The 57,671-nt window shown below is 45.3% G+C and carries 57 protein-coding genes and 1 pseudogene (2 of these 58 cut by a window edge); 17 read left to right on the top strand and 41 right to left on the bottom strand.

Going from position 1 to position 57,671, the window contains the following annotated elements; all coding sequences use genetic code 11:
• Positions 1-776, top strand: the 3' portion of a protein-coding gene (locus BLR88_RS01840) for a methyl-accepting chemotaxis protein (protein ID WP_057899676.1). 544 nt of this gene lie to the left of the window's left edge; the window shows 776 of its 1,320 coding nt (coding positions 545-1,320); the start codon falls outside the window, past its left edge; it ends in the stop codon at positions 774-776.
• A gap of 162 nt (positions 777-938) precedes the next feature.
• On the opposite strand, the gene thrS is transcribed toward BLR88_RS01840, so the two are convergent.
• The 13 genes from thrS to BLR88_RS01775 all read right to left on the bottom strand — a co-directional run bounded on the left by thrS (position 939) and on the right by BLR88_RS01775 (position 16,828).
• Positions 939-2,858 (bottom strand): threonine--tRNA ligase, encoded by a 1,920-nt coding sequence (gene thrS / locus BLR88_RS01835; protein ID WP_057899677.1) that lies wholly within the window; start codon positions 2,856-2,858, stop codon positions 939-941.
• Between the two features lie 898 nt (positions 2,859-3,756).
• Positions 3,757-4,404, bottom strand: a complete 648-nt coding sequence (locus BLR88_RS01830; RefSeq protein ID WP_057899678.1) for a hypothetical protein — start codon at positions 4,402-4,404, stop codon at positions 3,757-3,759.
• A gap of 287 nt (positions 4,405-4,691) precedes the next feature.
• Positions 4,692-5,819: a cyclic dehypoxanthinyl futalosine synthase gene (gene mqnC, locus BLR88_RS01825; RefSeq protein ID WP_091259789.1), complete on the bottom strand. Its 1,128-nt coding sequence runs from the start codon at positions 5,817-5,819 to the stop codon at positions 4,692-4,694.
• A gap of 177 nt (positions 5,820-5,996) precedes the next feature.
• Positions 5,997-6,926, bottom strand: coding sequence for a primosomal protein DnaI (gene dnaI, locus BLR88_RS01820; RefSeq protein ID WP_091259786.1), 930 nt, complete (start codon positions 6,924-6,926; stop codon positions 5,997-5,999).
• Between the two features lie 13 nt (positions 6,927-6,939).
• Positions 6,940-8,436: a replication initiation and membrane attachment family protein gene (locus BLR88_RS01815; protein WP_139184886.1), complete on the bottom strand. Its 1,497-nt coding sequence runs from the start codon at positions 8,434-8,436 to the stop codon at positions 6,940-6,942.
• Positions 8,437-8,532: 96 nt separating this feature from the next.
• Complete coding sequence (gene nrdR / locus BLR88_RS01810) at positions 8,533-9,000, bottom strand: transcriptional regulator NrdR (protein ID WP_057899682.1); 468 nt, start codon at positions 8,998-9,000, stop codon at positions 8,533-8,535.
• A gap of 144 nt (positions 9,001-9,144) precedes the next feature.
• Positions 9,145-10,179 (bottom strand): glyceraldehyde-3-phosphate dehydrogenase, encoded by a 1,035-nt coding sequence (locus BLR88_RS01805; RefSeq protein WP_057899683.1) that lies wholly within the window; start codon positions 10,177-10,179, stop codon positions 9,145-9,147.
• Positions 10,180-10,361: 182 nt separating this feature from the next.
• The gene (locus BLR88_RS01800) at positions 10,362-10,937 is read right to left on the bottom strand and encodes a lytic transglycosylase domain-containing protein (RefSeq protein ID WP_057899684.1); all 576 of its coding nucleotides are present in this window, start codon (positions 10,935-10,937) and stop codon (positions 10,362-10,364) included.
• A gap of 27 nt (positions 10,938-10,964) precedes the next feature.
• Positions 10,965-11,576: a dephospho-CoA kinase gene (coaE, locus tag BLR88_RS01795; protein WP_091259782.1), complete on the bottom strand. Its 612-nt coding sequence runs from the start codon at positions 11,574-11,576 to the stop codon at positions 10,965-10,967.
• 17 nt (positions 11,577-11,593) lie between these two features.
• Positions 11,594-12,256 (bottom strand): sporulation membrane protein YtaF, encoded by a 663-nt coding sequence (ytaF, locus tag BLR88_RS01790; RefSeq protein ID WP_091259780.1) that lies wholly within the window; start codon positions 12,254-12,256, stop codon positions 11,594-11,596.
• A 93-nt stretch (positions 12,257-12,349) separates the two neighbouring features.
• Positions 12,350-13,180, bottom strand: coding sequence for a DNA-formamidopyrimidine glycosylase (gene mutM / locus BLR88_RS01785; protein ID WP_091259778.1), 831 nt, complete (start codon positions 13,178-13,180; stop codon positions 12,350-12,352).
• 42 nt (positions 13,181-13,222) lie between these two features.
• Complete coding sequence (polA, locus tag BLR88_RS01780; RefSeq protein ID WP_091259843.1) at positions 13,223-15,871, bottom strand: DNA polymerase I; 2,649 nt, start codon at positions 15,869-15,871, stop codon at positions 13,223-13,225.
• 126 nt (positions 15,872-15,997) lie between these two features.
• A complete protein-coding gene (locus BLR88_RS01775) occupies positions 15,998-16,828 on the bottom strand; it encodes a prohibitin family protein (protein ID WP_204244841.1) in 831 nt (276 codons plus the stop codon).
• A 151-nt stretch (positions 16,829-16,979) separates the two neighbouring features.
• Here BLR88_RS01775 and BLR88_RS01770 point away from each other — a divergent pair, with 151 nt between their 5' ends.
• Positions 16,980-17,864: a DMT family transporter gene (locus BLR88_RS01770; RefSeq protein ID WP_057899688.1), complete on the top strand. Its 885-nt coding sequence runs from the start codon at positions 16,980-16,982 to the stop codon at positions 17,862-17,864.
• On the opposite strand, the gene pnpS is transcribed toward BLR88_RS01770, so the two are convergent.
• The 5 genes from pnpS to BLR88_RS19280 form a co-directional block, all read right to left on the bottom strand.
• Positions 17,861-19,645, bottom strand: coding sequence for a two-component system histidine kinase PnpS (gene pnpS, locus BLR88_RS01765; protein ID WP_057899689.1), 1,785 nt, complete (start codon positions 19,643-19,645; stop codon positions 17,861-17,863). The genes BLR88_RS01770 and pnpS overlap by 4 nt on opposite strands.
• Before the next feature lies 1 nt (position 19,646).
• On the bottom strand, positions 19,647-20,345 hold the full coding sequence (locus BLR88_RS01760) for a response regulator transcription factor (RefSeq protein WP_057899690.1): 699 nt from the start codon (positions 20,343-20,345) through the stop codon (positions 19,647-19,649).
• A gap of 11 nt (positions 20,346-20,356) precedes the next feature.
• Positions 20,357-20,824: a hypothetical protein gene (locus tag BLR88_RS01755; protein WP_091259776.1), complete on the bottom strand. Its 468-nt coding sequence runs from the start codon at positions 20,822-20,824 to the stop codon at positions 20,357-20,359.
• Between the two features lie 21 nt (positions 20,825-20,845).
• Positions 20,846-21,067 (bottom strand): hypothetical protein, encoded by a 222-nt coding sequence (locus BLR88_RS01750; protein WP_091259774.1) that lies wholly within the window; start codon positions 21,065-21,067, stop codon positions 20,846-20,848.
• A gap of 253 nt (positions 21,068-21,320) precedes the next feature.
• Positions 21,321-21,467 (bottom strand): hypothetical protein, encoded by a 147-nt coding sequence (locus tag BLR88_RS19280; protein ID WP_175493533.1) that lies wholly within the window; start codon positions 21,465-21,467, stop codon positions 21,321-21,323.
• A gap of 96 nt (positions 21,468-21,563) precedes the next feature.
• Here BLR88_RS19280 and BLR88_RS01745 point away from each other — a divergent pair, with 96 nt between their 5' ends.
• On the top strand, positions 21,564-22,346 hold the full coding sequence (locus tag BLR88_RS01745; protein WP_254778196.1) for a hypothetical protein: 783 nt from the start codon (positions 21,564-21,566) through the stop codon (positions 22,344-22,346).
• A gap of 116 nt (positions 22,347-22,462) precedes the next feature.
• Here BLR88_RS01745 and mdh read toward each other — a convergent pair whose 3' ends face one another.
• The 3 genes from mdh to citZ form a co-directional block, all read right to left on the bottom strand.
• Positions 22,463-23,407, bottom strand: a complete 945-nt coding sequence (mdh, locus tag BLR88_RS01740; protein WP_057899694.1) for a malate dehydrogenase — start codon at positions 23,405-23,407, stop codon at positions 22,463-22,465.
• 126 nt (positions 23,408-23,533) lie between these two features.
• The gene (gene icd, locus BLR88_RS01735) at positions 23,534-24,808 is read right to left on the bottom strand and encodes an NADP-dependent isocitrate dehydrogenase (RefSeq protein ID WP_091259842.1); all 1,275 of its coding nucleotides are present in this window, start codon (positions 24,806-24,808) and stop codon (positions 23,534-23,536) included.
• A 140-nt stretch (positions 24,809-24,948) separates the two neighbouring features.
• The gene (gene citZ, locus BLR88_RS01730; RefSeq protein ID WP_057899695.1) at positions 24,949-26,058 is read right to left on the bottom strand and encodes a citrate synthase; all 1,110 of its coding nucleotides are present in this window, start codon (positions 26,056-26,058) and stop codon (positions 24,949-24,951) included.
• 288 nt (positions 26,059-26,346) lie between these two features.
• On the opposite strand from citZ, the gene ytvI reads away from it, so the two are divergent.
• The gene (gene ytvI, locus BLR88_RS01720; RefSeq protein WP_091259770.1) at positions 26,347-27,480 is read left to right on the top strand and encodes a sporulation integral membrane protein YtvI; all 1,134 of its coding nucleotides are present in this window, start codon (positions 26,347-26,349) and stop codon (positions 27,478-27,480) included.
• A gap of 197 nt (positions 27,481-27,677) precedes the next feature.
• On the opposite strand, the gene BLR88_RS01715 is transcribed toward ytvI, so the two are convergent.
• From BLR88_RS01715 to BLR88_RS01675, 9 genes are all read right to left on the bottom strand, one after another.
• Positions 27,678-28,088, bottom strand: coding sequence for an FxsA family protein (locus BLR88_RS01715; RefSeq protein ID WP_057899698.1), 411 nt, complete (start codon positions 28,086-28,088; stop codon positions 27,678-27,680).
• 19 nt (positions 28,089-28,107) lie between these two features.
• The gene (locus BLR88_RS01710) at positions 28,108-28,542 is read right to left on the bottom strand and encodes an acyl-CoA thioesterase (RefSeq protein ID WP_057899699.1); all 435 of its coding nucleotides are present in this window, start codon (positions 28,540-28,542) and stop codon (positions 28,108-28,110) included.
• A 25-nt stretch (positions 28,543-28,567) separates the two neighbouring features.
• Positions 28,568-30,319 carry a pyruvate kinase gene (gene pyk / locus BLR88_RS01705; RefSeq protein WP_091259768.1) on the bottom strand — a complete coding sequence of 584 codons (1,752 nt, stop codon included), beginning with the start codon at positions 30,317-30,319 and terminating at the stop codon, positions 28,568-28,570.
• Between the two features lie 98 nt (positions 30,320-30,417).
• Positions 30,418-31,386 carry an acetyl-CoA carboxylase carboxyltransferase subunit alpha gene (locus tag BLR88_RS01700; RefSeq protein WP_057899701.1) on the bottom strand — a complete coding sequence of 323 codons (969 nt, stop codon included), beginning with the start codon at positions 31,384-31,386 and terminating at the stop codon, positions 30,418-30,420.
• A complete protein-coding gene (gene accD / locus BLR88_RS01695) occupies positions 31,386-32,270 on the bottom strand; it encodes an acetyl-CoA carboxylase, carboxyltransferase subunit beta (protein WP_057899702.1) in 885 nt (294 codons plus the stop codon). Before accD ends, BLR88_RS01700 begins: the two co-directional genes overlap by 1 nt.
• A 27-nt stretch (positions 32,271-32,297) precedes the next feature.
• Entirely contained in the window at positions 32,298-32,480 is a 183-nt protein-coding gene (locus tag BLR88_RS01690; protein WP_057899703.1) for a hypothetical protein, read from the bottom strand.
• 83 nt (positions 32,481-32,563) lie between these two features.
• Complete coding sequence (locus BLR88_RS01685; RefSeq protein ID WP_057899704.1) at positions 32,564-33,235, bottom strand: FadR/GntR family transcriptional regulator; 672 nt, start codon at positions 33,233-33,235, stop codon at positions 32,564-32,566.
• A 76-nt stretch (positions 33,236-33,311) separates the two neighbouring features.
• Positions 33,312-34,544, bottom strand: a complete 1,233-nt coding sequence (locus BLR88_RS01680; RefSeq protein WP_091259766.1) for an NAD(P)-dependent malic enzyme — start codon at positions 34,542-34,544, stop codon at positions 33,312-33,314.
• Positions 34,545-34,686: 142 nt separating this feature from the next.
• Entirely contained in the window at positions 34,687-38,142 is a 3,456-nt protein-coding gene (locus BLR88_RS01675; RefSeq protein ID WP_091259765.1) for a DNA polymerase III subunit alpha, read from the bottom strand.
• A gap of 210 nt (positions 38,143-38,352) precedes the next feature.
• Here BLR88_RS01675 and BLR88_RS01670 point away from each other — a divergent pair, with 210 nt between their 5' ends.
• The 4 genes from BLR88_RS01670 to BLR88_RS19275 all read left to right on the top strand — a co-directional run bounded on the left by BLR88_RS01670 (position 38,353) and on the right by BLR88_RS19275 (position 39,860).
• Positions 38,353-38,697 (top strand): YtrH family sporulation protein, encoded by a 345-nt coding sequence (locus tag BLR88_RS01670; RefSeq protein ID WP_236781898.1) that lies wholly within the window; start codon positions 38,353-38,355, stop codon positions 38,695-38,697.
• Positions 38,694-39,176 (top strand): hypothetical protein, encoded by a 483-nt coding sequence (locus BLR88_RS01665; RefSeq protein WP_057899707.1) that lies wholly within the window; start codon positions 38,694-38,696, stop codon positions 39,174-39,176. Before BLR88_RS01670 ends, BLR88_RS01665 begins: the two co-directional genes overlap by 4 nt.
• 58 nt (positions 39,177-39,234) lie before the next feature.
• A complete protein-coding gene (locus BLR88_RS01660; protein ID WP_091259763.1) occupies positions 39,235-39,444 on the top strand; it encodes a hypothetical protein in 210 nt (69 codons plus the stop codon).
• Positions 39,445-39,554: 110 nt separating this feature from the next.
• The gene (locus BLR88_RS19275) at positions 39,555-39,860 is read left to right on the top strand and encodes a YtpI family protein (RefSeq protein WP_057899709.1); all 306 of its coding nucleotides are present in this window, start codon (positions 39,555-39,557) and stop codon (positions 39,858-39,860) included.
• A 28-nt stretch (positions 39,861-39,888) separates the two neighbouring features.
• Here BLR88_RS19275 and BLR88_RS01650 read toward each other — a convergent pair whose 3' ends face one another.
• From BLR88_RS01650 to trmB, 3 genes are all read right to left on the bottom strand, one after another.
• Complete coding sequence (locus BLR88_RS01650; RefSeq protein WP_057899710.1) at positions 39,889-41,199, bottom strand: CBS domain-containing protein; 1,311 nt, start codon at positions 41,197-41,199, stop codon at positions 39,889-39,891.
• 107 nt (positions 41,200-41,306) lie between these two features.
• On the bottom strand, positions 41,307-41,567 hold the full coding sequence (locus BLR88_RS01645) for a hypothetical protein (protein ID WP_091259761.1): 261 nt from the start codon (positions 41,565-41,567) through the stop codon (positions 41,307-41,309).
• Positions 41,568-41,684: 117 nt separating this feature from the next.
• Positions 41,685-42,359, bottom strand: coding sequence for a tRNA (guanosine(46)-N7)-methyltransferase TrmB (trmB, locus tag BLR88_RS01640; RefSeq protein WP_057899712.1), 675 nt, complete (start codon positions 42,357-42,359; stop codon positions 41,685-41,687).
• A gap of 263 nt (positions 42,360-42,622) precedes the next feature.
• Here trmB and BLR88_RS01635 point away from each other — a divergent pair, with 263 nt between their 5' ends.
• Positions 42,623-43,057 carry a GreA/GreB family elongation factor gene (locus tag BLR88_RS01635; protein WP_057899713.1) on the top strand — a complete coding sequence of 145 codons (435 nt, stop codon included), beginning with the start codon at positions 42,623-42,625 and terminating at the stop codon, positions 43,055-43,057.
• 300 nt (positions 43,058-43,357) lie between these two features.
• Here the strand turns inward: BLR88_RS01635 and BLR88_RS01630 are convergent, their stop codons facing one another.
• Positions 43,358-44,047 carry a metal-dependent hydrolase gene (locus BLR88_RS01630; RefSeq protein WP_057899714.1) on the bottom strand — a complete coding sequence of 230 codons (690 nt, stop codon included), beginning with the start codon at positions 44,045-44,047 and terminating at the stop codon, positions 43,358-43,360.
• Positions 44,048-44,208: 161 nt separating this feature from the next.
• Between BLR88_RS01630 and BLR88_RS01625 the strand changes: the two genes are divergently transcribed.
• From BLR88_RS01625 to BLR88_RS01605, 5 genes are read left to right on the top strand one after another with little or no spacing between them, the layout of a single operon-like run.
• Positions 44,209-45,642 carry a YheC/YheD family endospore coat-associated protein gene (locus BLR88_RS01625; protein ID WP_091259759.1) on the top strand — a complete coding sequence of 478 codons (1,434 nt, stop codon included), beginning with the start codon at positions 44,209-44,211 and terminating at the stop codon, positions 45,640-45,642.
• A complete protein-coding gene (locus BLR88_RS01620) occupies positions 45,639-46,730 on the top strand; it encodes a YheC/YheD family endospore coat-associated protein (RefSeq protein WP_057899716.1) in 1,092 nt (363 codons plus the stop codon). Before BLR88_RS01625 ends, BLR88_RS01620 begins: the two co-directional genes overlap by 4 nt.
• Before the next feature lie 4 nt (positions 46,731-46,734).
• Positions 46,735-48,060: a YheC/YheD family endospore coat-associated protein gene (locus BLR88_RS01615; RefSeq protein ID WP_057899717.1), complete on the top strand. Its 1,326-nt coding sequence runs from the start codon at positions 46,735-46,737 to the stop codon at positions 48,058-48,060.
• Entirely contained in the window at positions 48,047-48,511 is a 465-nt protein-coding gene (locus BLR88_RS01610) for a GNAT family N-acetyltransferase (RefSeq protein ID WP_057899718.1), read from the top strand. The genes BLR88_RS01615 and BLR88_RS01610 overlap by 14 nt, the downstream gene beginning before the upstream one ends.
• The gene (locus BLR88_RS01605) at positions 48,508-49,599 is read left to right on the top strand and encodes a YheC/YheD family endospore coat-associated protein (protein ID WP_175493532.1); all 1,092 of its coding nucleotides are present in this window, start codon (positions 48,508-48,510) and stop codon (positions 49,597-49,599) included. Before BLR88_RS01610 ends, BLR88_RS01605 begins: the two co-directional genes overlap by 4 nt.
• 326 nt (positions 49,600-49,925) lie before the next feature.
• Here the strand turns inward: BLR88_RS01605 and BLR88_RS01600 are convergent, their stop codons facing one another.
• Positions 49,926-50,585: a hypothetical protein gene (locus BLR88_RS01600; RefSeq protein WP_091259755.1), complete on the bottom strand. Its 660-nt coding sequence runs from the start codon at positions 50,583-50,585 to the stop codon at positions 49,926-49,928.
• 187 nt (positions 50,586-50,772) lie between these two features.
• On the opposite strand from BLR88_RS01600, the gene nhaC reads away from it, so the two are divergent.
• Positions 50,773-52,170, top strand: a complete 1,398-nt coding sequence (nhaC, locus tag BLR88_RS01595; protein ID WP_057899721.1) for a Na+/H+ antiporter NhaC — start codon at positions 50,773-50,775, stop codon at positions 52,168-52,170.
• 120 nt (positions 52,171-52,290) lie between these two features.
• Here nhaC and BLR88_RS01590 read toward each other — a convergent pair whose 3' ends face one another.
• Positions 52,291-53,448 (bottom strand): aminotransferase A, encoded by a 1,158-nt coding sequence (locus tag BLR88_RS01590; RefSeq protein ID WP_057899722.1) that lies wholly within the window; start codon positions 53,446-53,448, stop codon positions 52,291-52,293.
• Positions 53,449-53,857: 409 nt separating this feature from the next.
• On the opposite strand from BLR88_RS01590, the gene BLR88_RS01585 reads away from it, so the two are divergent.
• Complete coding sequence (locus tag BLR88_RS01585) at positions 53,858-54,298, top strand: 2-thiouracil desulfurase family protein (RefSeq protein ID WP_057899723.1); 441 nt, start codon at positions 53,858-53,860, stop codon at positions 54,296-54,298.
• On the opposite strand, the gene BLR88_RS19270 is transcribed toward BLR88_RS01585, so the two are convergent.
• Positions 54,273-54,440 carry a hypothetical protein gene (locus BLR88_RS19270; RefSeq protein WP_175493531.1) on the bottom strand — a complete coding sequence of 56 codons (168 nt, stop codon included), beginning with the start codon at positions 54,438-54,440 and terminating at the stop codon, positions 54,273-54,275. The genes BLR88_RS01585 and BLR88_RS19270 overlap by 26 nt on opposite strands.
• An 86-nt stretch (positions 54,441-54,526) precedes the next feature.
• On the bottom strand, positions 54,527-54,787 hold the full coding sequence (locus BLR88_RS01580; protein WP_057899724.1) for a metal-sensitive transcriptional regulator: 261 nt from the start codon (positions 54,785-54,787) through the stop codon (positions 54,527-54,529).
• A gap of 218 nt (positions 54,788-55,005) precedes the next feature.
• Here BLR88_RS01580 and BLR88_RS01575 point away from each other — a divergent pair, with 218 nt between their 5' ends.
• The gene (locus tag BLR88_RS01575; protein ID WP_057899725.1) at positions 55,006-56,346 is read left to right on the top strand and encodes a cytochrome P450; all 1,341 of its coding nucleotides are present in this window, start codon (positions 55,006-55,008) and stop codon (positions 56,344-56,346) included.
• Between the two features lie 48 nt (positions 56,347-56,394).
• On the opposite strand, the gene BLR88_RS01570 is transcribed toward BLR88_RS01575, so the two are convergent.
• The 3 genes and pseudogenes from BLR88_RS01570 to BLR88_RS01560 all read right to left on the bottom strand — a co-directional run.
• Entirely contained in the window at positions 56,395-57,102 is a 708-nt protein-coding gene (locus BLR88_RS01570) for a pirin family protein (protein WP_057899726.1), read from the bottom strand.
• 240 nt (positions 57,103-57,342) lie between these two features.
• Positions 57,343-57,510, bottom strand: a complete 168-nt coding sequence (locus tag BLR88_RS19265) for a hypothetical protein (RefSeq protein WP_156424093.1) — start codon at positions 57,508-57,510, stop codon at positions 57,343-57,345.
• A 64-nt stretch (positions 57,511-57,574) separates the two neighbouring features.
• A pseudogene (locus tag BLR88_RS01560) lies at positions 57,575-57,671 on the bottom strand (trans-sulfuration enzyme family protein); it runs 1,066 nt beyond the window's last position.

Here is a 57,671-nt window from a genome sequence, read left to right as displayed (position 1 = left end):
TGGAAGAAAACAAGAAAGCGATGAATGAAATCGCTATCGGCATACAACGCATTGCCGAATCGGCTGCAAACGTTTCAGAATCGACTATGCAGGTTCTAATGAAAGCGAAACAGGGAAATGAAATCATAGACGAAACCGTTGCACAAATAAGCTCAATTAACTCATCCGCCCAGGAATCCGCCTCGATTATTGAGACATTAAACCAGCATTCAAAGGAAATCGGAAAAATAGTTGAGGTGATTGGCAATATTGCAAATCAAACAAACCTACTGGCCCTCAATGCGGCAATCGAAGCCGCTCGTGCAGGCGAACACGGAAAAGGATTCGCAGTTGTGGCGGATGAAGTGCGAAAATTAGCCGAACAATCCAAAGAGTCTTCCGAACAAATTTATCATTTAATTGAAACGATACAAAAAACGACGATGCAGGTTGTTGAAAAAATACAAAAGGGAACCCAGGAAGCTCAGCAAGGCACCGCGGTTGTTAATAAAGCCGGTGTCGCATTTCAAGAGATTCTGCAATCTATTCAAAATGTCACCGGGCAAATACAAGACATTTCCGCAGCAACGGAAGAAATATCAGCAAGCACCGAACAATTAACTGCCTCCTTTGAGCAACTTGCTTACATTTCCGAAAACACTGCGCAAAATACTCGCAGTGTTGCTGATTCATCCAAGGAACAGCTTACGTTCTCGGAAAAAATCGTTGCATCGACAAATTCGCTTCATAAAATATCAGATGAATTAAAGAAAGAAATAAACAATTTTACATTATAAAAAATCACATTTGAGATAGTGACATGATTACGTCATACAAATGAAAAGAATGGCGTTCCGTGATTTCAGCGTAAAAAATATGCAAAAAGACCCTGTTTTTACTAAAAACAGGGTCTTTTTGCATCATGAATGACTGGCGTTAATTCTTTTTTCCTGCTAACCTTAATATTTCTTTGTCTCGATTTCGTCAAGAATAAGTTTGATCACTTCATCCACTTTCTTCGCTCCGAGATCGCCTTCACCGCGACGGCGCACGGACAACGTACCGTCCTCTTTCTCCTTATCGCCGATAACAAGCATGAACGGAATTTTGTTCATCTGCGCTTCACGGATTTTGTAACCAATTTTCTCGTTACGGCTATCCACTTCAACGCGGATCCCCTTTTCCGCCATTTTTTCTCTCACTTTTTCCGCGTATTCCATATGCGGCTCAGCGATTGTAATCAACTTCGCCTGTACCGGAGCCAGCCATGTCGGAAACGCGCCTGCGAAATGCTCGGTTAGAATACCGATAAAACGGTCGATCGAACCGTAAATCGCGCGGTGGATAACAACCGGACGATGCTTTGCGTTATCTTCTCCCACATAAGCGAGATCAAATTTCTCCGGCATCTGGAAATCGAGCTGAATCGTCGCGCATTGATGGCTCCGCTTAATCGCATCCTGAATGTGAAAGTCAATTTTCGGACCGTAGAACGCCCCGTCCCCTTCATTAATGCGGTATGGAATTTTTAACTCTTCCAGCACGTTTTGCAGCGAACGCTCCGCAAGCTCCCACAGTTCGTCACTACCCATGGAATCTTCCGGACGGGTAGACAGTTCGACGCTGTACGGGAAGCCGAATACGCCGTAAATCTTATCGACCAATTCAATCACATGCTTAATCTCGGATTCGATCTGATCCGGACGTACGAAAATGTGCGAGTCGTCCTGTGTAAATGTGCGGACACGAATCATTCCGTTCAACGCGCCGGAATATTCGTGGCGGTGCACCTGGCCGAACTCCGCCATTCTCAGCGGCAGGTCGCGATACGAATGAATTTTGTTTTTGAACACAAGCATATGCCCCGGACAATTCATCGGCTTCAACGCAAATTTTGTATTATCCACTTCCGTGAAATACATATTTTCGTGATAATGATCCCAGTGACCGGATTGCTCCCACAGGCGCTGGTTCATAACGAGAGGCGTGCGCACTTCCTGATAGCCGCGCTCAATTTGCAGCTGACGAGCATATTTTTCCAATTCATTGCGAATAATCATTCCGTTCGGCAAGTAGAAGGGCATGCCCGGAGCTTCTTCTGAAAACATGAACAATTCAAGTTCTTTTCCTAGCTTGCGGTGATCGCGCTTTCTGGCTTCCTCAAGGAAGTGCAAATATTCATCAAGATCGGATTTCTTCGCCCAGCATGTGCCATAAATGCGCTGCAGCATCTGACGATCGGAGTCGCCGCGCCAGTATGCACCAGCTACGCTCATTAACTTAAATGCTTTAATTCTTCCGGTAGAAGGTACGTGCGGCCCACGGCACAAATCAAAGAATTCGCCCTGATAATACATCGTGATCTCTGCGTCTTCCGGCAGTTCAGAAATAATCTCAAGTTTCAGGTGATCATTGAGTTTTTTATAGATGCCGATCGCTTCTTCACGGGATACAACGCGACGCTCGATCGGCAGGTTTTCCTTGACAATTTTCTGCATTTCTTTTTCGATTTGCTCAAGCATCTCCGGTGTAATGGTTACATCGGTGTCGATATCGTAGTAAAAACCGTCCTGAATGACCGGACCAATGCCAAGGCGCACTTTGTCGTCGCCAATAATACGTTTAATTGCCTGTGCCATAAGATGCGCACAGCTATGACGCATCACTTCAAGCGCCTCTTCGCTGTCTTCCGTCAAAATCTCCACAGAAGCATCATGTGGAATGACTGCTTTTAAATCAACAATCTTACCATCCACCTTACCAGCAATCGCTTTTTTGCGAAGACTCGGGCTGATGGAAGCAGCGACATCTTCTACAGTTGCGCCGGCTTCGTATTCGCGTTTGGAACCGTCCGGCAGCGTTACTTGCAGTACAGACATAATCACAATTCCTCCTTATAAAAATAAAAAACACGTTCGATCCCCCAAGGGACGAGCGTGTTGTTCTCGTGGTACCACCCTATTTCGGCACGGAGGCTAACATGCACCAACCATGCCCTTCATTTAAAATAACGGAATCGGTCATTCCGGCCTTCCATACTGACACATATGCGCGTTCCGGTCGGCAGCTAAAGGGGGTAGTCCGACAACCTCGTGTTAGAAAGCTCACAGCCTACGACTTTCCTCTCTGAAAACCGGTTGGTTGGGACCGTGTCCTTGTCATTGCTTTTGAGTATAATGTTGTTGTTTTGATTATAGTAATCCTGAAAGTGAAAGTCAAGCCAGCTTATACTTCCTCTTTCCTGATGTTCCATCAAAAAACCTCAAAAAAGATTAAAAAATTTGGAAAATAATATTGATAACGCTTTCAAAAACGTTTATAATAAAAACAACCCCCTTAAATGGGTTGACACCTCCTGGAATTGAATTAATCTCTCCACTCCTACCTTGAACCCATTGATTGTTCAATGGGTCTTTTTTTTGTGCGGTCATTTTATTTCATCTTGCTATTGTTGTCTTTCTCGCCATAGTTCGTATCGACAACATGATCCTTGCTATCATACACATAACGGTTTAACAGTGAAAATAGCGTACCATTCCCCCGTTTCGATACGGTCACCCCTTAATCTATAAATCCAAGATAAACAAAAGTTTGATAAAGAATGACTATCCACAACCAAATAATAGAAAACGCTACAACGACTGCTCTGCCTTTCATCCTACCCGTCTTGAGCTGTTTCCATGTCCGAACAAATCCAGGAAACACCATGATTGAAAGTAAAGAATTGAAAATAAGAAGAAAAAGGTAAAGACCGGCACTCAAAATTATCGTCCTTTCTTAAAATTCACGGGAAATTCCTTCTTTCTCCAGAATAACCCCGTCCTTTATATATTCAAAAGAGACACCTGCATGTTGGAGCTTTAATTGATTTTTCAAAAACGCAATTGTTTTATCATACCGTTCATTATCCTTCGCTTCTTTTTTTCGAGGAATGGCAATAATAATCAATGGCTTCGCTGCTACGGTATTATAAGCAGGCATTTTATTTACGTCGATTTCATAATCATATCCTACCCGTTCGTCGTATATTACCCATAAGTGATCTACTTTTCCCCATTCTTTTTCTACAAAAGGAAACAAGTCTTTTTCCAAATCCCTTCCCCATTTACTAGCCACATAGTTATCCTCTAATTGCTTTGTATCCTGATTATAAAAAACAAGAAAAGATAGATTGTTTTCATTAACTGAATACACTTTGGCAGCATAGTCAAAATAGGAGAAATTCCCCATGTTATCATACATCGAATCATATACTTTCATTGGCCTTGTAAATCTTTCTTTTACATAACTTTCGGCTTGTGCCTTAATCTTGGCCATTTCCTTTTCGCTTCCCTTTGTTCCAATTTTAAACGAGATGACTAAACTGACAACCAATAATAAGCAGATGCCAAAACCCCAAGCCAAAACCTTTACCGTTTTATTCATTTTACTCTCCCTCTATGAATTAAAGTTTTTCTTACGAATACTCACGTATTCTTACGACACCCTGATTTTTATAAACGAAGAGACATGAGGTGAAGGCCAAAGATGCTCCTTATAAAAAACAAGAGAGACATTTTTCTTTTCCTATGGTATAACCTTACCAGAGCAGGAAAGAAAATGTCTCATACTGCTATGTATGTGCGCTTCTTTCGTTTACGCATCTATACTGTACAATCAGTCCTGAAAAGCCCTATTTATTGTATTCATTTTTGCTCATTTATAAATACTTACTAGTTCTGCATCACAAAATCGGTTTCTGCCATTTCGCCTTCCTTGAAGACGCGCAAGATTTCATATTTTGTGTTGCGCTGCGCCGGAGTTTTGCCGGCTTCCCGAATCAACTGCAAAATATGGTTCGTGTTTACCTTATACGTACAGGCCGCAGCAGATACTACGTTCTCCTCCATCATCGTCGATCCAAAATCGTTGCAACCATAGGAAAGCGACAACTTGCCCACTTCAGGCCCCATGGTGACCCAAGAAGACTGGAAATTCGGGATATTGTCGATCAGCAAGCGCGTAATTGCCACATTCTTTAAGTATTCTTCGGCCGGAAGCCGCTCTGCTTTCAGATTGGTGTTGTCCGGCTGGAACGTCCAAGAAATAAAAGCGAGGAAGCCAGGCCCACCTTCCGCTTTCATTACATCCTGCGCTTCACGTATACGCAACGAATGCAGCACGCGCTCTTCCATCGACTCACCGAATCCGATAACCATGGTGGCTGTTGTTGACAGACCGACCCGATTAGCGGTTTTCATCACATCGATCCATTCTTTCCAAGAGCCTTTTAGGCGACTGATTTTTTTCCGCGTCCGGTCATCAAGAATTTCCGCACCCGCACCCGGCAAAGAGTCGAGTCCTGCTTCTTTAAGCAAAAGCAACACTTCCTCTACCGGTTTCTTCGATACTTCGGATATTTTTACGATTTCCGCCACAGACAGCGAATGCATGTGAATGCTTGGAAAACGCTTCTTAATGTTGCGCAACAAATTTGTATAATATTCCAAAGGCAAATTCGGGTTGGTTCCTCCCTGCATCAAAATTTCCGTTCCCTGTACATCAACCGTTTCCTGGATTTTCTTAAAAATTTCTTCATCCGGAAGTACATACCCTTCGTCCGATCCTGGCGGACGATAAAAGGCACAAAAACGGCAGTATGTGTCGCACACGTTTGTATAGTTAATGTTGCGCCCGATTACAAATGTTGCAATCGGCTCCGGATGCCACTTCTCCATCACTTTATTAGCATAGTAACCCATTTTTTCGATTTCATCGCTTTCATACAAACGGAGGCCATCTTCCAATTCCAGCCGTTCCCCGGCCAGCCCTCGTTCCAATATTTGGTCAATCGCCACGATTTATCCCTCCAAACGTTACATTCACCCTTTAATGATAACACAATGCCCCCTGCTTGCCTACTGCTCCATCAGGCCACTTCGTTCGTCTTCACTTTTTGTCATTCACTACAAGTAAAAAACTCATGTAAACTGCCCGCTCGTCCTTTTTCCATTGTCTCATCTAGTCTTTCTTTACAGTTATTTACGGATACGGCGATTGATTCCATCCACCTTGTACGCATCCGTATAATAGCGGATCCGTTCCATAATTCGCATCGCTTTTAACTGTTCGACCCCTGCCTTTTGCGAATGTGCAAGGTGCTCCTCCAGTTCATCATACGTATAATTCGACGTATAAAGCACAGGTAAATTTTCGCTTACCCGGTATTGCAAAATCGCGCCTAGGACTTCGTCACGTGCCCAAGGCGAAAGCGTTTCAGCTCCGATATCATCAAGAATAAGTACGGGCACTTCTTTCAGCACCGCGATTTTTTCTTGAACCGTATTATCATTCAGCGCATCTTTAATTTCCCGGAAAAAGTCGGGCGTATACACCATAAGCGAAGCAATGCCGCGCTCAGCCAGCTTTTTGGCAGCCGCACCCATCATGTAGCTCTTGCCGACGCCAAACGGACCGTAGAAATACAGCCCTTTTGTCCCTGGCTTTCCGGGCTCGACCGTTACACAAAAATTCATAACGGCATTGATCGCATCAATTCTCTCTTTATCTCCCTCTATTGAAGCAAAAGAAGCAGCCAAAATTTCCTTCGGGATATGGTGTGTACGAATTAGCTTTTCTCGTTCTTTTTGTTGCCTGTCAAGCATATAAAGCTTACAAGGAGTATGGCGCACTTCAATGGACACCCCGGTCCAGCCAAGTTCCGCCCTGTGGCCCCACAATAGATTCGGACATTTGGCAAGCCCGGGGCAACGGCGGCAATGGCCCGCTTCATCAATAGCCTGCTTGATACGGGAAAGGGATCGCATAATATGAATCGTTTCAATCTCCGGATGCTTTTTTCTCAACTCTATAACTTCCGGCTTTACCGTCACTTCATTGACAATTTCCTCGAATGAATAGCGCCCGTTTACCTTATAAGAAAACAATAGTTTATTCACACGCTGCATATTCTCCTCTCCCTTACTGCTTGCTTTCTCCCAGCGCTTTCAACAGTTCTTCCATTCGTTTTCGCTTTCTTTCATACTCTTCATCTATCATTTCCACCTTGGATGATTTTGCAGTTTTTTCCTCTGTCACCTGGTTTTTTTGCCGTTCCAACTGCTCCAGTATGAGCGGCGGAATCTCGTCTTTACGCCGCTTGCTTCGTCCGCCAGAAGAGGCGCGAGTAAACACTTTTTTATCGGCAGAAGCCGCCTTGGCACTTTTCCGTTCTGAATAAAATTGCCGGGCCTGGCGCTGCGCTTCTTGTACAGTTCTAATGTTATTCCGCTTCCAGTGACCGGCGATTTTATAAATGATGTCTTTTGGCAGCTGCCGGTCATATGTCATCATAACGTACTCCAGCAGCACATTCACTACTCCAGGAGGAAGCTGATACTCCTCAAGCAATTCTTCAACGATCTTCTGATCGGCTGGAGCAATCTTGGCTCCTCTCTGATAAAGTCCTATAAGTTGAAAAGGCGAAAGGGAAGATAGGCGCAACGCATGACTTTCCGCCTCCGTCAGCGCCTTTTCTTCCCGCTCTTTCCGTTCTGTCTCCACCGTATCTGAGTGAAACACAATTTCTTCCCGTGACACGATTTTTGGGGCCCGGCCATTCTCCCTGCGGAACCAGTCTTTTACCAGACGGCGTAGCGAAGCGGTATCAATCGTATCATATTCGATGACAGAAGGCTCTTGCAAAAAGCGAGCCATTGTTTCATTATCAATGCCATATAGGAAGGCCAGGCTTTCTAACTCAGCCTTTACTTCTTTCGTAAACAGCCCATCTTTTTTAATCATCTTAGGAAGCGAAGCTTCCAAAAACTCAAAATCAAGGCGAGAGTTCGCGTAATTTAGCCGCGTCGCCGCCATCGGATCAAACAAGGGCAGCGGACTTTCTTCCCTCACGTCTTTAAGGAAATTATACGTCTCAGTGCCCTTTTCTACCGTAATTTCACTCAGGGAAAGATGATAAAACACTTCGTCAAACGCTTTCGTAATCCGTTTTCTCTCCACATTCTCCGGCAAACGATATTCCTCCGGGATCGAGAATTGGCGCCGCAGCTTGCGATAAAATTCTTTACCTACCCGATTCAAAAGCATAATGCTTAACGTGTCGTCACTAAAAAAAATATCCGGCGAATGAGGTGGCTGTAAAATATATTCAAAAATACGCTGTCCGTCCGCCTCAATTTGATATACTTCCAAAAGTCCGATCGCTTCTAATTGATGTCTCGCCTTTACAATGACATTCAATGGAACTGCCATTGTTACCATTAATCTATAATGCAACCCCTGCACAGCCGAAAAATTCGCCAGCGAAAGGTTATAAAGCAATGTCTGGTACAGTGCGACAGGTAGCGCCCCGACCAGCGGTTGGTACAGATGAATCAAATAACTGAGTTCCACATTGCTAATCGGCCGCCTCACCCGGATAAGGTAGGGATCATTCGGGACGGTCTCCTGCCATCTCACCCGTATCACTCCCTATGCCATCAATTTTTTCGTTTTTTATTATAGCATCACCGCCGCTATTCTTCGCAATCTTACACCGCGTGACCGGCTCGTGTTCTATTCTTTTTTCCTGCTGTTACGAATTAATTCTTCAAGTTCCTGGACAAATACATTAATATCTTTAAACTGACGATATACAGAAGCAAATCGCACATATGCCACTTCATCAACATCATAGAGCGCATTCATGACCAATTCCCCAATGTCTTTGCTTTGCACCTCGGATCTGCCACTGTTGCGCAGGTCTCGTTCAATTTTATCGACGATCGACTCCAGTGTTTCTAAGGGAACTGGACGCTTCTCACAGGCCCGGATGATTCCACGTAAAATTTTTTCTCGGCTGAATTCTTCACGGGCGCCATCTTTTTTCACGACTAATAACGGTGTTTCTTCCACGACTTCAAATGTAGTAAAACGCCTTGTGCACTCTTCACACTCACGACGCCGTCGAATCGACTTTCCATCGTTTACCGGGCGCGAATCGAGTACCCTTGTTCCGTTGTGAGCACAATAAGGACAACGCATGTCATCAACCCCACTCCATTGCGTACTTTTCCCTAGTTTGTCCCAGAAAAAAGCTGTAGTCAAGTCCAAAAACATAAGAAAACGAGACAACCCGATATGGATTGTCCCGTCTTTCTATGCCGGAAATACCATTTCAAACCGTAATTACACAGTTACTTCCTGTTTTTTTTTCGCGTAAGCAGCGGCGGACACATGCTTTGTCAGATCAAGCACACGGCAGGAATAGCCCCACTCGTTGTCATACCAAGCCAACACTTTTACTTGTTTATCACCCATTACCATTGTAGAGAGCGCGTCAACAATGGAAGAATTCTCATTGCCGTTAAAATCTACAGATACAAGTGGCTCTTCCGTATAGCCGAGAATTCCTTTCATGCTATCCTCGCTCGCCTCGCGCAGCACGCGATTTACCTCTTCCACCGTTACGCTTTTCTTCACATTTACCACCAGATCGACCACGGATACGTTCGGTGTCGGAACGCGGAGTGCAAAACCGTTCAGCTTGCCTTGCAGCTGCGGCAACACGCGTCCAACCGCCCGAGCAGCGCCTGTTGTCGTCGGGATAATTGCCTGCCCGCACGCACGTGCTCTCCGCAGATCTTTATGCGGATTGTCCAGATTTTTCTGATCATTTGTGTAGGAGTGTACGGTTGTCATCATTCCATATTCGATGCCAAACGCTTCGTCTAACACTTTTGCTACTGGAGCAAGGCAGTTAGTTGTGCAGGAAGCGTTAGAAATGATGTGATGTTTTTCGTAATCGTACATATCTTCGTTAACGCCCATGACAATTGTTACGTCGTCGTCTTTGCCCGGTGCGGTGATAACAACCTTTTTCGCGCCAGCTGTAATATGTTTGCCTGCGCCTTCTTTATCTCGGAACTTGCCTGTCGCTTCAATAACAACTTCGACATCCAATTCTTTCCACGGCAAATTAACCGGATCGCGGTCAGAAACAATTTTCGTAGCCCGACCGTTTACGATAATCATATCATCTTTTACTTCTATATTATCGGAAAGGTTACCGTGAATTGTGTCATACTTAATCATGTGAGCAAGCGTTTCAACAGGGTAGCTCGCGTTGATTGCTACCACTTCAACTTCCGGATCGTTCATCGCTTTACGGAATACCATCCGTCCAATACGTCCAAATCCATTAATGGCAATTCGTGTCGTCATTAATACGTTCTCCTCCCCGGATATGTTCCATACTATTACAAGTATTTATTATAATAAGTATGACACTTTTTTCAATATGCCAACCCAAATTTATTAATTTCTAAATATTCAAACAAAATAAATGCAGCAAAATACAGTCCTGCTTTCTCTGAATAAAACAGAAACTCATTTTGCTGCTTGTCTTACTTCAAAACGCCAAACTCGTCCGCATAAATTTTTTCGTACCGTTGTTTGTAGTATAATGCTCGCTGTACATAATGCCGTGTTTCGCCAAACGGAATTTGTGAAATATGCTCTGGTGTTCCATCCCAGACTCCGCGCTCCATCCATTTTTTAACATTTCCTGGACCAGCATTGTACGCCGCGATCACAGCATACGGGTTATGATTAAACATTTCGTACAAAAATGAAACATACCATGTTCCAAGAAAAATATTTGTATCCGGTTCGTCCAAATAATCGACCGCCATAGGCGACATTTTTGTCTGCCGGATTGCCCACTCCGCGGTCGCAGGCATTACCTGCATTAAGCCAATAGCCCCTTTTTTCGATACGCGGTTCTTATCAAATTTGGATTCCACTTGAATAATCGCCATAATTAGATACGGATCTACCTCAAACTGCCGCGCCGATTTACGGATTTCCTCTTTGTAATATACAGGGTACATCGCTTTCCAGATAACAGGCGCGTCCAACAGCAGAAAAACCACCAGAAGACATAGGAAAAATAATGCATGTTTTCGATTCAATCGTTTCATCCTCAACCCCTTCACTACAATCGTACTTTATCGTTTCGCGCCTTTATCTGACGAAAGCAGCTGTTCCATCAGTTCATCCACCTGTTCCTCTGTTTCCTTTAACGTGCCGCTATTGTCAATTACATAATCCGCGCGGAGCTTTTTCTCTTCTACTGGCATCTGTGACGCAATGCGACGCCGCGCCTCTTCCGCGCTGAATCCATTGCGCTTTATCAGCCGTTCCAACTGCTGTTCGGGTGTGCAATAGACAACGATTACCTTTTCCACCATATATTCGAGCTTTGATTCATAAAGAAGCGGAATGTCTAATACAATAAGTGACACGCCCTCTTCCTGCGCTTCCTGCGTCAGCTGACGCATACGCTGCCGTACCGCCGGATGTACAATGTCATTTAAAGCAAGCCGCGCTTTTTCATCGGCAAACACGATCGAACCTAATTTAACCCGGTCAATCTCTTCACTGTCAAGCAGAATCCCTCGTCCAAATCGCTCGACAATAAGAGACCAGGCCTTTTCACCTGGTCGAACGACTTCACGCGCAATAATATCCGCATCGATAATACGGGCATCGCGCTCGGCCAGCATCCGGGATATCGTGCTTTTACCGCAAGCGATGCCACCTGTTAATCCAACAATCATGTCCTTTCAACTCGCTCTCAAATCATTTTAAAAAAACCGCACATAATCAGCAGCACCCCTGGCAGATACGTCATCCGCTTCATCCAATCCGCTTCCGAGTAGATAAATCCAAGCTTTAAACCGGTCAAAATAAACAAACAGTTACTTACTCCGATTAGCAGCGCCGTTACCCAAGGTTCATATCCAATAAGCGCCGCGCCGATCCCCGCGCCAAATGCGTCTAAAGAAAGAGCAAGCCCCAGAAACATGGCTTCCACTCCAGAAATTGTCCCGGAACGGTCAATATCCGCTTCAATAGGTCTTTTCAAAATTTGTATAACAAGACCGAGCGACTTGATTTCAAAAGCAACTAGCGAACGAGGTTCCTGGATCTGTCGTTCTTGTTCCATTTCCCCTTGTTCTTCGCGCGCTTGCTGGTGCTTCACATTATATATTGTCCATAGCCCGATGCCAATTAAAATCAAGCCGCCAACATACTGTGTGGCAATGGGCGATAAAAAATAGGTCAACCACTTGCCCAGATACATAGAAACGAGAATGACCAGTGCCGAGCATGCGGTAATAATAAGAACGGAACGCACCGGAATTTTAATGCGGCGCATTCCGTACGTAACCCCGACACCAAAACCGTCAAGGCTGACCGCAAAAGCCAGCACCAGGAGTGAAAAAATGTGCAGCACCTTATTTCCTCCTTCCCATCCATTATTCTTCGTGCGCTTTATTTTGCATGGGCACCTGTTACAGTATATGAGAAGGAAAGAAAGGGGTGCCTCTTAATTGCGTGGCTGGCAATTCGGGCAAATATGTGTGCCACGGCCCCCGACAACAAATTTTTCGATCAGGGTGCCACATACGAAGCAAGGTTCTCCCGTACGCCCGTATGCTTTTAACGTGTGCTGGAAACGGCCCGCTTCTCCCTGTCCATTTACATATGACTTAATGGACGAGCCGCCTAATGAAATGGATTTCTGCAAAATTTGTACAATGCTCACATGCAGTTTCTCCCATTGATCATCCGTTAGTTCGTCCGGGGTTTTCTCTGGATGGATCCCGGCCTGAAACAGCGCCTCATCAACATAAATATTCCCCAAACCAACGATAATTTCCTGGTTTAACAATAAAGGCTTTATTTTTGTTTTTCTCCGCCCAAGCCTTTCTTTCAAAACAGCTGCGGAAAATGCTTCATCCAGCGGCTCCGGTCCCAGCTTATGAAGAGGAGGGCCAGCCATTTCCTGTCCTTTCGGGAACAAGTGCATTGTCCCGAAAGTACGCACATCTTTATACCGCAGTTCCGTTTCGTCCGTAAACCGGAAAATGACGTGCGTATGCTTTTCTACTTCATCTCCTGTCCGATAGAGACCGTAACGCCCCTCCATACGCAGGTGAGACACCAGCACATAATCATCCAGACAAAAAAGCAAAAACTTTCCGCGCCGACCGATTTCCCGGATTGTCTGCCCTTTCAGCAACTCAACAAACTGCATGACATCATCCGGTGCTTTAATTAAGCGCGGCAGACCCACAATAACATCGGCAACTGTTTTGCCGATGACCAGCTTGCTTAGCGTGCGCCTGATCGTTTCCACTTCTGGCAATTCTGGCATTCAGTTTCTCTCCTTTGCTTATCGCTTTCTCTACATTTACTTCTACTTCGCTTCGTACCAGTTTATTCCATAATTCACATCCACTTTCAGCGGAACATCCAGCGGTAGTGCATTTTCCATCACATCCGGTACAAGCCTGCACATCGTTTCAAGTTCGTGCTCTGGCACTTCAAAAATTAATTCATCATGCACCTGCAAAAGCATGCGGCTCGCCAGCTTCTCGTCTTCCATCCGCCGCGCCACATTCACCATCGCCAGTTTAATAATATCAGCCGCCGTCCCTTGAATCGGCGTGTTCATTGCCGTACGCTCGGCAAAGCTACGCTGGTTAAAGTTACTGCTATTAATATCAGGCAAATACCGGCGGCGATTCAACATCGTTGTTACGTACCCATTTTTCCTTGCCTCAACGACAATATTGTCCATATAACGCTTAACTCCCTGAAAGACGGAGAAATAACGTTCGATAAATTCAGCCGCTTGTTTTCGCGTGATATGCAAGTTTTGCGATAAACCGTAATCGCTGATCCCGTACACAATGCCAAAATTAACCGCCTTTGCCTGACGGCGCATAAGCGATGTCACTTCGTCTTCTTCTACCCCAAATACATCCATCGCGGTGCGGGTATGAATATCCATATCTTTGCGGAACGCATCAATTAAATTTTCATCCTGCGAAATGTGTGCTAAAATGCGCAATTCAATCTGTGAATAGTCGGCGGCAAGAATATACCAGCCCGGCTCAGACGGCACAAATGCCTGCCGAATTTTTCTTCCTTCTTCCAGGCGGATTGGAATGTTCTGCAGATTTGGCTCCGTGCTGCTTAGACGTCCGGTCGCTGTAACCGCCTGATTAAATGATGTATGAATTTTACCTGTTTCTTCATGAATTTCCTTCTTTAACCCTTCAATGTACGTTGACTGTAATTTACCCAGCTGGCGGAATTCAAGAATAAGCGGCACAATTTCATGGGCTCCCTCCAACTTCTCAAGCACATCGGCGCTCGTTGAATAACCGGTCTTCGTCTTTTTGATCACAGGCAGTTGCAATTTTTCAAATAAAATCTCACCCAACTGTTTCGGCGAATTAATATTAAATTCCGTGCCGGCAAGGCGATGAATTTCCTTGGTAAGCCCTTCAAGCTTCTCCTTAAGCTCCACACCCATTTCATCGAGCCGTTCTTTATCCACACGTACGCCGCGTTTCTCCATTGCGCCGAGCACGGCCGCAAGCGGCAATTCTAAATCATACAACAGATCTGTAAGCCCTTCTTCTCTCAAAGTACTGTTCATTCTATCATAAAGACGATAGATGGTATCCGCTTTGCGCACAATGTGCGGCCCTAGAACCGATATGTCCGGTACGGAGCGTTTGGCTCCTTTTCCATATATCGTCTCGTCAGAGGCCAGCTTGATGCCGTATCTTTCCGCCACATCACACAATTGATGATTCGTCTCCGATGGATTGCTTAAATAAGAAGCAAGCAATACATCAAAGCTGATCCCTTCCAGCGAAATGCCCTTCCATGCAAGCGCCACCTGACTGCGCTTAGCATCATATATCCATTTCCTCTGTTCTGGGTCAGCCATCCACTCCACAAGCGCTGGCCATTTGACCTGCCCAAACGGCACATACAGCCGTACATCTTCGCTCACCAGGCTAACGCCATGAATCGGAGCTCCATGGTAATTTTCTGCGTCCACTTCTACCATGACCGCCATAGGCGACGTTAGTTTGTCCGCCCACTTATCCCTGTTCTCTTCTGTAATCGTCACAAATTCGATCTCTTTCTCTTCCTGTTGCAACAAAGCGTCCGCTTCCGCTGAATCAAAGCCCAGACGCTCCAGCAGGGATTTAAAAGCGAACCGCTCCAGTACCGGCACAACCTTTTCCCGTTCATACGGCTGATATTTAAGCTCATCGAGCGAAAGTGCAATCGGCGCATCACGAAGAATTGTGGCTAACTGTTTGCTCATGCGCGCATCATCCGCATGTGCCTCGATTTTCTCCTGCAACTTTTTACCTTTTACTTCAGAAACGTGCTCAAGAACGCCTTCCACCGTCTTGAATTCATGCAGTAATTTAAGCGCTGTTTTCTCGCCAACCCCCGGAATGCCAGGAATGTTGTCAGAGGTGTCACCCATCAGTCCTTTTAAATCAACAATCTGCGCAGGCGTCAGACCATACTTCTCATCAATCTCAGCCGGAGAATACCTTTCCACTTCGCTAATACCTTTGCGTGTCAAGGCGACATGCGTTTTATCTGAGACGAGTTGCAGCATATCCTTGTCTCCAGATACGATCAGCGTCTCAAAGCCGTTTGCTTCCGCCCGCGCGGATATCGTTCCGATGATATCATCTGCTTCGTACCCGTTCAGCTCGTAATGCTTGACGCCAAAAGCTTCGAGCAATTCTTTCAACAGCGGAAACTGCGCGGACAGCTCACTCGGCGTTTTTAGACGTTTGCCTTTATAATCTTTATATTCTTCCGTCCGGAATGTAACCTTGCCCGCGTCAAACGCTACCAGCAAATGTGTCGGTTTCTCCTCTTCCATCATGCGCAACAGCATAGTGGTAAATCCGTACACCGCATTTGTATACAAACCCTCTTCTGTCGTCAGAAGAGGAAGTGCGTAAAAAGCCCGGTTGGCAATGCTGTTGCCGTCAATAATCATTAATTTCTCGTTCATTTCCATTCCACGCCCTATTCTTTAGCGAAATAAGCATATACGCTTCCATCATACCATAGAGTTTGAAGACAAAACAAAACGCTGTCCATAAAAAGGACAGCGCCAGACTACCTGTAACATGGATTTTTACTTTTGAACATTCAGGAACGGAATGGCTCCACCGGTAGTGCTTGGCAGCTTACCGTCCCACTTCTCAATCGCTTGAATTTGTGCCTCGATTTCGCGCAATTTTACGAGTTCAGGCGTTACGTTTTCCTTCTGTAGGCGAAGTGCTTCGGCGTTCGCCTGCGCCTTGGTAATGGTTTGCTCTTTCTCAATCTTCACCCGTTCAAGATCCAATTTCGCCTTCAGTGCTTGCTGTTCCGCGATTTGTTTCTGCTCAATCGCGCGATTATACTCATCGCTAAATTTAAATTCAGTAATATTTACTTCGTCAAGTGCCATATGATATGTGCTTAGCTTTTTAGCAAGCAACTCCTTTACCTGCTGGCTAACTTCCGAACGCTTGGAAATAAGCTGTTCGGCCGTATAGCGGGCCGCGACCGCTTTGAGTGCCTCTCCGATGGCCGGATCAACGATTCTCGCTTTATAATCTATACCAACATTTTGATACAATTTGTTAACGGACGCTGGATCAATGTGAAAGTTTACCGCCATCTGCGTTGTCACAACCTGCAAATCCTTTGAAGCGGCAGACGCTTTGCTTTCTGCTTTCTGTACACGAACTTCTATCGGCATTACTTCCTGAATAAACGGAACTTTGAAATGAAGCCCTTCATCAAATACTTTCGGTTGCACAGCGCCCAATTGCACAACAATTCCCCTGTGTCCAGGCGGAACGACCGTAAACGATTCAAACGCTAAAATAACAAGAATAATAACAGGGATAAGAAATTTTAGAATTTTTCCCACTTTAAAGTTTTCACTTCCCATTTGTACAACTTTTTTTTCGCTCACGCTGCTTCCTCCTCGTATCTTTTTCTCATTATGTAATACGGTTCGCCTAGCCTCAAAGTTTCTTTTTTCAATATTGTCAAAAATAATCATTTTCTTTACCATAAATAAGGAATCTATAATAAATTCATAATATGTATAAATAGGAGATGCTATGAACAAACAACCGATTTTTTCACCTTATCTAGCTCTTGTCATCGCAACCATCGCGGTTTCCACTTCCGCCATCTTCGTAAAACTTACGGATGCGCCTGCGGGCGTTATCGCCACATATAGGCTGTTATTTACCGTGCTTTTTATGCTTCCATTCGTGTTATGGAAGCATGCCCATGAAATAAAGAACATATGCGCCCGCGATTGGGTTTTCTCTGCGATAGCTGGGGTATTTCTTGCGCTTCACTTTATTCTCTGGTTTGAATCGCTAAACTACACGTCAGTGGCCAGTTCGGTCGTGCTTGTGACCCTACAGCCGCTGTTTTCATTTGTAGGGGCTTATTTCTTTTTTAAAGAACGCGTCTCCTTAGAGGGAATAATCGGCTGTCTGCTGGCTGTAGCCGGAAGCGTATATATCGGCTGGAGCGATTTCCGCATCGGCGGCACGGCGCTGCTCGGTGACATTCTCGCTCTTCTCGGCGCGGCAACTGTCACGGGATACTGGCTATTCGGACAAAGCGTTCGTAAACGCCTCTCCCTTATGATGTATACGTTTGTCGTATATACAATTAGCACTTCTGTATTACTGGCATACGATTTATCACTCGGCTTCGCTTTGTATCCTTATCCAGGAAAAGATTGGCTTGTTTTTATCGGGCTTGCCGTTTTTCCGACTTTGCTTGGACATACGGTTTTTAATTGGGCGATTAAGTGGTTAAGCGTAAATACCATCTCCGTAGCTATTCTCGGGGAACCGATCGGGGCCGCTATTCTCGCTTATTTTATTCTTGGCGAAAAAATAACAGCCGCCCAACTTATCGGAACAGCTGTGATTATTAGTGGCATCTATTTGTTTATGCGTTACAATCAGCCCACAGCCCGCTAGCCTAAAAATTTTGGCGGCTGATATTTTGGAAGAATAACTGTAAATGTCGTCCCTTTCCCTTCTTGGCTTTCCACATGAATCGTGCCATGATGCGATTCTACCAGATGTTTAACAATGGCAAGTCCAAGTCCGGTGCCTCCGGATTCGCGTGAGCGTGCTTTGTCCACACGGTAAAAACGCTCGAAAATGCGCGGGAGATGTTCGGGCGGAATGCCGATCCCGGTATCAGCAACGATCATTTCCACGCTTTTGTCTTCACGCTCACACAATGTAATGGTTACCTCCCCGTTTTCAGGTGTATAGGTAATGGCATTGCTTACCAAATTCAGAACAATTTGCTGGAGGCGGTCACGATCCGCTTCCAGTGTAATGTTTTCTTCCGTAGGAAGATAAATGGCGATGTTTTTGGCACGTGCTTCTTCCCGCACAATTCGTACGGTTTCTTTAATTAACTTACTAAAGTTAAGTTCTTCTATTTTCAATAGCATTTTTTTCTGTTCGATTTTCGATAAATCAAGAATATCGGTAATCAGGCGATTAAGACGATCGCTTTCCTCATTAATAATCGTAAGAAAAGAGCGGCTGATATCCGGATCTTCCAACGCACCATCCAAAAGCGTTTCAGTGAATCCCTTAATGGAAGTAATCGGCGTTTTTAATTCGTGAGAGACATTGGCAACGAATTCGCTCCGCATTTTTTCCAAACGGCGGATTGCGGTAATATCGTGCAGAAGCACAATCACTCCCTTGATTTCGCCTTCTTCATTCGTATACGCTCCCAGATTGACGTCAATAATATGCTCCTCAGGATAGTAAACATGAATTTCTTCACGTATTTTCTCTCCGGTTTCCAGGCAACGGTCAATCAGTTGGCTTAAGCCTGAATTCTTACCGACTTCGGTATGGATATGGCCAAGAAAATCTTTCGCGTTATAGCCCAGCAATTGCTCCGCAGCCGTGTTCATCATCGCAATGCGGCGCGTATCACTAATCAACATCATTCCGCTGAACATATTGTTCAGAATACTCTCCAGCCGTTTCTCATTCTCCCGAATAGCTGACATCTGTTGCTCAAGGCTGACCGCCATGAAATTAATCGCCTGGGCCAGCTGCCCAATCTCCCCTTTGGCGTTCGTGCGAATACGGTTTTTAAACTCCTTGCGCGTAATACATCGAGCCACCCGGGTGATTTCTTCAATCGGTTGGGTAATGCTTTTCGTAATGCGCGTGCTGATGAAACCAAACAGCAAAAGCGTGAACACAAGCACACCGCCGAGACTCATCCACAGTTTTTTCACGGTTTCCTGTACACGTGTCACTTTAATAGACGCGCGTACAATTCCTTTAATATCCTGCCCTTGTTTCAGCGGCACAGCGACATACATCATATCATAATGAAGCGTCGCGCTATACCTTACAGCCTGTCCCACACCTGTTTCCAGCGCTTTGCGAACTTCTGGCCGATTGGCATGGTTCGGCAGCGTTGCCGGATCATGCTCCGTATCAGCCAATACATCTCCCTGCCGATCAAGCACTGTAATGCGTGCTCCAATATCATCAGCAAACCGCTTCATGCGTTGTTGCAAGAGATCAGTTCTGGTCATCAAACCAGCATACTGCACATCATCAGCGATAATACGCGCTTCTGTCGCAAGACGTTCTTCCAACACGTCAATGTACAGAGACTGCAACATTTTCGCAAAATAAATGCCAAGGATAAGCAAAAGAGCACCAATAATTATAAGAAAAACAAAGTTAAGGCGAATTCGGAATTTCTGCATGCTATCCCTCTAGTTTATAACCAAGGCCGCGCACCGTTTTGATATATTTCGGCTGTCTTGTATCTTCTTCAATTTTTTCCCGCAGATGGCTGATGTGCACATCAACAATCCGCGAATCGCCAACAAAGTCATAATTCCAAACGGCGTTCAATAATTGATCCCTCGTCATAACACGCCCCGGATGACTGGCCATATACTGCAAGAGCTCAAATTCTTTCGGTGTTAACTCCAGACGTTTGCCGTCAAAGAAAACTTCGTACTTCTCTGGATAAATCACCAGCTTTCCAATCGTAATCGTTTGCTCTTGCTGCCCTGCCCCGCTTTCCTGCTCCTGATGTCCACTGCGACGTAAAATCGCTTTTACGCGCGCAACGACTTCGCGCGGGCTGAATGGCTTGGTCATATAATCATCCGCGCCGAGTTCAAGACCAAGAATTTTATCAAATTCTTCATCTTTGGCAGTCAACATCAAAATCGGCGTATTCATTTTTTCCATCCTTAGCGTTTTACACACTTCCATGCCATCCATCCCCGGCAGCATAATATCGAGAATAATTAAGTCAGGATTTTCTGCTTCCGCCATTTTTACCGCTGTCGGACCGTCTCCGGCTTTTATTACTGCAAAACCTGCTTTTTGAAGGTTAAATTCTAACAATGTTACAATTGATTGTTCATCATCTACTACAAGTATTTTCTTCACTCTTAGCACCCTTATTTCTTAAATTTTTGGATTTCAGCTTTCGCCTGCTGAATCAAATCATTTGACTCTTTTAACAACTGCTCCGCTTTTTGTTCGAATTGCTTGTCCTGCAAATCATAAAACGTAAATAATTCGCTATGCGCTTCTATCTTTTTGTTAATTCCCTTTAATAGCGTTTCTTTAGCCAGCTCCATTTCCTTCGGAACAGGCGAGTTAAACAAGTCATCATGCATGGATTGAAGGGTTGTGCGACCCTGATCAACCGCATTCATGACTTTTGTCCGCTTCATACCTTTGGACGCCTCATTCCGTACATCTTCCAGCACTTTTCCGGAGTTGTCCAAAGCTTCAAAAGCAGCATCTGACTTTTTTAAAAATTGACTCTGATAATAAGCCAGATCTTCCTGGCTGGTTGCACACCCACCAAGTACCAACAATACGACCACAAAAATAGCCAAAATCAATCTTTTGTTTGGCATAACTATATCCCTCCAAAGTTATCATACCTTATCGAAAAAATAAGAAGCAAGAAGAGCTTTCTCCTCATCCGGCATAACCATTTGAACGCAGCACACTTTTTCTGCCTGAAACCTGGAAGAAGGCGAATGGCAGGCCAGCCGCAGTTGTTCTTCACGCAAGGCGCGCTCTTTCTCCAAATCCTGAATCCGCTTTTGAAGTTCACAATCACTTGAAGAGGCTTTTCCAAACACCTGTTTTTTCATTCTTTATAAACTTTATAAATATGAAAATCATATCCTGCAATAAGTTGAACAGAAAATCCATGTGAGAGGTGAAAAGAGTGAAATACGACGACTACTTAGCAATTGTTGACGTATGACAAACGATGTCTCTTGCTTTTTAGCTATTTCATTTATGTGGTAATCCCTGTCATTTAGCAGGGAATTTATATACATCTGGCTTAATGTTTCGACATGTGTATGGTAGCAAGAGGGTAAGAAAAGGAGAGAGGAAAGGCTACGATGGGCCCTGCCTATAGCCTGAAAAAAGGGAATAACAAGCCATCTGCCGCTGTTTTTCGCACAGGGCATGTCCCCTTTTCTTCTCTTTCGCTTCTTTCACCACTTGTTTTTTGAAATCAATCGAATACTTTCTTCTTGTCATTGATGTCTTCCCCCTCTGTCACTATAAGTGTAATCAAAATACACCCTTAGTGTCCAACTTCTCTAGGGGGCTAAAGAGATCTATTATGGCGTTGTTTTGCACGAAGATGTTCTGATCGGGGATTTAAGCAGTATCCGAGAAGATATAGTCGTCGAAGAATCCAGTATTATCGGACGCAACGTGATTGTTGAACCAGCTACTGCGATTGGCAAAAGAGTAACGATTCAAACGGGTAGCTATATTACGGCAAACATGATCATCGAAGATGAGGTATTCATTGGCCCATGCTGTTCCTCATCAAATGATAAGTATATGGGAATGGGAAATTACCCGCATAAAGGGCCAATGATCAAGCGCGGAGCAAAAATAGGCAATAATGCTACACTCTTGCCTGGCATTACAATCGGTGAAAAGGCGATTGAAAGTTATCAAAATAACCTCGCATTGGAAGAAGGATGGATCGAAGACAAGATATATGCTTGCATTTTTATGGCGGATTGCTACCGCAGTTTAGGAGATTTTCCAAATGAACTCACCTCATTATTAAAAAGTTTTCAGTATGCAAAACCGAAAGCGGAAGCCATTTGCCGGATCGGATATCATTTTCTCCGTAAAAAAGACTACAAAACAGCGGCCGCTTGGTTTGAATTTGCCACGCGGTTAACGATCGATTCCGATCAATGGAGCTTTAGCTACCCTGCCTATCATACCTGGTATCCCCACCTGCAACTATGTATTTGTCATTATTATTTAGGCGATTATCAAAAAGCTTACGAACATAATGAAGAAGCTCGCAAATATAGACCGGAAGATAACAGCGTACTTCACAATAAGCGTTTATTGGAGTCGAAATTGGGAATCCTTGCAACAAATCAATAGCTACAAGGATATCAGAGAGCTACACCTTTTATTGATGGCTCTCTTTTCTTATTCGTCGCCTCAAAAAAAGAGCCCGGATACGCACCGGACTCTTATCGAAAATCACATGGATCAAATTAGTCAAATTTCAATACACCTATGACGTTGCGAACGGCATCAGCGGATTTGTCGAGCGCCGCTTTTTCTTCTGCAGTAAGTTCAAGTTCGTATACTTTTTCGATACCGTCTTTGCCGAGCAATGTCGGTACACCAAGGTACAGATCGTTGTAGCCATATTCACCTTCCAAATAAGCGATAGCAGGCAAAATACGCTTCTGATCTTTCAGGATGGCTTCAGCCATTTCTACCAGAGAAGCAGCCGGAGCATAGTAAGCGGAACCATTACCCAGGAGGTTTACAATTTCCGCGCCGCCATTGCGTGTACGATCAACAATAGCATCCAGGCGATCTTTTGGAATCAATGTTTCAAGCGGGATACCACCAGCATAGGAATAACGTACAAGCGGCACCATTGTATCGCCATGGCCGCCAAGCACAAAACCTGTTACGTCTTTAACGGAGATATTCAGTTCCATCGCTACGAATGTACGGAAACGTGCTGTATCAAGCACACCGGACTGGCCGATTACGCGGTTTTTCGGAAAACCAGTCGTTTTGTAAATCGTGTACGTCATCGCATCTACCGGGTTAGACAATACAATAATTGTGCTGTTCGGCGCATATTTCTTAATTTGCTCGCCCACGGATTTCATAATGCCTGCGTTTGTATTGACAAGGTCATCGCGGCTCATGCCAGGCTTACGCGCAATACCTGCCGTTACGATCACAAGATCAGCATCTTTGATTTCTTCATAGTTGGAAGTACCTGTAATGCGAGCATCAAATCCTTGAACCGGGCCTGCTTCGGCCATGTCCAATGCCTTACCTTTTGTCGGATTTTCCATTTGCGGAATGTCAACAAGTACGACGTCTCCGAGTTCTTTTTGAGCCAGCATGAATGCGGTAGTTGCTCCAGTGAATCCAGAACCGATAACAGCGATTTTCTTACGAGTGAAAGACATAACGGTCTCCTCCTGATTGAATGCAATTTATAGAATGTTTCACATGCATAAGCATGTAGAACACATAAGGAAGGGGAAACATATACACGATGTGTATGCGTTGCCCCATAAAAAGCAAGTTTTAAATTACATGTTCTTAATTAGTGCATCGCCAAATTCAGAGCATTTCAGCTCAGTTGCACCTTCCATGAGACGAGCGAAATCGTATGTTACTTGCTTGGAAGAGATTGTTTTTTCAATCGCGCTGATAACCAAGTCGGCTGCCTCTGTCCAGCCCAAATGACGGAGCATCATTTCACCGGATAGAATAACAGAAGACGGATTTACTTTATCAAGTCCTGCATACTTCGGAGCAGTGCCATGAGTTGCCTCAAAAATTGCACGACCGGTTACATAGTTAATGTTTGCGCCCGGCGCAATACCAATGCCACCAACCTGAGCAGCCAACGCATCTGAAATGTAATCACCGTTCAAGTTCAACGTAGCTACCACATCGTACTCGGCAGGACGAGTCAAGATTTGTTGTAGGAACGCGTCAGCGATAGAATCTTTTACAATAATTTTCCCTGCTTCTTCCGCTTCTTCCTGCGCTTTGTTTGCCGCATCTTTACCCAATTCTGCGGCAATACGGTCGTATTGCGCCCAAGTGAATACTTTGTCGCCGAATTCTTTTTCCGCCACCTCGTATCCCCAGTTTTTAAACGCGCCTTCAGTAAACTTCATGATATTGCCTTTATGCACCAATGTTACGCTCCTGCGATTGTTGTCAATCGCATATTGAATAGCGGCGCGCACAAGGCGGCTTGTCCCTTCTTGGGAAACAGGTTTTACACCGATTCCGGACGTTTCCGGGAAGCGGATTTTCTTAACGCCCATTTCGTTTTGCAGAAACGCGATCACTTTTTTCACTTCTTCGCTGTCCGCGCTCCATTCGATACCAGCGTAAATATCTTCCGTATTCTCGCGGAAAATAACCATGTTTGTCAGTTCAGGGTGTTTTACAGGAGAAGGTACGCCTTTGAAATACTGCACCGGCCGCACGCACGCATATAAGTCCAATTCCTGGCGCAGCGCTACGTTAATAGAACGGATACCTCCGCCAACCGGCGTTGTCAGCGGGCCTTTGATAGCGACAAGATATTCGTTGATAGCCTTCAATGTGTCATTTGGAAGCCATTCGCCGTATTTGTTGAACGCTTTTTCCCCCGCGTATACTTCGTACCACGCAATTTTCTTCTGGCCTTTGTATGCTTTCTCTACTGCTGCGTCAAGAACGCGAACCGCCGCGTTCCAGATGTCCGGACCCGTGCCATCTCCTTCAATAAAAGGAATGATCGGATTGTCTGGAACATTCAACTTGCCTGTGCTGTCTACCGTGATTTTCTCTCCGTGTGTAGGCATTTCATATTTTTCAAAAATGGACACCTTTACCCCTCCTAAATATGTATTAAGCGCGTGAGGTTTCCCTACAACACAATTATGGCAAAAGCAGGAGAGGGGCCTGCCTTACGGTAACCCCTCACCTAAACTTTATTTATGTTTTAGCGTTCCTCAAGTGGAACGTAATGCGCGTTTACCGGTCCAACATATTCGGCGCGCGGACGAATGAGGCGGTTGTTCTCATATTGCTCTAAGATATGGGCTGTCCATCCAGACATACGGCTGATCGCGAAAATCGGCGTGAACAGATCACGCGGAATACCTAAGCTGTGATATACAGATGCGGAATAAAAGTCTACATTCGGCTTTAATCCTTTTTCAGCCGTTACCAATTCATCAATTTTCACGGACATCTCATACCACTGCGGCTGACCTGTAAGCTTTGTTAGCTTTTCAGACATTTTACGCAGATGCTTCGCGCGCGGGTCACCATCTTTGTATACGCGATGACCAAATCCCATGATTTTTTCCTTATTAGCAAGTTTATTACGAATATAGCTTTCCGCATTGCCCGGGTCTTTAATTTCTTCAAGCATGGCCATTACCGCTTCGTTCGCTCCTCCGTGTAGCGGTCCTTTCAAAGCGCCGATTGCAGATGTAATTCCGGAATAAATATCAGACAGAGTAGCTACTGTAACACGAGCAGCAAACGTGGATGCATTCAGCTCATGGTCAGCATGCAGGACAAGTGCCGTATCAAGCGCATCGATCGCGATTTGATCCGGCTCTTCTCCGTTCAGCATGTATAGAAAATTTTGCGCGTAGCCAAATTCCGCGTGCGGAGCCACTACTTCTTTCCCCTGACGGATACGGTGGTAAGCCGCAACGACGGTTGCTACTTTCGCCTGCAGGCGAGTTGCTTTGCGTAGATTTGCTTCCCGAGACATATCTTGAGCTTCCGGATCATACAGAGCCAGAGCGGAAATCGCTGTGCGCAGAACAGCCATCGGATGATTTCCTTCAGGGATAGTTTTTAACAGCGTGATTACATCTTCAGGAATCGCAGCATTTTCAGCCAAGTCTTTTTTCAGCTGGCTAAGTTCATTAGCCTTCGGAAGGCGACCATGCCACAATAAGTACACAACTTCTTCAAATGAAGCGTTTTCGGCAAGTTCATCAATATTGATACCTGCATATGTAAGCACCCCGTCAATAATGGAACTAATGGAAGACTGGGCTGCTACAATTCCTTCTAATCCTTTTGCTGACATAGTATTATCTCTCCTTTATCCCTATAATTTTATCTGTCGGACGCCCTCAGAAATATCCTCTCTCTTTTCCCGGAAAACTCTGTAGGCATAAAAAAAGAGAGAAGATACGTCTTTAGTTTCAGAATAATTATAGAATATTTCAGCGGGTTTGTGAATGTTTCCTAAAAAAAATGTGAAATCTTCCACAACAAGCAGAAAGCTTGCTTTTTTGTTCACAATTATCATAACCTAAAATAGAAATTTGTGAAAGTGCTAATCATTAGTCTGGCTATGTATAAGGAGGTCGGAATGAATCCTCTTATTTACCATCGAATGTTTCAGGTGCTCCGTTTCTTACTTGTGATGGGTATCCTGTACGCCACGTACAGACTCACAATCTTTTTTGCTCCTTTATTATATCCTTTCATCATCGGTTTTATCATTGCATATGCAATCAACCGTCCGGTAGATATGCTGGAGAAGCGGGCACGCTGGCCACGCTGGCTTGCCGTAACTGTCATGCTTACGATAGTGATCGCCGTTCTGGTTGGCATCATTACTATACTTGTCGCACAAGTTGTCATTGAAATCGGAAAATTGCTCGAAATGCTGCCGATATACATCGATCAACTTTCCAATTATGCTAAAAATTTCATATCGCGCAGTTTGCAATCAAGTCTGTATGAGCGCTTTGTCAGCCTGTACAGCAGTCTTGATGAGGGATACCAGCAAAAAATACAGGAAAATGCAGGAAAGGCTCTGACCAAGATTGCCCAGGCCGGAACAAATATGACGAAAACAATTCTTACCGGCATCAGTAATTTTCTAAGCTCCATTCCCAATATGGCGACTGTATTCGTTATTTCGATTCTATCTGCCTTTTTTATAAGTAAGGACTACCATAAAATGATAAGCAAAGCAAAAAGCATGGTTCCCGTCGAGTTCACGAACAAAGGCGCACGAATATTGACTGATTTGCAAAAAGCGCTCTTTGGTTTCGTGAAAGCGCAACTTACACTTGTTTCCATTACCTCTATGATTGTGATCGTTGGGTTGCTCATTCTCGGCGTTCCGTATGCTGTATCCATTGGTCTTCTTACCGGTTTGGTCGATTTAATGCCGTATCTGGGAACAGGGGCAGTATTCGTACCGTGGATTGCATACGCCGCCTTCGCAGGAGATCTCCGTCTTGCTATCGGACTTGCTATTCTGTACGCAATCGTAATCATACAAAGGCAAATTATGGAACCTAAAATCGTCGCTACGAATGTTGGTCTTGATCCGTTGTTTACGCTCATCGCGCTCTTCGTCGGACTGAAACTATTCGGATTCCTTGGCCTTATTCTCGGCCCCGTGCTGCTGGTGATTATTAACGCACTGCGCAACGCGGGTATCTTCCGCGATACGTGGAAATATATAAAAGGAAAACCGCCAGAACTGTAAAAAAAGGCGTACACAAAACAGAAAAGGCAATCCTGTCCTCGAAAGAAGGACAGGATTGCCTTATGCTGGAAAAGAAGCTAACCGGCAGCGTTACGGCGTAATGCGCTCTTCTTTGTATGTATTAACATTATGCAGCAAAACCATTCGCCGAGCAGAATGTTAAAGAGTACGAAAAAAAGGGCGTACTATCGACTATCTTAAAATCGGTTGAATCGGTTCCATATAAATATTTGAGTGTTGCCGGACTGAATTTTTTTATACAGCCATCTCTTCATGAACAATTTGGCGATTCCTCTCGTATATGGAATCAAAAGCAAAAATCCAGCAATATCGGTAAAAAATCCGGGGGTCAGGAGAAGAAGGCCGCCGGCGAACACACAAATGCCGTCCAAAATCGCTTCACCCGGCAACTCACCCCGGCTGAACTGTACCTGCGCCAACTGAAAAATTTGCAATCCTTGGCGCTTGGCGAGCCACGCTCCTATCACCCCTGTCAGAATGCAAAGCAAAAGCGTCGGAAGCCAGCCAATACCTTTTCCGACGGCCGCTAGCAACCAAATTTCAAGCACAGGCACGATCAGCAATATCGCTATAAATACGCGCAGCATGTCTTCTTCCCCCTTCCTTTTACCATTCGTATTGCTTCATCAAGCGGTACACTTCCGGCGCATGTCTCTCCAGACGCACCGGCTTTAAATCGGTCGTCGTCCAGATATGATGTGTCTCACCTGAGGCTAGAAGCTCGCGATCCGGTAGCCTCAACGCTTCATATCCAAGCAAAAGGCGAACGCCTTCACAACGAATCACCCTCGTTCTGATAAGAATTTCATCATCATAACGGGCCGAACGTTTATATTTTACGTGTGCCTCTGAAAGTGGAAGCATAAATCCCATATCTTCAAACCGCCGATAAGTGAAGCCCATCTGCCGGATCATTTCCGTTCTCCCAACTTCAAACCATACAAGATAATTGGCGTGATAAACAACCTGCATCTGATCCGTCTCCTGATAGCGAACCCTGAGCGTCGTCTCAAACCACTTCTCTTTTCCTTCTGTCACCATCTTTCACTCCACCGTTTCTCCCATTTTACAAAATCTGTGAAAATCCGGCATATATGCGACCGCTTGCTGCGTCCACTGTTACTTCATCGCCATCCGAAAACAAATTCATCGCATCCGCTACGCCAACAACAACTGGAATGCCAAGATTAAGCCCTACCACTGCAGCGTGCGAAGTAAGCCCTCCTTCTTCCACGATCAGCGCAGCTGCCTTCTCAATAACTGGCATCATATCGCGGTCTGTTCCTTTTGCTACCACGATGTACCCTTTCTCACCAACCGGCGGAATTTCGACACCGCTCTTTACCTTCAACACCTTACCTGTGGCAGTGTTGTGGCCAATGCCTTGACCTCGGGCCACAACATCGCCGACAATATGCACTTTCAAAAGATTTGTCGTACCCGACTCACGCACCGGTACACCCGCTGTGATGACGACAAGATCACCGCGCTTCACAATACCTGAACGAACAGCTGTACGTACGGAAATATCCAGCATTTCATCCGTGCTTTCCGTCGGTTCGCTGTAAAGCGGAATCACGCCCCACACAAGCGCCAGCTTGCGGCATACGTGCTCATGTGGAGTAACTGCGATAATCGGCGCTTTCGGACGAAATTTCGAAACCATTCGCGCCGTGTGTCCGCTCTCTGTTGCGGTAATAATGGCGGCTGCATCCAAATCAAATGCCACGTTCGCTACCGCCTGGCTTAGTGCATCCGGAATGTGCATCTGCTTCGCACTCGAATGTGTGTGCAAAATTTCGCGATACGCAAGCGCAGCTTCTGTTCGTTCCGCGATTCGGTTCATTGTTTTCACAGCTTCAATCGGATATTTACCAGCTGCTGTCTCACCGGAAAGCATAATCGCGTCTGAACCGTCGAAAATCGCGTTCGCCACATCGCTCGCTTCAGCGCGTGTCGGACGTGGATTACGCTGCATCGAATCCAGCATCTGCGTTGCCGTGATCACCGGTTTGCCTGCCTCGTTGCAACGGCGAATTAATTCTTTTTGTACAAGCGGCACTTCCTCCGCAGGAATTTCTACTCCTAAATCTCCGCGAGCAACCATCAAGCCGTCTGAAACAGCAAGAATGTCGACCGCGTTTTTAACTCCCTCATGATTTTCGATCTTTGAAATGATTTGAATATCCGCATTATGACGTTCCAAAATTTCGCGAATCTCCAACACATCTTCAGGCTTGCGGACAAATGAAGCAGCGATAATATCAATGCCTTGTTCAATACCAAACTCGATATCCTTAGCATCCTTTTCTGTAATGCCCGGCAACCTGATTTGCACACCGGGAACATTGACCCCTTTTCTATCTTTTAGCGTCCCGCCGTTACGAATCCGACAATATATCTCCGTGCCCTCTACTTTCTCGACAGTCAACTCGATCAAGCCGTCATCAATAAGAATCGTGCATCCCGGATGCACGTCGTTTGGAAGTCCCGCATATGTAACGGATACACGCTTTTCATTTCCTTTGATCTCTTCCGTCGTCAGTACAACCGTTTCACCTTCTATTAGTTCAACGGACGGGCTCTCCAACACACCTGTACGAATCTCCGGTCCTTTCGTATCAAGCAAAATCGCCACGTTTTTTCCCACTTCAGATGCCGCCTTACGAACCGCGGCAATCCGCGCACCGTGCTCTTCGTGCGTGCCGTGAGAAAAGTTGAGGCGGGCAACGTTCATTCCTGCTTCCATCAATGCTTTCAACGTCTCAATCGATTCGCTTGCAGGGCCAATCGTGCATACAATCTTCGTTTTTCGCATCGTTTACGGACCTCCTATGTACATTTGATTTGATAGTTCGACATTCTTTATGTATCCTCTCACCACAATACGAATGTCAAACTATCAAGAATGAGATATTATACAGATTCCGTGAAGGCTGCATACCGTCCTATTGCTTTATATTTGTGATAACGATCAACAACCAGTTCCTCTCGGCTCATGGTTTTTAACGCATCAAGATGTTTGAGCAACACAGAACGCAAGCCGGTTACTGTTTCCGCAAAATTACGGTGCGCGCCACCGATAGGCTCCGGCACGATTTCGTCCACCACTCCTAATTCAAACAAGTCTTGCGCCGTAATTTTCAGCGACTCAGCCGCGCGTTGTGCCTGGGATGCATCCTTCCACAGAAGCGCCGCCGCCCCTTCCGGAGAAATGACGGAGTAAAAGGCGTTCTCAAGCATTAATAAACGGTTACCAATGCCAAGCGCCAATGCGCCACCACTTCCGCCCTCGCCGGTCACAATGCAAATAATTGGTACCCCAAACGAGGCCATCTCGCGGAGATTACGTGCAATCGCTTCGCTTTGACCACGTTCCTCCGCTGCTTTACCCGGATAAGCGCCCGGCGTGTTAATAAAGCAAATAATCGGCCGGTTGAACTTGTCCGCCTGCTGCATGAGACGCAACGCCTTGCGATAGCCTTCCGGGTGCGGCATTCCGAAATTGCGCGCAATGTTTTCTTTGGTGTCCTTTCCTTTCTGATGCCCTATTACTGTGACAGGCTGCTCGTTAAATTTAGCGATACCGGCGACGATGGCAGCATCATCCCCGTACAAACGGTCGCCATGCAGTTCGATAAAATCAGTAAATAACGCATTGATAAAATCAAGTGTGGTCGGACGCTCCGGATGACGAGCCAACTGCACGCGCTGCCACGGCGTCAAATTTCCGTATATCTCCTGGGCCAGCGCTTTCGCCCTCGCTTCTAATTTTACAATTTCATCCGTAAAATCTATATCCTTTTCTTCCGTAAATCTGCGCAATTCCTCAATTTTTCTGTTTAATTCTAGGAGCGGCTTTTCAAATGATAATTCTCCAGCCATTAGCTTCCCCTCCTTACCGTATGCATATCAAGAATTTTAGCAAGCGTATGACGCAGTTCTTGACGGGGAATGACTTTATCAAGCTGACCTTTTTTTAGAAGAAACTCCGCGGTTTGAAAATCTTCCGGAAGCTCCTGGCGAATGGTCTGTTCAATAATGCGCCGCCCCGCAAAACCGATCAACGCCCCCGGCTCCGCAAAGTTGTAATCACCTAACGAAGCGAAGCTGGCCGACACCCCTCCAGTAGTCGGATTCGTCATCACGGAAATGTACAAAACGCCCGCTTCGTTCAGCCTAGCAAGAGCGGCGCTTGTTTTTGCCATCTGCATCAGGCTGAGCACGCCTTCTTGCATACGCGCGCCGCCGGAAGCAGAAAACAAAATGAATGGGTACCGTTTCTCGAGCGCTTGTTCAGCCGCACGGGTGATTTTTTCGCCAACAACCGAGCCCATGCTTCCCATGCGAAAGCGCGGATCCATAACAGCGATAACTACCGGATAGCCTTTGATCGTACCTTCTCCCGTTACAACCGCTTCAGAAAGGCCGGATGTCTCCATATCCTTTTTTAGCTTCGATAAGTAATCCGGAAAGTTCAGCGGATCAGTCGAGAGCAGTTCGCTATCATACTCGAAAAAATACCCTTCATCCAACAGCATCGCGATCCGCTCGAATGCTGTCATTGGAAAATGATAGCCGCAACCCTGGCAAACTTTTAAATTTTTTTCAAGTTCTTTGGCGTACGCAATTGTACCGCACTTGTCGCATTTAATCATCAGACCTTCGGGCACTTCCTTGACTTCAGCTTTTTCCTCCCCCCGATCCTGGGCCTGTCCCGTACGTACAGTTGCGTACCGACGTTTTTTATAGAAAATATCTTTTAACATAAAAAATAGTACACCTCTCTTAAGGTATCAATGAAGAATCGTACTCAAGACTTCCTGCGCTTCTTCCACCTCACCCGCAGGAACGAGAATTTCATACTGCTTGGAGACACCGGATTGGCGTATTTTCACAAGGAACCCTTCGGCTGTTAGCTTGTCTTGGATTTTTTCCGCGATTTTTGCGCTCGGGGCGATGTAGATGACCGTCCACATCCCGTCTTCCTCCTTAAACAAATATATGTTATCTGGTTCCATTCTAAACCTTTTGCTTTATTGTTCTTTACGTACGTTCAAGGCTATAAGATACTGTTTTCGAGATGGTTCGCCATACGGAGCACAGCTTCTTCTTCGTCACCGGCTCGAATAGCTTCCAAAATCGCCCTGTGTTCCTTAAATCCTTCTTCTGCTCTTCCTTCACGCGCAAGAGAACGTTCGCGCACCGACTTACTATACTCAACCAACGGTACCCATATCCGATGTAATACAGAATTACGACTCGCACGGCAAATCGCCCTATGGAACAAATAATCCTCCTCCGTCGGCACTTTGCCTTCCCTAATTTTTTCTTCACCTTGCAAAATAATGCGTTCCATCTCGGAGAAATGCTTTTCACCGGCTCGGCTGCATGCCAAGCGAACCGCATCAAGCTCCAGTATTTTTCTCATTTCGACTACGTCTCTTCTCGTTTTAAAGTCTTTTAAAATATATGCGCCCATAACATTAATAAGCTGATTATGTCGGTAATGTTGGAGAAACGTTCCTTCCCCACGGCGGGTCGTAATCAATCCTAGGAGCTCGAGCGCCCGCAGCGCTTCTCGCACCGAGGAACGTCCCACCTGAAGCCGATCCGACAGTTCCCGCTCAGAAGGAAGCTTGTCTCCCGGCTTTAATCCGTCCTCTTTAATAATCTTATTTATTTCCAGAAGAATTTCCTGATACACTTTGCGCTGCTCGGGCAAACTTGACACGGCACTCACCCTGTTTGCTGATTTTTAATTGCCAAAAAAGGAGGATTGCTCCTCCTTATCATCATCAACAGCTTTTTTATAGTATTTGTACTGCGGAAAGCATCTGTCCTTTGATTTGTTCAGGGTCGATCTCCTTTCTGGCTACACCGGTATCCATCGCTGCTTTCGCAACCTCGGCAGCTACATGCGGTGCCACCCTAGGGTCAAACGGAGAAGGAATAATGTAGTCCGGTTTCAGTTCTTCATCTCTAATTAGGTCTGCAATCGCACGTACGGCGGCCAGCTTCATCTCTTCGTTAATATCGGTAGCCATAACTTCCAACGCTCCGCGAAAAATTCCCGGAAATGCAAGCACATTGTTCACTTGATTCGGAAAATCCGAACGTCCTGTGCCAACTACCGCAGCCCCCGCTTCTTTTGCTAAATCTGGCATAATCTCAGGTACCGGATTAGCCATTGCAAAAATAATCGGGTTATCGTTCATCGACCGTACCATCTCTGGCGTAAGCGATCCTGCGACGGATACGCCGATAAACACATCCGCTCCTTTCAGCACATCGGCCAATGTACCTTCCACTTTGCGCTGGTTTGTAATGCGCGCGATCTCTTCCTTGATCGGATTCATGCCAAACGGACGCCCTTCATAAATCGCACCCTTCGAGTCACACATAATGACTTCTTTGACACCCATGAATAGAAGCAGCTTAATAATGGCGATACCAGCTGCGCCCGCACCATTTGCAACAACGGAAATATCCTCCATTTTTTTACCGACGATTTTGAGCGCGTTCAAAAGCCCGGCTGCTGTAACAATCGCCGTTCCATGCTGGTCGTCATGGAATACGGGAATGGACAATTCCTGCTTTAACCGCTCTTCAATAATAAAGCAGTTCGGAGCGGCGATATCTTCTAAATTAATGCCGCCAAACGTCGGTTCCAGGTACTTTACGGTTTTGATAATTTCTTCCGGATCCTGCGTGTTCAAACAAATTGGAAACGCGTCTACACCTGCAAAAGATTTGAAGAGAACCGCTTTGCCTTCCATAACCGGAAGCGCTCCTTCAGGTCCGATGTTTCCGAGACCAAGTACCGCCGAACCATCGGAAACGACAGCAACCATATTTCCTTTCACGGTATACTCATATACTTTCTGACGATTATCAAAAATATCCTTGCACGGCTCAGCTACTCCGGGTGAATAAGCCAGACTCAAATCTTCTGTGCTCTTTAGCGAAACTTTCGATTCCACCCGAATTTTTCCTCGATTCTCTCTATGCAGCTTCAGTGCTGCTTCACGCATGTTTGGCACCTTTTTAACAACTCCTTCTCTCTTCAACCCCGAATTTCATCAAAGTGGTCTGACCACTCCGTTTATTATTCTCTCATTATACCAAAAGAGAGTAATCTGTAAACCTGATCGAACCTGCTTCTAGGGGTTTTTTACCGTAAATTTACCGTTTTTTAATAATAACCATTCCTTCCCCAATTATTTTCTCAATTTTTCTAATAGTATCACTTTTAGGAGTTATATTATATTCTTCCGTCAATTGCACAGAATGCCGTTTTCCTGCGTAATAGAGAATAACCGGACTCATCCCCCGCTCCGCGCGCAAAATCTGCTGTAAATTTTGCAGTTTGACCACATCGCTCTCCACAGCCTCTTCGATTTTAATGAATACCATAGGTGGAGATTCAAACGCTTCCCTAGGTATATCACTGTGAGTAAATGTATAAGCGATTTCCGTCAGCTCTTTAATCCGTTCAGCGATACATTTCACTTCATCCCCTTGTCTGTTAGCTTTCCCTTCAACCGCCAACAACTTTCCTCTCTGAAGTAACGGCATGGCATGATGGTAAACGCCCGGAAATACAACCATTTCTACACGCGAGGTCTGATCTTCCAGCTGTACAAATGCCATCGGTTGTCCGTGGCGTGTAGTAATGTTGCGTACGGCGCATACCATACCAGCAAGACGCACCGGCTGCTTTTCCCGCTTTTCCTTAAGCCGGTGAAGCGGGAGAAACGAAAAGTGCTCGCACACCTCGCGGTACTCATCCAGAGGATGGCCTGATATATACAAGCCAAGCAATTCCTTTTCCTGCAAAAGCTTCTCTTCATAACCAAATTCCGGGGTATTAATCGAAACGTCCGGAACCATTAGCACCTCTTCATTATGTTGTTCCGGTTTTACTAAAAAGCCAATCTGTTCTTCTTCCTTGCGCCGCGCGCGCTGCGCCCATTCAATCACCCTGTCCAGCGCGGCCAGCAAAGCCGCCCGATGTCCGGGAAAGCTGTCCATCGCTCCGCTTTTAATGAGCGCTTCCAGCACACGTCGGTTGCACACCCTCTGATCAACGCGCATGCAGAAATCGGCCAAATCCACAAACGGGCGCTTGGCTCGCTCCTCTAGAATTCGTCGAATCGCCTGCACTCCGACGTTTTTAATTGCTCCAAGCCCAAAACGAATGCTTCCGTCTTCTACTGTAAAATCTGTTTCGCTGCGGTTAACGTCTGGCCCTAGCACAGGAATGGAGCGCTTCTTGCATTCGTCTACATACTCAGCTACTTTGTCCATATTTCCCTGCGCCATTGTCAACAACGCCGCAAAAAATGCGACTGGATGATTAGCTTTTATATACGCCATATGGTACGCAATCATTGCATACGCAGCGCTATGACTCCGATTAAATCCATAATCAGCGAAACGAACAATCATGTCATACAGCTGGTTGGCAAGTTTATCATCGTATCCTTGTTTCAACGCGCCATCGACAAACTTTTTCCTTTGCTCTTGCAATAACTCACGCTTTTTCTTTGACACCGCGCGGCGCAAAATATCGGCCTCGCCAAGCGTAAACCCAGCCACCTTGGAAGCGATTTGCATAATTTGTTCCTGATAAAGAATAAAGCCGTACGTTTCCTTTAAGATCGGTTCCAGTACAGGATGCAAATAGGTCACTTCCCGCCTGCCATGCTTGGCCGCTACAAAATCCGAAATAAACTCCATCGGCCCCGGACGAAACAGGGCTAAAACAGCAACGATATCCTCAAACTTGGACGGCTTTACTTCCCTGAGCACACGACGCATGCCCCCCGATTCCAGTTGAAAGACGCCTGCTGTATCTGCTTCTGCAAGCATTCGGTACGTACGCGTATCATCAAGAGGAATGGCCGCCAAATCAATGCTAATCCCTTCTTGCTCTTTGATAAGGCGAATGGCCTGTTCAAGCAACGTTAAATTTTTCAATCCAAGAAAATCCATTTTTAGAAGCCCTACATCTTCAAGCGCTTCCATCGTATACTGTGTCAACGCATGCCCGTCATGCCCCTGCTGTAGCGGCACGTGCTCAGTCAAAGGGTCGCGCGAAATGACCACACCGGCCGCATGAGTGGAAACGTGCCGTGGCAGCCCTTCCACAGCACGCGCAAGCTCGATCAGCTTCTTCGTCTGCGGATTATTCGTTACCGCCTGACACAAAGCCTTGCTTCTTTTCAGCGCGCGATCCAGTGTAATGCCGGGTTCAGCCGGTATCAATTTCGCGATTCGATCTACATCCCGCAGCGGTATATCGAGCGCGCGCCCTACATCCCTCACAGCCGCACGCGCCGCCATCGTTCCAAACGTAATAATCTGTGCTACGCGATCAGCCCCGTATTTTTTTACTACATAATTTATGACTTCATCACGGCGCTCGTAGCTGAAATCCACATCGATATCCGGCATACTAATACGCTCAGGATTTAAAAAACGTTCGAATAAGAGATTGTATTTTACCGGATCAATATTCGTAATTTGTAGCACGTACGCGACTAAACTGCCCGCCGCCGATCCCCGGCCTGGCCCGACCGCGATCCCTCGTTCACGCGCGTAGCGGATAAAATCCCATACAATCAAAAAATAGTCGGCAAATCCCATGCGGTTAATTACACTAAGTTCGTAAGCCAACCGTTCACGAACCTCTTCGTTCGCATCGTTACCATAGCGTAAACGAAGTCCGTCTTCACATACTTTCTGCAAATACTCTTCTGCGGTTTGGCCGTCTGGAAGAGGAAAACGGGGCAAAATCGTCTCACCCAGCGGAAGCTCCACCTGGCAACGCCGAGCAATGCGGACCGTATTTTCAATCGCCTCTGGCAGAAAGATAAAACGCTCGCTCATTTCTTCCGCGCTCTTTAAATAATACTCCTTTGTCTGGTATGTCCGCTCTGTATCATCTATCTTTTTCCCTTCGCCTATGCAAAGCAATATATCCAAAATGTCAGCGTCCTCTTCGCGTAAATAACGTACATTGTTGGTAGCTACAAGCGGAATCCCGGTAGCTCTGCTCAAATCGACTGTGCGCTGATTTACAAGCCTTTGCTCTTCCAGAAGATGATCCTGAATCTCAAGGAAGAAATGTTCTGAACCAAACAGTGCCCTGTATTCCTCAGCCACTTCCTTCGCTTTATCCATTTTCCCTGCTCTCAACAACGAACCAATTTCTCCATCCTGCGCCCCGCTCAGTGCAATGATACCTTCTGTGCATCCGTGCAAGGCTTCTTTTGCCAGCACCGGGTGATACACACCTTCCGCATGTGCGCGGGATAACAGCCGCATAATGTTACGATAGCCTTCCAGCGTCTCCGCAAGCAAAATCAACGAAAATCCTTTCTGGCCATGTACCTGTCCATCTTCTTTCGTCTCATCTTTAATTTGAAGCTGTGTCCCAAGAATCGGCTTAATTCCTTCCGCTTTGCACGCCTTATAAAAAGGGATAGCCCCGTACATCGCTGAGGAATCCGTAACTGCCAGCGCTTCCATCCCCAACTCTTTCGCCCGGTGCACCAGCGGCCAAATGCGCGCCGCGCTTTCAAGCAAACTATATTCACTGTGCACATGCAAATGAACAAAAGATGCCGTTTTCATGTTTCTCACCCTCTTCGCCTTCGGGAATCTCCCGTTTTCTCCTGCAATTATTATAAACCTTAACATATAATACTCAAAGCAATATAAGAACAAATATTCCCCTTCTATTTGCAGCCTGTCTCCCATACAGATTGATATATCAGGATATTTTCACGGTTCATCAAAGCATGAAAACAAATCTATTTTATTATAGAAAGGAGTAAATCTCCTGTGAACAAATCGTTGTTCGGCTATTTAGTTAGCCATATGGTGATGTACTTTTTTGTCGCCTTCGGCATTGTCCTAGGAGGTGCTATTCTGGGGGGATTGGCAGCTTTTCTAACCCGGCAGCCTCCGTTTCATGAAATGGAAACGCTCGCGGTCAAATTAAAAATATGGGGAATGGTCGGCGCACTTGGTGGCACCTTTGATTCATTTATGCAAATCGAGCGCGTCATTCTCGACGGCAACATGTCTCCTGTTATTAAACAAATTATTTTTATCATCAGCGCGTTTATTGGTGCGGATACAGGCACACGCATGATCCAATGGCTCATCCGTGGTGAGCCTTCATGAGGGTGCCTTCTGCTTCCGCTTTTCGGCGCTCCCTCCGGTTTGTTCTTCTTTTTCTTCTCGGGGTGATTGCAGGAATGTGCGCGCTTCTTCTCATGGTAGGAGACGAAATGGACAGGCTCCATTTAAAAGCCCGTAAACTAGAAAATGAAAATATTCAATATGTAGAACAACTAATAGAGTATCAAGAAATAAGAAAAAACTTGATTCAAAAAGAAAAAAAAGTGGTAGAAAAAATAGAAATTCATTTGCAAACACAAGACGAGTTCGTGGGAACAGAACTGGAAAAAAAGCTGCTCAAGGACTTATATTTTCTTAAAGGAAAGCCGCTGGATTATGTCGCCAGTTTTCATGAAGGGATCGGAATAATGCTTGCGGAACGCACATACACAATCGATGGACGGACATATTTACTGCACTTGTCTACACTTGTAATTTCGCCCTCCTTGCATTTTTATATCCGGGTTGAAGAAAAAAGATAGTCTTCCTATCGCCACCGCTTGCAAACTTTAGTAAAATAAAAAAAAGGAGGAATGAACAATGGTTATTAGTCGAAGAGAAATGGCGCGCGCTAAAGTCGAAAAATTAAAAAAAGGGTTCTCCGCGTTCTCTGAAACGCAAGAAATTACGGAACTGATGGAACGCTACATCAAGGAAGAGAAGCTAAATGTTCATGTCGACAAAACATCCTTGGGCTGCTGGTTCATTCCCGCGGACGGTACAGAACACGAGACCCGCCCCCATTCATAACGCGAAAGCACGGCCGCTTTCCCTGCCGAAAAGCGGCCATTGTTTATAATTACTGGATAAATGAATGCAAAAATGAATTGAAGAAAAATGCAGGAAAGGGAGTTCAATCATTGCCATTATCGTCCATTTTTACCATCGTTATCATTTTATCAGCTACCATTGCTATTTACTACGCGATTACATGGCGCAGCCAACCCGGTGTGATCGCTCGAATTTATCAGGCGCGCATGAATATCGGCATGGGCATATTCTTGCTCGGTGTCGGTACTAATCAGCTTATGTTTGACGATGTGGATACAATTCGTTTGGTTATTGGTATTATTCTCCTTTTTATAGGCGCGGTTAACTTGATTATGGGAATCCGTAATCTTACATACTTTACGAAGCTCAAAAGAGAACAACAAAATAAAAGATAAAGCGGAGCCGCGACTCCGCTTTCTTGTTTTATCGTTCGATAACCTGCACGGTCATCATTGCTTTTGAAACAAGCATACCCTGATGGTACACTTCGACTTCCACCTTTCCAAATTTTCGGCCCACCTCCAGCACGCGCGGGCGGATTTCAATCGTGCTCTCGATTTGTACCGGTTTTAAGAAATACACCGTAATATTTTCCGGCACCATATCGCCTTTCTTATACTGGCGCAACGCTCGGCTTCCAGATTCGGAGACGAGGGTAGTCAGCACCCCGCTGGAAATGTTTCCGAGATGGTTCGTCATCTGCGGTGTTACTTCTCCTCGAAAATAAATGCCCCCTTCTCCTTTTTCTTCATGGAATCGGTTCATAATCTGGTTTGCAAACGTTTCTCCCATTTGGGGTTGCTTCTGGATATACTGCAACGCTTTCAATACGTCCTGGCGAGTAATAATCCCCAGCAGGCGGCGGTGATTGTCTACAACCGGAAGCATCTCAATGCCTTCCCACACCATCATATGAGCCGCCGACGCGACCGAAACCCTCGCCATTACGGTAATCGGGTTCTTCGTCATTACTTTCTCTACCGGAACATTATAATCGTGCCCTACAATATCTTTTGTTGTGACCACGCCAAGCACTTTCATGTTTTCGTCCACAACCGGAAAGCGGCCATGCCCGATTGTTTCTACCATCCGGCGCCAATCTCCTACTGTATGATTTGCCTGCAAATAATAGGCATCCTCCAGCGGAATTAAAATATCTTCCACCATCATGATTTCTTTTTTAATAAGACGATCATCGATCGCACGGTTAATCAATGTTGCCACCGTAAACGTATCATAGCTGCTGGAGATAATGGGCAACTTCAATTCGTCCGCCAATTTCTTTACTTCTTCGCTTGTGTCAAAACCACCGGTAATTAATACGGCCGCTCCGTGTTGCAAGGAAAGCTTGTGTGCCTGATAACGGTTTCCAACTATCAAAAGGCTGCCCGCGTCCACATAACGCATCATCGCTTCCAGTTTCATCGCTCCAATAACGAATTTGTTCAGCGTCTTATGAAGCCCTTCCCGTCCGCCAAGCACATGTCCATCGACAATGTTTACGACTTCAGCGAACGTTAACTTCTCAATATTCTGTTTTTTCTTCTTTTCGATCCGTACAGTTCCTACACGTTCAATCGTGCTGACCAATCCTTGCGCTTCCGCCTCTTTAATCGCCCGATACGCCGTTCCTTCGCTCACTTCCAAATCTTTTGCTATCTGGCGCACGGAAATCTTGGTACCTACTTCCAAATCTTCGATATGCTGAAGAATTTGTTCATGTTTCGTTGCCATAGACTCACCTTTTTTCTGTATCAATCTGTATTATTTTTATTATACTTCTTTGTTATAACAATCACAAACAGAAAATAAGCCGCCTTGATAAGGCGGCTTCCTCTGTACTATTCATAATCGGGTTGTGTTCTTCCAGCCTTCTGCTCATCCTGCGTCATAGCAAGCAACGGTGATTGCTCTGCCTTCGCCCATCCATCAATGATTTGATAAAGCTGAGAGCCAATAATAAGAAGAGCGAATGCGAGCCATATAACGCTGAACAAGACCGCTTCTGTTTGACTGCGCAAAAGCGGAAGGCGCGGCAAGCTATATAATACAAGCAAAAATGCGAAAATCAGATAAATAATATGCCGAAAATCATTCCTCATATTCTTCACCTCGTTTTGCTGTAATAAGCGTAAACAGGAAGTTGGATATAACGCTTCCTTTTCTCTTTACGCTTGTACAGTATATGCGCGAGACTGAGAAATCAGAATGATAAGAAATTATTCATTCTCCACAAAATTGGCCGCCAGTTGCGCTGGATGCGCGGCGATACAGCGGAAAATTTTCATCCCTTTCTGTACAAATTTCGCTTCATACTCAGTCATGATGTTGCCTTCCGCGTATTCGCTGTTATGCAAATCAAACGTAATTTCTTTCAACAAAAACAACTCTTCTGCGAATCGATTGAGACTGTATTCAAATAATCCCTCATTGTCCGTTTTTAATTGAATACAGCCTTCCGCTTTTAATAGTTTTTTGTACTGTTTTAGAAAATCATTATGGGTCAGGCGACGCTTTGCGTGGCGCTTTTTCGGCCAAGGATCGCTGAAATTAAGGTAGAACCTGTCTACCTCTGCGGGTGCAAAATAGCTTTCAAGTTCGCGAATGTTAATCCAGAGAAATGCAATATTCGCAAGCCCTTTTTCCTCCGCTTTTTTCACGGCTTTAATAAGCACCTCTTCATGCAATTCGACACCAAAATAATTGATATGCGGATTTTGTTCGGCAAGCGTCGTAATAAAGTTGCCTTTACCAGTACCGAGTTCGACATGTATTGGATTGTTGTTGCCAAAAAACTCGCGCCACTTGCCTTTGTACTGTTCCGCATCCTGTGGGACAAGTTTCGGATAGTTGGCCATCGCTTCGCGCACGCCAGGTTTTTTACGTAGACGCATGGGTAGAATCACCTATTTGTTTCGAGATTTTATGCACTGTTATTTATCTTACGCATTATGGGAGATAGATGCAACCAAGAAAACAAGGCGCGAAATTTTCATTTTTTAGATAAAATTTCCTGGTTGTTAATGATAAAATATATAATGGGTGTTTTTTTTTATCATGCACCTAAATCTATGTAATAAGGAGGATTATATGAGTACGATAAGTATCACAACCAAACCGAATCCAAGAAAAAATCCAGCTTTAGGAGAAATCTACTATGAACCATAGTTATCATCCTTTGCAAAAGCGTTTAGTTGAACAGCTAGCATTTATTGATGAACATCGTTATACTTTCTTAGATACTTACTTCCCTTCAAACCTTTTGGAACGAAGTAAAGTGGACAAGTTTTTCGATCAATATGTACAAGAAGTTGAGAGTTTTCTTTCAACATTTAACGCGGGCCCTACTTCAATAATGTCTCGCGTGTTTATCGGAAGTAAAGTATTGCTATTTTATGAGCAAGGGCAGGAAACAGACTCCTTCACTTTATGTTTTCCCGAAAAAGCCAACCCAGATTCTGGATACATTTCTTTTCTTTCTCCGGTAGGTTGGCAACTCATATTGCGCTCAACAAACGAAGCATTTACTTTAAATACACCAAACGGAAAAACGGATGTCGTCATTCAAAAAATTGAATTTAATGATTGGTAAAAATACTAAAAAATCATGAGCACAAACCTTTCGAACTTTACATTAGTACCTTATATACCTATTGCTAGGCATTCTCGCCTCACATAAGCACAGCTTAAAAGGCCTGACACTTCTTTCCTTAAGTACGAGGAGATCAAGTGGCAGGCCATTTCTTTTTCCGCTCTCGCTTTATCTTACGAAAAAAAGAGCGGCTTGTACGCCGCCCAAAACACAAGAGGTATATAAAAAGGGGGTTTTTCATCACACTTTTAAGATACCTCATCAATATTACACACATATTACAAAACTATTACTAATCTATTATATTTCCAATTCTTCTCCCGGATTTACAACTTTTCCTTTTAATCCTTTGTTTTCCAGATTATGAATAAAAGCTTCCGGATCTTGCTTAATCGGCGGGAACGTGTTGTAATGCACCGGAACCGTCAGCTTGGCGCTGACCCATTCAGCCGCCTGCAACGCATCTTCTGGCCCCATTGTGAAGTTGTCGCCAATCGGTACAAATGCCACATCGATATCGTTTCGCTCGCCAATCAATTTCAAATCGCTGAATAATCCGGTATCCCCAAGGTGATAGAGTGTCTTGCCTCCCATTGTGATGAGGAACCCGCCCGGCATGCCACCATAAATAATTTGTCTTTCGTCTTCCAGCACAATGGCAGAACTGTGGAACGCCTGTGTCATTTTCACTTTGCCGAACTCAAATTCATAGGCGCCGCCAAGATTCATTCCGTGGACATTTGCGCCTTGCCATCCCATGTATGTAGCCAATTCATGTGTGGCGATAATCATGGCATTGTTCCGCTTTGCGATAGTAAGCGCATCACCAATATGATCGCCATGTGCGTGCGTCAACAATACATATTGCACTTCGATATCTTCCGCTTTTGTTACCGCCAGTGGGTTTCCAGTCAAAAACGGATCAATAATGATAGATTTGCCCGCATGAGAAACCTGTACGCAAGAATGTCCATGATACGTAATCTTCATACTTCTACCCTCCATTATTTTCTTTTCTTGTCCATCTTTTCTTATTGTACCAGCGTTATGTACGACAAACAAACAAACAAATAGGAGAATACTCACGCTCCCTTTCTTTTTTTCATAAGATGAAGGGATGATATATAGATGTAGGAAAGGGGGAGCGAGCCTTGCCACAACGTTATACGCGTATCCAGCGCACACCCGACCAGTCTTTTCCTGCTGCGATCGATGTGCTGCTCCCGGCTTCCTTTGTCAAACAATACGGGATTGTCGGCAAAAAACCGTTCGAACTTATGTACGGATTGCGGACAATAACTGCCGCTTTTGAAATTACGACTTCATCCGTCATAAAAATAAAAGAATCTTTCGCACAGCGGCTCGGCCTATTAGAAGAAGAAATCGCGTATGGACTCCACTTCCACCCGGCAACAAGGAGGCTAGTTATCGGGCCGATTGTCGGTATTTTAATCTCAAGGATGGTGCCAACAGACGAAGGTCCTTTCGGCAGCATTACCGACTTCTGTCGGGAAGTGACACAAACATGCCGCCTGCGCGGCGGGCTCGGCTTTATTTTCACACTCGATCAAATTTCGCGGGAAAAAGATATGGTGAACGGCTGGACATACCGCAATGGTCATTGGATAAAGCGAGTATTTCCTATACCGTTTTGCACGTACAATCGAATCGGTTCACGCAAAGTTGAAGAAAGGGAGGAGACCAAAGAAAAAATCGCGATTTTAAAAGAAAAAGGCGTCCTATTTTTCAACGAACAGTTCCTGGATAAATGGCAAATTCATCAGCGTATGTCCTTGCTGCCAGAAACAGCAGCGTTTACACCTTATACGGATTTATATAAAGGAGCCGCTTCATTGCAAGCCATGCTGCAAAAGCATCCTTATATTTACCTAAAACCTTCGAGCGGAAGCCTGGGGCGCGGAATTATCCGTCTGTCCCGTACCCAAAATGGATATATATGTCAGTATGCTACCCTCAATGACACGGTAACGCGGCGATACAACTCGTTCAACTTGCTGCACCAAATGCTACGTTCCCGTATGCGTAAACAACCGTATCTTATGCAACAGGGACTGCATTTAATCAAACTCAAGGGAGGCATTGTCGACTTTCGGGCCCTTGTCCAAAAAAATAAAAACGGTGAATGGAGTATTACATCTATTGTCGGACGAAGTGCTCCCACCTGCAAAAGTATCGTCTCTAATGTAGCACGCGGTGGCACTATACTTCCGTTGGGCAATACGCTGATTGCAGCCGGTTTTTCCCCCGCCGCCCGCGCTTCCATCACTGCTTCCGTCCGGCAACACGCGCTTCTTATCGCCCGCCTGTTCGAACAGTGTACGGAAGGACATTATGCTGAACTCGGCATCGATCTCGGTGTCGATAGAACAGGCAAAGTATGGCTGCTTGAAATCAATTCGAAACCTTCAAAAACAAACAACTCCTTGGCGAATGCCGGTAAAGGGCCCCGCCCTTCTGTCATTCGGCTGGTCGACTACTGTTTTTACCGCAGCGGTTATATACCTAATCCTCGCAAAAAAACAATGCAAATCAAACGTTCCTCGAAAAGGAGGTTATCACCATGATAAAAAAGACGTTGGGGTATCTTGGCATCCTAGCGACCCCAAGCACAAAATATCACCCATTTCCGGAAAAGTCATTCTACGCGTATTTATGCCAGGCCGGGATACGTATCGGACTGCCCGTATACGTCTTTTTACCAACCCAGATTAATTTCGTTACCCGGACTGTTATTGGTTACCAGTATACAAAACAAAAAAAATGGATAAAAAGACGCTTTCCTTTCCCCACCTTTGTCTATGATCGACTTTCTAATCGCAAGAAGTATGAGACGCAAATCCGAAAACTAAAAAATGATCCTTCGATTACTTTTCTAGGACATGTGCTGGGCGATAAACTCAAAAACCATAACCTACTTATCCAGCACGCTGGCCTTGCCGCATATATGCCGGAAACCGAACTTGTCACTTCGCTGCAGGTAATAAAAAACATGCTCGACAAGTACGATGCAGTCGTAATTAAACCAATGCGCAATTCGCTTGGCATCGGCGTTATGAAAATCACCTCCAAACAAGGAAGCCATCGAGTCGAAGGGCGCGATTTTAAAAACAAAATCTTTTACCGCAAATTCTCCAATCGTACTGCGCTCTTGCTCTGGCTACGCAACCAATTTAGTGTAAAAATGATCGCCCAGCCTTATCTAGAGCTTTCCACACCGGAAGGCATCCCTTTTGATATCCGGGTGCTTGTACAAAAAAATGGCCAAGGCGAATGGGTTGAGACCGGGCGCGCCATTCGGGCAGGAGTAGTAAACGGCCTTACGTCCAATCTATGCGGCGGCGGCAAAGCGCATTCGTGTAAACCATTTCTAAACAAATATTTCACCGAAGAACAGTTACAGAAAATTTATAGTGATATTGAATACATCGTTAAGGAACTCCCACCGTTTCTAGAAAGCAAACACGGGCGCTTAGTCGAACTCGGCATTGATATTGGAGTCGATAGGGGAGGCAAAGTTTGGTTGATTGAGGTGAATTCCAAGCCAGGACGCGCTTCATTTCGTCGAATCGAAAACAGCACATATTACCGGGACGTACGGCTCAACCCTTTGCGCTATACACATTATCTTGCGCAGTTGCGAAAGGGTCGGTGAGCATATGAGTATAATCGCGACGGGATGGGTGTCCATTCACCCCTTGCATCGTACATGGCACCTTCATTTTTCCGCGAAAAAAGCGCCGCACACCCTACTGGCAAAGAAAAAGCTACACCTTCGCATTGGTGGCTGGAAAAAAACACTGCTTATCACCTGTAAGCATCCCAGCCCCCATACTATCAATTCAAAAGTACGAATCCGTTCTCAGCAAAAACACCTTACCATCGGTCCTTTCATTGGTATTTTAACCGTGGCAGGAGGCGGTCTGTTCCGCGGTGTACAAAGCAACTTTATTGATATTATCGAAACAGGAAGAAAGCTGGGAGCGCTCGTTTATGTCGTTCCAGTGGAAAATATCGACTGGAATTCTCGCACCGTGCGAGGATACTTGTTCGATAAAAAAAGAAAAAAATGGATAAAAGAAAAACTTCCGTTTCCGCATGTTTTCTATAACAGGATTCCAAACCGAGCGTATGAGGGAAAAGCGCATGTAAAAGCCGCACTAAACCAGCTTTCTGCCACCCCCGGTCTAACGCTTTATAACCCACACTTTTTTAACAAACAACAATTGTACGCCGCCCTACAGAACAATCCCGAGACCCTTCCCTATCTGCCACGTACGCTCCCGCTTTCTTCCAAAGATGTTTTTTATAATATGATTTCTTCCTATTCGCTCGTATATCTAAAGCCGGCAAATGGAATGTCAGGGCAGGGAATTTACCGGGTTCAGCGTCAAAGTGGCGGAAACTATCTCGTGCAACATCAAGAACGAAAAAAAACAGTAGGAAAAATGTTTAAAACAAAAGAAGAAGCATGGTTCTATCTCGCTCCGCACGTAAAAAAGCATTACTTAATTCAAAAAGGAATTGACCTCGCCACATTTGATAACAAACTTTTTGACATTCGTCTGCTTGTGCAAAAAGACGGAAAAGGTGAATGGGGGGTGACGGGCATCGGGGTTCGGCTGGCCGGCTCCGGTAAAATTACGACTCACGTGCCACGCGGCGGTTCCGTGCAGCCTCCGGTCCCCATCCTTTCAGCCGCTTTTCCGGATTACTCAGCGGAAAAGCTGCTCTCAAACATACGGCTTATGGCGTTATGTATCGCCAGATCCCTTGAAAAAGAGTGGCCTACTCTCGGGGAGATATCCATAGACATCGGCATTGATAAGACGGCACGTCTCTGGTTTATAGAGGCAAATGCCAAACCGGGCAAATTCGACGAACCCCATATCCGTAAACTTTCGTTGCGGCGCATCGTCGAGTACGCACAGTATCAGGCAAATTTCGCTGCTATTTCGGGTGAAAAACGCCATGTTCATTCATGAACTTTCTCCCGCTTTGTTTTCCCGAACACGGGAAAAATTGCTCCGTTTCATTCATGTACATGGGGATAGACGCATCACCGCCCGCGCCATTCGCTGGCTGCGCGCATTGCCTGCGGAAATGCTAGAAGAGGAAGGGAATATTGTTCTTATCTATACCCAAAACAGCAAATTGCTTGGCTGTATCGCCGTTTATGGGTATGGGACACAGGAATCGTTTCTCGTTGTCCACCAGAAAGCAAGAGAACAGGGGATCGGAACAGCGCTGACGAACGCGGCGCTCTCCCGGCTTGGCAAATTGTACGTGCGGGTAGCAGCCGATAATACGGCTAGCTTAAAAACTTGCTTTACCATCGGAATGGTTGCGTTCGCCTGCGTGCGCGGCGTTACCGGAAAGCCGACATTATGGCTTGCGGCAGGAGATTGGAGAAAAGAAGACGTGAAAACAATATGACTGGAAGAAAACTACTTATCGGAGTGTTAACTTATCGCAACGGCGCTTTTATCGCTGGCAAAACATATCTTACTCGCTTGGCGCTCGTGGCTGAAACATACGGTTGCGAGCTCGTTGTTTACTCTCCAGCTGATATTTGTGAAGAAAAAAACATCGTCCGCGGATTTGCATACGACAAAAAAGAAAAAAAATGGGAGGCCAAAAAGACACGGACTCCCGATATTGTATATGACCGCTTTAGTAACATGACACCTGAGATATTCAAAAAGTACGCAGCATACCGGAACAAAAGCCGCCTTGTTTATTTAAATAGCCGTTTTGCTCACAAGTGGAACGCGCACCAGTTTTTTAGTGGTCATTCCGACATCGCCCCGCATCTGCCTGAAACAATGCGCGTACAGCAGGGCGCACTCGGAAAACTAATACGAAAATATCCAGTCCTGTACGCAAAACCAGTTAACGGTTCGGGAGGCAAAGGAATCATCCGTATTCAGCGCAAGCACGAGATATTCGAGATGGTCGGCAGAGATAAAACAGGCTGCATCATCCGCAATACGATCCGCTCTCTTCCTGCAGCCGAACGTTACCTTCTGCTCTGGTGTCAAAGGCAGGGCCGCACGTTTATTTTACAGCAAGGCCTCGATCTTGCGCTTCTCCCCGGTTTCATCTGTGACAGCCGTGTACTCGTACAAAAAAATGAGGTAGGACAGTGGATAATAACCGGTATCGTAGGCAAACAATCTCCACAACAGCTCATTACTTCCAATTTACAAAGCGGGGGCCGCGCTATTCCCATAAAAAACTTGCTTACGCTACGCTTTTCTCCCGAAGAAACAGAAAGCATCCTGCAAGGCATTAAACAAGTAAGCTTATTATTGCCCCAACACATCGAATCAAAATTCGGTTCTTTCATAGAGTTTGGAATTGATATCGGAATTGATACAAAAGGCCAAATCTGGATCATCGAAGTGAATACCAAACCTAACCGGGAACTGTTCCGCCTCGCAGGCTTGATAGAAACGTATAAAAAGGCTGTCGAAATGCCTATTCGCGCAGCCATACACCAGATTTCTTCCCCTTATTTGTAAAACAATCAACATAGTCATATAGTCTCTATTCGCTTATAGGCGAAACAAAGGCTATATGACTTTCTGTCTTTTTTTATAATTACAGGAAACAATGCCATCCATCTGCTAATGTTCTTTTCCTTAATGGCAAAAAACATGCTAACAGGAGGTATGGCCGCCGCTCCAGGACAAGCCGAAGCGGCAATGGTGTCTGCGAAATTCGGCAGAACCGTCAAACAGACGTCACGATCAGCAGCCTTAATAGCCCTAGCATAAAAAATATTATGTAACCGCACGCCGGATTGTAAAATTAAGAAAAACTCACAGCTTGCGCCTCTCTTTTCTCATCAAAAAAGAGGGGCTTCTTGGCTTACCTGGCGAAAGTATTCCACAATGCTATGTACGTGATTGTGTAATGTCCACCCCTTCTCTTCTAAAATAGCTTTATGTCGTCTGTGAAACGGCTCTGCTTCATCACGGATCGCGCGCTGCCAGGCGCTCAAATGCTTCCGTTCCTCTTCTGTCAACTGCTCCTCAATCGAGCTGCAAATAAAGGAACGACAGATGCTTGTTTTAAAGCGCGGGTCGAGGCCGCACCCTTTGCCATCAATAAAGAACTGGCATACCGCATACGCCAGCCGCTCATCCACCGCAAGATACGCCGTATTGGGCGATCGTTTCAGACGTTCATAGCGCTCCGCCGGCGATTCATCTTCTTCCGAAGAACGCTCGTAAAATAACGGTTGAATGCTAGCACCCGCCACAATTTCATAGTCGTATATCTCATTTTGCGGATTTGCATATATTTCCTTGAGAAAGAATTCCGTCTTTCCCGCGGCAATCATCTTATATATTTCAAACAAAGTAAATACCGGTTCATACGCACAGCACCCGATATGCGGTAAATCACCTGAACGCCGCTGAAAATGCGGTTCCGGGCAATTTCGGCATACTGCGGACAACAATTGCCTGTTTTCTTCTTCCCACCATAGCACGTCATTCCCCATGTTTTTCCTGCCTTTCATTCTCTGTTATGGATTGATTTCTACTAGACAGTATAACTCATCTTTTTTTTATCATCTTTTAAAATAATGCTTTACAAACAAACTATTAATCGAGTATTCTTAAAAAGTTAATTTAACGCTTAAAAGCGTACAAGCGTTTAAGTAGTAAAATTTTTTGGAGGAATGAATCGTGCCAGAGCAACACCAAGAAACAAAATTTACAAAAGCGGAAGCTGGGCTTATTACATTGTTTTTGCTCAGCATTCTTAGCTTCTGTATTATCGGATGGCAGGCGCCTCCGCACGTTCCTTTACTTTTATCCCTTTTTCTCTTAATCATTATTAGTTCCATAAAAAAAGTGCCCTGGAAAACGGTTGAAGAAGGTATGATTGAAGGCGTGCGGCCAGGACTTACGCCGATATTTATTTTTATTCTTATCGGTGCACTCATTAGCGTTTGGATAGCAAGCGGCACTGTTCCCACAATGATGGCATACGGTTTCAGCATTTTATCGGGAAAATACTTTTTAGCCGCCGTTCTGCTTATCACTGCGGTTGTAGGAACCTGCACCGGAAGTTCGCTAACAACGACAGCCACGATCGGAGTCGCATTTATGGGCATGGGAACGATGATAGGCATCAATCCCGCTTGGATAGCAGGTGCGATAGTATCAGGAGCGTTCTTTGGTGATAAAATGTCGCCCCTGTCCGACACGACAAACTTAGCGCCTACAGTAGCACGCATCGATTTATTCACCCATATTCGCCACATGACATGGACAACAACTCCGGCGCTGTTGCTTTCTCTCCTGCTGTTTTTATTTCTCGGAAACGGAAACGCAGGAGCCATTCCGCAGGAACAAATTGAGGGCCTGCACCGTGCGCTTATCGAACATGCCGTTGTCCATCCTGTGGCACTGTTGCCGCCTCTGCTCATCATGGTCATGGCGATGCGCCGGATTTCGGCCATTCCAACGCTGATGGTTGGTATTCTATCGGGAATTGCAGTAGCGTTCATGCTTAATCATGAATTGAAAATAGGTGACATGATCGGGATTATCCAAAATGGCTTTACGTCCGAGACAGGAAACAAAGTCATTGATTCATTGCTAACACGAGGCGGCATTCAAAGCATGATGTTTTCCGTTTCTCTTATCTTTCTTTCGCTCAGCATGGGCGGCTTGCTATATCATCTTGGCATTATCTATCAACTGATGGATATGATTCAACGTTTTATCCAGACGCGCGGACGCTTGATCGCTTCAACCGCTTTATCCGCCATAGGTATCAATTTACTGCTCGGCGAGCAATACTTGTCTATCATTCTTACCGGTAATGCGTTTGTCAAGCAATACAAAAAACTCGGTCTTGCACGCAAAAATCTGGCACGAACGCTTGAAGACGCCGGCACCGTTGTAAATCCGCTTATTCCGTGGGGCGTCAGCGGCGTCTTTATTTCCGGAGTACTTGGCGTATCTGTTTTTGAATATGCGCCGTTCGCGTTTTTCTGTCTGCTTTGTCCTGTAATCACGATACTATTCGGGTTTACGGGTATCGGCGTGCCGTATGAAACAAAAAAGAGGAGCTGACAAGGCTCCTCTTTCTCATCTGACGGCCACGAGCGGACAATCCTATCGCCTCCCGGCTGCGGCCGCGTCTTCCCCTCTTCTGCTTTATGGCTCTCGATTAACCATCATTCGTAATTTCAACTATTTCAAAGATGTGATAAAGGCTTCCAAACGATTCAGCCCTTCTTCCAGCACTTCCATCGCGTAAGCATAAGAAATACGGATGTATCCCTCTCCATAAGCTGAAAAAGCGTCCCCTGGTACTACCGCCACCCGTTGTTCTTCCAAAAGACGCGAAGCAAATGTAAACGAAGACAGTCCAAAGTGCCCAATACGCGGAAAAATATAAAATGCGCCATTCGGCTTAACAACGTCCAGCCCCATTTCTGTAAGGCGGTCATACACGTATGTTCTTCTCTTGTCATACTCGGCTCTCATGATCTCCGCGTCATTGATGCCTTCCGTTAATGCTTCAAGCGCCGCATACTGGCTTATTGCACTGGCACATGTAACATTATACTGATGCACTTTCACCATCTGCGATGTTATATATGCAGGTGCGAACGTAAATCCGATGCGCCATCCTGTCATGGAATGAGATTTAGACAAGCCATTGATAACGATCGTCTTTTCCCGCATGGAAGAAAGCGAAGCGATGGAGCGGTGCTTTTTCTCGTAAATAAGCTCACTGTAAATTTCGTCCGAAATCACAAACACCTCTTTGTCTTCCAGGAGGGCAGCAATCTTTTCAATTTCATCCTGTTCTAATGTGCAGCCGGTCGGATTGGACGGATACGGTAAAATCACGCAACGCGTATTCTTATTTATTTTCTCGCTTAACAACGTCGTTGTGACTTTAAAATCGGTTTCACGTGTATCCACGTATACAGGTGTGGCGCCGCATAAGCGAATAATTGGCTCATAGCCAGGATAAACCGGGCCCGGCAAAATAACCTCGCTGCCTTCCGTCAGAACGGTACGTAACGCGATATCAATCGCTTCACTCGCTCCGTTCGTCACAATAATCTCCGTCACCGGGTCATAACGTAAGCCGTATTTTTTCCAAACGAACGCTGCGGCCGCCTCCCGCAGCTCAGGCAGGCCAGCGTTCGGCGTGTATGTTGTCCAGTTTTGATCAATCGCGCGTTTTCCTGCTTCTTTAATATGACCTGGCGTAGCAAAATCAGGCTGACCAATTGTTAAAGAAATGGCGTCATCGTATTGCTGCACAAGATTGAAAAATTTGCGGATACCGGAAATTTGAATATCACGAACCCGCGGATTGATTAAATGTTCCATCTGCTCGTACACCCTTTCTTCCGCGCGCAGTACGCATATTTATCTCTTTTTTTCAAGTATAGCACGCCTTATGATGAATTTTGCTGTTCAATACTAAGCATCCGTATAATTTCAGCGGCTTCGATTCAGACTTTGTGGTACGTGGTATAATATAATTTGCCTCTCCACCCTATTTCAAAGGGAACAGCATATATGAACAATAGAAAGAAAAGGTGCCATGATTACCGGAGCCATCAGCAGAATCGGGGGAGAAACGATAAAAGCGCTTTCCCCTAACAAGGCAAAGTCATGCTGATCGCTCACCTTGAAGAAAGCTTGCAGAAGTTGCAACAAAAAACAAAAGAAACCGGAAACGACATGATCGTGTGATTGACAACACAAATAATAAAATGATAAAGGGGAAACAAAGATGAAAATCATAAGCGCTTGTTTAATGGGATGCGCATGCCGGTACGACCAAAAAGACAATCGGGTAGCAGAAATTGAGCAACTCGTCAAAGACGGAAAAGCAATTCCTGTCTGTCCAGAGCAACTGGGCGGGCTGTCAACCCCCCGCAATCCGGCGGAAATTGTGGGCGGCGACGGATTTGATGTACTCGATGGGAAAGCAAAAGTTATTGACAATCAAGGCAATGACGTAACAGAACAGTTCCTGCAAGGTGCACGGCAGGTTTTGCTTATTGCGCAATCAGTTAATGCTAAAGAAGCCATTTTGAAAGAACGTAGCCCTTCCTGTGGCAGCAATATGATTTATAATGGCACATTTTCCAAAACAAAACGAAAAGGTGTCGGTGTCACTACCGCCCTGTTGATGCGTCACGGAATCACCGTCCAATCGGAGGAATCATAATGTTAGGGAAATCGACCATCATTATTTCAGCGGCCAGCGCTACCAGTATATGCCGTGCATAATGATAAATATGCGGAAGAAACAAAATCGGCACGGCGCTCAGTCCGGTCGACAGCGCGGAAATGACACTCCCTAACAACATATTTTCCATATCTTCACATTTTGTTCTCAAGTCGTAAGTAAACTGGTATCACAAAAAAACAGCACATAACGTGCTGCTTTGCTTTCTTAGCGGCTTTTTACAAGCAAATCAACCGCTTCCTTAATAACATGATCGGGATTATTTCCTTTTTCAATTTCCATGCGTATACACGCTTCCATATTATTTGCCACAACCAATCCGATCACGCGATCAACAGCGGAACGAACCGCGGTGAGTTGGGTGACAACATCACGGCAATCCTTTTGCTGTTCCATCATGCTGAGCACTCCGCGAATCTGTCCTTCAATGCGGCGGAGGCGATTTTTTATAGCATCGTTATATTCCATCCCTTATCACCTCAATCGATGGTATGTCTTTATCATACCCGCTAAGGTATCAACAATAAACAGGAAGTTCGCAATCCCGTTTTTTTCAAATCATAGCACGAACTCCTCCCCACGGACAATGTTCTTTTGTCTTTCCGTAAGATTTATAAAGGAAAAATAAAAAAAAGAATAAGAAAGGGAGATAGTACACAATATAACCAAAAATGGAGGGAACATACATGAGTGAAATCGAAATTCTCGGCCCAAAGGGCTTACCCATTACCGGCAATCTGTTTGCTTTTCGCAAGAATCCCCTTGAATTTCTGCGCCGCGCCGCTGAAGAATATGGCGATATTGTTCACCTGAGATTTGGTCCCCGGCACCTTTATCTAATAAGCAACCCCGATTATATTAAGGAAGTACTCGTAACCAAACAAGCACACTTTAAAAAAGGAAAAGGTCTACAAGTTGCCAAAGCAGTCGTCGGAGAAGGCATCCTCACAAGCGAAGGAAAATTCCACATGCGTCAGCGGCGCCTTATGCAGCCTTCATTCCGTCAAGACCATATTGTCAGCTACGGCGACACGATGGTGGAATATGGGGAGAAACTCATCAGTAAATGGAAGGACGGCGAAGAGCGCCTTATCTCGAAAGATATGATGGAATTAACCCTCTCCATTATCACAAAAACAATGTTTGGGACAAGTATTAATAAAAATTTAAATGATATCGAGCATGCGATTGATGTAGGGTTAAAATATGTAAGCCGACGCGCCTCTTCGTTTATTGATATTCCGGAAAGCATCCCGACCAAAAGCAATCGCGAATTTAAAGAAGCAGCGGAAACATTGGATAAGGTCATTTTCTCGATTATTGAAGAACGCCGGAAAAGCGAAGATGAAAACCGTGGCGACTTACTCTCCATGCTGCTTGCGGCACGGGATGAAGACGATGGTACGGGCATGACCGACCATCAGGTACGCGATGAAGTCATGACGATTTTCATCGCCGGCCATGAAACAACGGCAAACACATTGTCATGGACGCTATACCTTCTCGCCCAACACCCGGAAGCGGAGCAAAAGCTCTGGTCGGAAATCGAACAAGTGCTTGGCGGACGGAAAGTAACCGTACATGATCTGCCGAAATTAAAATACGCGGAAAATATAATCTGGGAAACGCTGCGCCTCTATCCGGCCGCCTGGGCAATTAACCGTGAGGTGACGGATGAAATAGAGATTGGAGGACATACATTTAAACCGGGCGAATCGATTATGATGAGCCAGTATGTCATGCACCGCAATCCAAAATATTTCGATAATCCAGATGCCTTTATTCCTGAGCGATTTGCAGGCAATCTCCTTAAAGAAATCCCGCAGTTTGCTTTCTTTCCGTTCGGCGGGGGGCCGCGCGTCTGTATCGGTAATCATTTCGCCATTATGGAGGCCACGCTTATTCTCGTTACAATTGCTCAAAAATTCCAGTTGCGTCTCGCCGATCCGCACAATCCGGTCGAACCGGAACCGGTGGTGACGCTGCGCCCCAAAAACGGTTTGCGCATGATCGTGAAAAAAAGATAAGAAAAACTCGCGGGCACGTTACCCGCAAGTTTTTCATTACTTGCATGATTAAGGAAGATCGATAAGCATAAAGTGTACATTTTCTGCTGCTTTCAACTCCAATACTAGCGTGTCCATAATGCGCGCGGCATCACGAGTGTGCAGCGTTTTCTTCCCGTTTAATTCCAGTTCGCCCTCAATCACAAATACATAGATACGGCGGCCTTCCGCTTGCGTAAATGTCAGGCTCTTGCCGGTATCCAGCCTGGAAAGATATAACGTCAAATCCTGATGAATATGCGCTACGCGATGCCCATCTACTTGACGTTTCGCTACTATAGGCAACAAGTTATTTCTCATTGCTTCCTGATTATACGCGAATTGTTCGTATGAAGGCTCCAATCCTTTTTCATCCGGTAGAAACCAGAGCTGCAAAAAATTAACCTCTTCCGTATCGGACGGATTGAACTCAGCGTGCATAATCCCCGTCCCGGCGGTCATGCGCTGAATTTCTCCCGGCACAAGCACCGCTGAATTACCAGTGCTATCCTGATGTTTCAATTGTCCTCTCAGCACAATAGAGACAATCTCCATTTCCCTGTGCGGATGAGCACCAAAGCCCGTACCCGGTTGTACGATATCATCATTAAACACCCGAAGCGGGCCAAACTGTAAATTATTTGGATCATAATACTCAGCAAACGAAAAACTGAAATTACTTTGCAGCCAACCATGATTTGTGGAATAACGCGAAGCTGCTGGATAAATAGTAATCATATCCAACCTCCTGATAAGTTATTAACTTACTTTATAAAAGTATATTACAATAAATAAAAAAGTCAATCATCTTTTCCCTGTTTCCTTTATTATGAGCCTATTCTTTCTCAAATCATTTTCTATGTAAAAAAACAGCCGAAACATCTATCGGCTGTCCTTCCTTATCCCGGTTTGCCCTTATGGAAATGACTTCTCCCCGGTAAACATGCGCTGCGCTTCCCAGCCAGGAACTGCACTTTTTCATCCCATCAAACACTGCCGTTCAATTGCATCACCGACCGGTCTCTCTTCGCCACACGGCTTGTTTATTAAATGCACGCCGTATTGCCGCACATGATGCTCTTTGCCGTTGGGCACAGCCCGTATCGTTACCCATACCCCGAAAGATTTTCCATCTTTGTGTATCAATGTCCTATATGTACAAAACAGTTTCTTTTGATTGTACATACAAAACATCCAAAATGATATATACTCAAGAAACATAATTGGAACTGGAAACACTACATTGCAAAGCCTGCTCCAGATCTTGAATCAAATCGTCCGGCTCTTCCAGACCGACCGATAGGCGC

It is taken from the genome of Aneurinibacillus thermoaerophilus (genome assembly GCF_900099925.1).
GTDB classification, from domain to species: Bacteria; Bacillota; Bacilli; order Aneurinibacillales; family Aneurinibacillaceae; genus Aneurinibacillus; species Aneurinibacillus thermoaerophilus.
The sequence above is the reverse complement of the archived record's forward strand: the minus strand, read 5'-3'. Positions and strand labels throughout refer to the sequence as shown.

Coding starts and splice junctions, on each gene's coding strand:
- BLR88_RS01590 (WP_057899722.1), bottom strand. CDS start 53,448: ATGGAACATTTAATCAATCCGCGGGTTCGTGATATTCAAATTTCCGGT.
- BLR88_RS01700 (WP_057899701.1), bottom strand. CDS start 31,386: ATGGCTGGAGAATTATCATTTGAAAAGCCGCTCCTAGAATTAAACAGA.
- BLR88_RS01645 (WP_091259761.1), bottom strand. CDS start 41,567: ATGAGGAATGATTTTCGGCATATTATTTATCTGATTTTCGCATTTTTG.
- BLR88_RS01750 (WP_091259774.1), bottom strand. CDS start 21,067: ATGAAAAAACAGGTGTTTGGAAAAGCCTCTTCAAGTGATTGTGAACTT.
- pnpS (WP_057899689.1), bottom strand. CDS start 19,645: ATGCAGAAATTCCGAATTCGCCTTAACTTTGTTTTTCTTATAATTATT.
- BLR88_RS01620 (WP_057899716.1), top strand. CDS start 45,639: ATGATAAAAAAGACGTTGGGGTATCTTGGCATCCTAGCGACCCCAAGC.
- citZ (WP_057899695.1), bottom strand. CDS start 26,058: ATGTCAGCAAAAGGATTAGAAGGAATTGTAGCAGCCCAGTCTTCCATT.
- thrS (WP_057899677.1), bottom strand. CDS start 2,858: ATGTCTGTACTGCAAGTAACGCTGCCGGACGGTTCCAAACGCGAATAC.
- coaE (WP_091259782.1), bottom strand. CDS start 11,576: ATGATTGTTGGATTAACAGGTGGCATCGCTTGCGGTAAAAGCACGATA.
- BLR88_RS01575 (WP_057899725.1), top strand. CDS start 55,006: ATGAGTGAAATCGAAATTCTCGGCCCAAAGGGCTTACCCATTACCGGC.
- mdh (WP_057899694.1), bottom strand. CDS start 23,407: ATGTCTTTCACTCGTAAGAAAATCGCTGTTATCGGTTCTGGATTCACT.
- BLR88_RS01650 (WP_057899710.1), bottom strand. CDS start 41,199: ATGGCAACGAAACATGAACAAATTCTTCAGCATATCGAAGATTTGGAA.
- icd (WP_091259842.1), bottom strand. CDS start 24,808: ATGCCTACACACGGAGAGAAAATCACGGTAGACAGCACAGGCAAGTTG.
- BLR88_RS01635 (WP_057899713.1), top strand. CDS start 42,623: ATGAACCATAGTTATCATCCTTTGCAAAAGCGTTTAGTTGAACAGCTA.
- BLR88_RS01805 (WP_057899683.1), bottom strand. CDS start 10,179: ATGACGACACGAATTGCCATTAATGGATTTGGACGTATTGGACGGATG.
- BLR88_RS01800 (WP_057899684.1), bottom strand. CDS start 10,937: ATGAAACGATTGAATCGAAAACATGCATTATTTTTCCTATGTCTTCTG.
- accD (WP_057899702.1), bottom strand. CDS start 32,270: ATGTTAAAAGATATTTTCTATAAAAAACGTCGGTACGCAACTGTACGT.
- nrdR (WP_057899682.1), bottom strand. CDS start 9,000: ATGCGTTGTCCTTATTGTGCTCACAACGGAACAAGGGTACTCGATTCG.
- BLR88_RS19270 (WP_175493531.1), bottom strand. CDS start 54,440: ATGTTGTTAGGGAGTGTCATTTCCGCGCTGTCGACCGGACTGAGCGCC.
- BLR88_RS01585 (WP_057899723.1), top strand. CDS start 53,858: ATGAAAATCATAAGCGCTTGTTTAATGGGATGCGCATGCCGGTACGAC.
- mutM (WP_091259778.1), bottom strand. CDS start 13,180: ATGCCAGAATTGCCAGAAGTGGAAACGATCAGGCGCACGCTAAGCAAG.
- polA (WP_091259843.1), bottom strand. CDS start 15,871: ATGAACGAGAAATTAATGATTATTGACGGCAACAGCATTGCCAACCGG.
- BLR88_RS01605 (WP_175493532.1), top strand. CDS start 48,508: ATGACTGGAAGAAAACTACTTATCGGAGTGTTAACTTATCGCAACGGC.
- pyk (WP_091259768.1), bottom strand. CDS start 30,319: ATGCGAAAAACGAAGATTGTATGCACGATTGGCCCTGCAAGCGAATCG.
- BLR88_RS01690 (WP_057899703.1), bottom strand. CDS start 32,480: ATGTGGACGGTCATCTACATCGCCCCGAGCGCAAAAATCGCGGAAAAA.
- BLR88_RS01660 (WP_091259763.1), top strand. CDS start 39,235: ATGGTTATTAGTCGAAGAGAAATGGCGCGCGCTAAAGTCGAAAAATTA.
- BLR88_RS01600 (WP_091259755.1), bottom strand. CDS start 50,585: ATGGGGAATGACGTGCTATGGTGGGAAGAAGAAAACAGGCAATTGTTG.
- BLR88_RS01830 (WP_057899678.1), bottom strand. CDS start 4,404: ATGAATAAAACGGTAAAGGTTTTGGCTTGGGGTTTTGGCATCTGCTTA.
- BLR88_RS01675 (WP_091259765.1), bottom strand. CDS start 38,142: ATGAAAACGGCATCTTTTGTTCATTTGCATGTGCACAGTGAATATAGT.
- BLR88_RS01710 (WP_057899699.1), bottom strand. CDS start 28,542: ATGGTGACAGAAGGAAAAGAGAAGTGGTTTGAGACGACGCTCAGGGTT.
- BLR88_RS01615 (WP_057899717.1), top strand. CDS start 46,735: ATGAGTATAATCGCGACGGGATGGGTGTCCATTCACCCCTTGCATCGT.
- BLR88_RS01770 (WP_057899688.1), top strand. CDS start 16,980: ATGAACAAACAACCGATTTTTTCACCTTATCTAGCTCTTGTCATCGCA.
- trmB (WP_057899712.1), bottom strand. CDS start 42,359: ATGCGTCTACGTAAAAAACCTGGCGTGCGCGAAGCGATGGCCAACTAT.
- BLR88_RS01580 (WP_057899724.1), bottom strand. CDS start 54,787: ATGGAATATAACGATGCTATAAAAAATCGCCTCCGCCGCATTGAAGGA.
- ytvI (WP_091259770.1), top strand. CDS start 26,347: ATGAATCCTCTTATTTACCATCGAATGTTTCAGGTGCTCCGTTTCTTA.
- BLR88_RS01665 (WP_057899707.1), top strand. CDS start 38,694: ATGAGGGTGCCTTCTGCTTCCGCTTTTCGGCGCTCCCTCCGGTTTGTT.
- dnaI (WP_091259786.1), bottom strand. CDS start 6,926: ATGCAGCGTGTGAATAAACTATTGTTTTCTTATAAGGTAAACGGGCGC.
- BLR88_RS01570 (WP_057899726.1), bottom strand. CDS start 57,102: ATGATTACTATTTATCCAGCAGCTTCGCGTTATTCCACAAATCATGGT.
- BLR88_RS01755 (WP_091259776.1), bottom strand. CDS start 20,824: ATGCCAAACAAAAGATTGATTTTGGCTATTTTTGTGGTCGTATTGTTG.
- BLR88_RS01630 (WP_057899714.1), bottom strand. CDS start 44,047: ATGAAGATTACGTATCATGGACATTCTTGCGTACAGGTTTCTCATGCG.
- BLR88_RS19280 (WP_175493533.1), bottom strand. CDS start 21,467: ATGACAAGAAGAAAGTATTCGATTGATTTCAAAAAACAAGTGGTGAAA.
- BLR88_RS01610 (WP_057899718.1), top strand. CDS start 48,047: ATGTTCATTCATGAACTTTCTCCCGCTTTGTTTTCCCGAACACGGGAA.
- BLR88_RS01715 (WP_057899698.1), bottom strand. CDS start 28,088: ATGCTGCGCGTATTTATAGCGATATTGCTGATCGTGCCTGTGCTTGAA.